The sequence below is a fragment of the Nonomuraea sp. NPDC050022 genome (assembly GCF_044460705.1).
Lineage (GTDB): Bacteria > Actinomycetota > Actinomycetes > Streptosporangiales > Streptosporangiaceae > Nonomuraea.
The window spans coordinates 628455-684770 of record NZ_JBITKE010000007.1; the positions used below are offsets into that span (position 1 = coordinate 628455).

General features: G+C 70.4%; 51 protein-coding genes and 2 pseudogenes (2 of these 53 running past the window's edge). 29 read left to right on the forward strand and 24 right to left on the reverse strand.

Going from position 1 to position 56316, the window contains the following annotated elements:
- On the forward strand, positions 1-355 hold the 3' portion of the coding sequence (locus ACIBO2_RS31970; protein WP_358549676.1) for a TetR/AcrR family transcriptional regulator. It extends 260 nt beyond the left edge of the window; 355 of the gene's 615 nt are visible here — the last part of the coding sequence; the start codon falls outside the window, past its left edge; it ends in the stop codon at positions 353-355.
- A gap of 50 nt (positions 356-405) precedes the next feature.
- Positions 406-1185 carry an integrase gene (locus ACIBO2_RS31975; protein WP_358549678.1) on the forward strand — a complete coding sequence of 260 codons (780 nt, stop codon included), beginning with the start codon at positions 406-408 and terminating at the stop codon, positions 1183-1185.
- Positions 1186-1303: 118 nt separating this feature from the next.
- Here ACIBO2_RS31975 and ACIBO2_RS31980 read toward each other — a convergent pair whose 3' ends face one another.
- From ACIBO2_RS31980 to ACIBO2_RS31990, 3 genes are all read right to left on the reverse strand, one after another.
- The gene (locus ACIBO2_RS31980; protein ID WP_397301636.1) at positions 1304-2842 is read right to left on the reverse strand and encodes an FAD-dependent monooxygenase; all 1539 of its coding nucleotides are present in this window, start codon (positions 2840-2842) and stop codon (positions 1304-1306) included.
- Positions 2843-2885: 43 nt separating this feature from the next.
- Complete coding sequence (locus tag ACIBO2_RS31985; protein WP_358549682.1) at positions 2886-3494, reverse strand: TetR/AcrR family transcriptional regulator; 609 nt, start codon at positions 3492-3494, stop codon at positions 2886-2888.
- A gap of 284 nt (positions 3495-3778) precedes the next feature.
- On the reverse strand, positions 3779-4372 hold the full coding sequence (locus ACIBO2_RS31990; protein WP_358549684.1) for a helix-turn-helix domain-containing protein: 594 nt from the start codon (positions 4370-4372) through the stop codon (positions 3779-3781).
- A 94-nt stretch (positions 4373-4466) separates the two neighbouring features.
- On the opposite strand from ACIBO2_RS31990, the gene ACIBO2_RS31995 reads away from it, so the two are divergent.
- Together ACIBO2_RS31995 and ACIBO2_RS32000 are read left to right on the forward strand one after the other, a co-directional pair.
- Entirely contained in the window at positions 4467-5495 is a 1029-nt protein-coding gene (locus ACIBO2_RS31995; RefSeq protein ID WP_358549686.1) for an NADP-dependent oxidoreductase, read from the forward strand.
- Between the two features lie 38 nt (positions 5496-5533).
- Positions 5534-6091, forward strand: coding sequence for a TetR/AcrR family transcriptional regulator (locus ACIBO2_RS32000; protein WP_397301641.1), 558 nt, complete (start codon positions 5534-5536; stop codon positions 6089-6091).
- A gap of 363 nt (positions 6092-6454) precedes the next feature.
- Here the strand turns inward: ACIBO2_RS32000 and ACIBO2_RS32005 are convergent.
- Positions 6455-6586 (reverse strand): annotated as a pseudogene (locus ACIBO2_RS32005) (TetR/AcrR family transcriptional regulator); the annotation flags it as partial.
- Between the two features lie 45 nt (positions 6587-6631).
- Between ACIBO2_RS32005 and ACIBO2_RS32010 the strand changes: the two are divergent.
- Positions 6632-6787, forward strand: coding sequence for a hypothetical protein (locus ACIBO2_RS32010; protein ID WP_358549690.1), 156 nt, complete (start codon positions 6632-6634; stop codon positions 6785-6787).
- Positions 6788-6823: 36 nt separating this feature from the next.
- Here ACIBO2_RS32010 and ACIBO2_RS32015 read toward each other — a convergent pair whose 3' ends face one another.
- Positions 6824-7567 carry a GntR family transcriptional regulator gene (locus ACIBO2_RS32015; RefSeq protein ID WP_358549692.1) on the reverse strand — a complete coding sequence of 248 codons (744 nt, stop codon included), beginning with the start codon at positions 7565-7567 and terminating at the stop codon, positions 6824-6826.
- 108 nt (positions 7568-7675) lie between these two features.
- On the opposite strand from ACIBO2_RS32015, the gene ACIBO2_RS32020 reads away from it, so the two are divergent.
- The 9 genes from ACIBO2_RS32020 (at position 7676) to ACIBO2_RS32060 (ending at position 18801) form a co-directional block, all read left to right on the forward strand.
- Positions 7676-8662 (forward strand): phosphoglycerate dehydrogenase, encoded by a 987-nt coding sequence (locus tag ACIBO2_RS32020; protein WP_397301645.1) that lies wholly within the window; start codon positions 7676-7678, stop codon positions 8660-8662.
- Entirely contained in the window at positions 8655-10037 is a 1383-nt protein-coding gene (locus tag ACIBO2_RS32025) for an acyclic terpene utilization AtuA family protein (protein ID WP_397301648.1), read from the forward strand. The genes ACIBO2_RS32020 and ACIBO2_RS32025 overlap by 8 nt, the downstream gene beginning before the upstream one ends.
- Positions 10030-10380, forward strand: coding sequence for a DUF4387 domain-containing protein (locus ACIBO2_RS32030; protein ID WP_358549698.1), 351 nt, complete (start codon positions 10030-10032; stop codon positions 10378-10380). Before ACIBO2_RS32025 ends, ACIBO2_RS32030 begins: the two co-directional genes overlap by 8 nt.
- Entirely contained in the window at positions 10373-12031 is a 1659-nt protein-coding gene (locus ACIBO2_RS32035) for an FAD-binding dehydrogenase (protein ID WP_397301651.1), read from the forward strand. The genes ACIBO2_RS32030 and ACIBO2_RS32035 overlap by 8 nt, the downstream gene beginning before the upstream one ends.
- Before the next feature lie 190 nt (positions 12032-12221).
- Positions 12222-13334, forward strand: a complete 1113-nt coding sequence (locus tag ACIBO2_RS32040) for an extracellular solute-binding protein (protein ID WP_358549702.1) — start codon at positions 12222-12224, stop codon at positions 13332-13334.
- Between the two features lie 71 nt (positions 13335-13405).
- A complete protein-coding gene (locus ACIBO2_RS32045; RefSeq protein ID WP_358549704.1) occupies positions 13406-15082 on the forward strand; it encodes an iron ABC transporter permease in 1677 nt (558 codons plus the stop codon).
- Positions 15075-16154, forward strand: coding sequence for an ABC transporter ATP-binding protein (locus ACIBO2_RS32050; RefSeq protein ID WP_358549706.1), 1080 nt, complete (start codon positions 15075-15077; stop codon positions 16152-16154). The genes ACIBO2_RS32045 and ACIBO2_RS32050 overlap by 8 nt, the downstream gene beginning before the upstream one ends.
- Positions 16155-16311: 157 nt before the next feature.
- Complete coding sequence (locus tag ACIBO2_RS32055; protein WP_358549708.1) at positions 16312-17298, forward strand: alpha/beta hydrolase; 987 nt, start codon at positions 16312-16314, stop codon at positions 17296-17298.
- Between the two features lie 123 nt (positions 17299-17421).
- Positions 17422-18801 (forward strand): DUF6351 family protein, encoded by a 1380-nt coding sequence (locus ACIBO2_RS32060; protein ID WP_358549710.1) that lies wholly within the window; start codon positions 17422-17424, stop codon positions 18799-18801.
- A gap of 33 nt (positions 18802-18834) precedes the next feature.
- Here ACIBO2_RS32060 and ACIBO2_RS32065 read toward each other — a convergent pair whose 3' ends face one another.
- Both ACIBO2_RS32065 and ACIBO2_RS32070 read right to left on the reverse strand, forming a co-directional pair.
- Positions 18835-20208 (reverse strand): SLC13 family permease, encoded by a 1374-nt coding sequence (locus ACIBO2_RS32065; protein WP_358549712.1) that lies wholly within the window; start codon positions 20206-20208, stop codon positions 18835-18837.
- 142 nt (positions 20209-20350) lie between these two features.
- Positions 20351-21253: a LysR substrate-binding domain-containing protein gene (locus ACIBO2_RS32070; protein ID WP_358549713.1), complete on the reverse strand. Its 903-nt coding sequence runs from the start codon at positions 21251-21253 to the stop codon at positions 20351-20353.
- Positions 21254-21415: 162 nt separating this feature from the next.
- On the opposite strand from ACIBO2_RS32070, the gene ACIBO2_RS32075 reads away from it, so the two are divergent.
- The 3 genes from ACIBO2_RS32075 to ACIBO2_RS32085 are packed head-to-tail and all read left to right on the forward strand — an operon-like array spanning position 21416 to position 26285.
- Positions 21416-22549: a tartrate dehydrogenase gene (locus ACIBO2_RS32075; protein WP_358549715.1), complete on the forward strand. Its 1134-nt coding sequence runs from the start codon at positions 21416-21418 to the stop codon at positions 22547-22549.
- Positions 22546-24222, forward strand: coding sequence for a hydantoinase B/oxoprolinase family protein (locus ACIBO2_RS32080; RefSeq protein ID WP_358549717.1), 1677 nt, complete (start codon positions 22546-22548; stop codon positions 24220-24222). The genes ACIBO2_RS32075 and ACIBO2_RS32080 overlap by 4 nt, the downstream gene beginning before the upstream one ends.
- Positions 24219-26285, forward strand: coding sequence for a hydantoinase/oxoprolinase family protein (locus ACIBO2_RS32085; RefSeq protein ID WP_358549719.1), 2067 nt, complete (start codon positions 24219-24221; stop codon positions 26283-26285). Before ACIBO2_RS32080 ends, ACIBO2_RS32085 begins: the two co-directional genes overlap by 4 nt.
- A gap of 1003 nt (positions 26286-27288) precedes the next feature.
- On the opposite strand, the gene ACIBO2_RS32090 is transcribed toward ACIBO2_RS32085, so the two are convergent.
- Positions 27289-28215, reverse strand: a complete 927-nt coding sequence (locus ACIBO2_RS32090; protein WP_358549721.1) for an RNA polymerase sigma-70 factor — start codon at positions 28213-28215, stop codon at positions 27289-27291.
- 197 nt (positions 28216-28412) lie between these two features.
- Between ACIBO2_RS32090 and ACIBO2_RS32095 the strand changes: the two genes are divergently transcribed.
- On the forward strand, positions 28413-28898 hold the full coding sequence (locus ACIBO2_RS32095; RefSeq protein WP_358549723.1) for a carboxymuconolactone decarboxylase family protein: 486 nt from the start codon (positions 28413-28415) through the stop codon (positions 28896-28898).
- Positions 28899-28988: 90 nt separating this feature from the next.
- Positions 28989-30323 carry an FAD-binding oxidoreductase gene (locus tag ACIBO2_RS32100; protein ID WP_358549725.1) on the forward strand — a complete coding sequence of 445 codons (1335 nt, stop codon included), beginning with the start codon at positions 28989-28991 and terminating at the stop codon, positions 30321-30323.
- 74 nt (positions 30324-30397) lie between these two features.
- On the opposite strand, the gene ACIBO2_RS32105 is transcribed toward ACIBO2_RS32100, so the two are convergent.
- The gene (locus ACIBO2_RS32105) at positions 30398-31258 is read right to left on the reverse strand and encodes a helix-turn-helix transcriptional regulator (RefSeq protein ID WP_358549727.1); all 861 of its coding nucleotides are present in this window, start codon (positions 31256-31258) and stop codon (positions 30398-30400) included.
- 140 nt (positions 31259-31398) lie between these two features.
- Here ACIBO2_RS32105 and ACIBO2_RS32110 point away from each other — a divergent pair, with 140 nt between their 5' ends.
- Positions 31399-32394 carry an aldo/keto reductase gene (locus ACIBO2_RS32110; RefSeq protein WP_358549729.1) on the forward strand — a complete coding sequence of 332 codons (996 nt, stop codon included), beginning with the start codon at positions 31399-31401 and terminating at the stop codon, positions 32392-32394.
- 24 nt (positions 32395-32418) lie between these two features.
- Here the strand turns inward: ACIBO2_RS32110 and ACIBO2_RS32115 are convergent.
- The 6 genes and pseudogenes from ACIBO2_RS32115 to ACIBO2_RS32140 form a co-directional block, all read right to left on the reverse strand.
- Positions 32419-32571 (reverse strand): annotated as a pseudogene (locus tag ACIBO2_RS32115) (helix-turn-helix domain-containing protein); the annotation flags it as partial.
- On the reverse strand, positions 32572-33960 hold the full coding sequence (locus ACIBO2_RS32120) for a serine hydrolase domain-containing protein (protein WP_397301662.1): 1389 nt from the start codon (positions 33958-33960) through the stop codon (positions 32572-32574).
- A 73-nt stretch (positions 33961-34033) separates the two neighbouring features.
- Positions 34034-35092 (reverse strand): winged helix DNA-binding domain-containing protein, encoded by a 1059-nt coding sequence (locus ACIBO2_RS32125; protein WP_358549731.1) that lies wholly within the window; start codon positions 35090-35092, stop codon positions 34034-34036.
- 160 nt (positions 35093-35252) lie between these two features.
- The gene (locus ACIBO2_RS32130; RefSeq protein WP_358549733.1) at positions 35253-36050 is read right to left on the reverse strand and encodes an alpha/beta hydrolase; all 798 of its coding nucleotides are present in this window, start codon (positions 36048-36050) and stop codon (positions 35253-35255) included.
- A 77-nt stretch (positions 36051-36127) separates the two neighbouring features.
- A complete protein-coding gene (locus tag ACIBO2_RS32135; protein WP_358549735.1) occupies positions 36128-37441 on the reverse strand; it encodes an RNA polymerase sigma factor in 1314 nt (437 codons plus the stop codon).
- Complete coding sequence (locus ACIBO2_RS32140; protein ID WP_358549737.1) at positions 37438-37776, reverse strand: YciI family protein; 339 nt, start codon at positions 37774-37776, stop codon at positions 37438-37440. Before ACIBO2_RS32140 ends, ACIBO2_RS32135 begins: the two co-directional genes overlap by 4 nt.
- Before the next feature lie 140 nt (positions 37777-37916).
- Here ACIBO2_RS32140 and ACIBO2_RS32145 point away from each other — a divergent pair, with 140 nt between their 5' ends.
- Positions 37917-38372 (forward strand): pyridoxamine 5'-phosphate oxidase family protein, encoded by a 456-nt coding sequence (locus ACIBO2_RS32145; RefSeq protein WP_358549739.1) that lies wholly within the window; start codon positions 37917-37919, stop codon positions 38370-38372.
- A 52-nt stretch (positions 38373-38424) separates the two neighbouring features.
- Here ACIBO2_RS32145 and ACIBO2_RS32150 read toward each other — a convergent pair whose 3' ends face one another.
- Positions 38425-39006 carry a TetR family transcriptional regulator gene (locus tag ACIBO2_RS32150; protein ID WP_358549741.1) on the reverse strand — a complete coding sequence of 194 codons (582 nt, stop codon included), beginning with the start codon at positions 39004-39006 and terminating at the stop codon, positions 38425-38427.
- A 119-nt stretch (positions 39007-39125) separates the two neighbouring features.
- Between ACIBO2_RS32150 and ACIBO2_RS32155 the strand changes: the two genes are divergently transcribed.
- Complete coding sequence (locus tag ACIBO2_RS32155; RefSeq protein ID WP_358549743.1) at positions 39126-39839, forward strand: GNAT family N-acetyltransferase; 714 nt, start codon at positions 39126-39128, stop codon at positions 39837-39839.
- Here the strand turns inward: ACIBO2_RS32155 and ACIBO2_RS32160 are convergent.
- A complete protein-coding gene (locus ACIBO2_RS32160; protein ID WP_358549745.1) occupies positions 39823-40221 on the reverse strand; it encodes a hypothetical protein in 399 nt (132 codons plus the stop codon). The two genes, ACIBO2_RS32155 and ACIBO2_RS32160, sit on opposite strands and share 17 nt — an antisense overlap.
- Before the next feature lies 1 nt (position 40222).
- Positions 40223-40768, reverse strand: a complete 546-nt coding sequence (locus ACIBO2_RS32165) for a dihydrofolate reductase family protein (protein WP_358549747.1) — start codon at positions 40766-40768, stop codon at positions 40223-40225.
- Between the two features lie 145 nt (positions 40769-40913).
- On the opposite strand from ACIBO2_RS32165, the gene ACIBO2_RS32170 reads away from it, so the two are divergent.
- Entirely contained in the window at positions 40914-42707 is a 1794-nt protein-coding gene (locus ACIBO2_RS32170) for an RNA ligase family protein (RefSeq protein ID WP_397301669.1), read from the forward strand.
- Complete coding sequence (locus tag ACIBO2_RS32175; RefSeq protein WP_397301709.1) at positions 42707-45631, forward strand: poly(A) polymerase; 2925 nt, start codon at positions 42707-42709, stop codon at positions 45629-45631. The genes ACIBO2_RS32170 and ACIBO2_RS32175 overlap by 1 nt, the downstream gene beginning before the upstream one ends.
- A gap of 52 nt (positions 45632-45683) precedes the next feature.
- Here ACIBO2_RS32175 and ACIBO2_RS32180 read toward each other — a convergent pair whose 3' ends face one another.
- From ACIBO2_RS32180 to ACIBO2_RS32190, 3 genes are read right to left on the reverse strand one after another with little or no spacing between them, the layout of a single operon-like run.
- On the reverse strand, positions 45684-46871 hold the full coding sequence (locus ACIBO2_RS32180) for a CU044_5270 family protein (protein WP_397301671.1): 1188 nt from the start codon (positions 46869-46871) through the stop codon (positions 45684-45686).
- 32 nt (positions 46872-46903) lie between these two features.
- Complete coding sequence (locus ACIBO2_RS32185) at positions 46904-47464, reverse strand: RNA polymerase sigma factor (RefSeq protein ID WP_397301674.1); 561 nt, start codon at positions 47462-47464, stop codon at positions 46904-46906.
- Positions 47465-47518: 54 nt separating this feature from the next.
- Positions 47519-48139, reverse strand: coding sequence for a class I SAM-dependent methyltransferase (locus ACIBO2_RS32190; RefSeq protein WP_358549755.1), 621 nt, complete (start codon positions 48137-48139; stop codon positions 47519-47521).
- 130 nt (positions 48140-48269) lie between these two features.
- Here ACIBO2_RS32190 and ACIBO2_RS32195 point away from each other — a divergent pair, with 130 nt between their 5' ends.
- Positions 48270-49448, forward strand: coding sequence for an acyltransferase (locus ACIBO2_RS32195; RefSeq protein WP_397301676.1), 1179 nt, complete (start codon positions 48270-48272; stop codon positions 49446-49448).
- Here the strand turns inward: ACIBO2_RS32195 and ACIBO2_RS32200 are convergent.
- Positions 49378-50568, reverse strand: coding sequence for an MFS transporter (locus ACIBO2_RS32200; protein ID WP_397301679.1), 1191 nt, complete (start codon positions 50566-50568; stop codon positions 49378-49380). The two genes, ACIBO2_RS32195 and ACIBO2_RS32200, sit on opposite strands and share 71 nt — an antisense overlap.
- 60 nt (positions 50569-50628) lie before the next feature.
- Between ACIBO2_RS32200 and ACIBO2_RS32205 the strand changes: the two genes are divergently transcribed.
- Positions 50629-51600 (forward strand): transcriptional regulator, encoded by a 972-nt coding sequence (locus ACIBO2_RS32205; protein WP_358549761.1) that lies wholly within the window; start codon positions 50629-50631, stop codon positions 51598-51600.
- A 30-nt stretch (positions 51601-51630) separates the two neighbouring features.
- Positions 51631-52224 (forward strand): helix-turn-helix transcriptional regulator, encoded by a 594-nt coding sequence (locus ACIBO2_RS32210; RefSeq protein WP_358549763.1) that lies wholly within the window; start codon positions 51631-51633, stop codon positions 52222-52224.
- Between the two features lie 10 nt (positions 52225-52234).
- Here ACIBO2_RS32210 and ACIBO2_RS32215 read toward each other — a convergent pair whose 3' ends face one another.
- The gene (locus tag ACIBO2_RS32215) at positions 52235-52963 is read right to left on the reverse strand and encodes a MarR family transcriptional regulator (RefSeq protein WP_358549765.1); all 729 of its coding nucleotides are present in this window, start codon (positions 52961-52963) and stop codon (positions 52235-52237) included.
- A 223-nt stretch (positions 52964-53186) separates the two neighbouring features.
- Here ACIBO2_RS32215 and ACIBO2_RS32220 point away from each other — a divergent pair, with 223 nt between their 5' ends.
- On the forward strand, positions 53187-54374 hold the full coding sequence (locus tag ACIBO2_RS32220) for a cytochrome P450 (RefSeq protein WP_358549767.1): 1188 nt from the start codon (positions 53187-53189) through the stop codon (positions 54372-54374).
- 2 nt (positions 54375-54376) lie between these two features.
- Positions 54377-55561, forward strand: coding sequence for a serine hydrolase domain-containing protein (locus ACIBO2_RS32225; protein ID WP_397301684.1), 1185 nt, complete (start codon positions 54377-54379; stop codon positions 55559-55561).
- 40 nt (positions 55562-55601) lie between these two features.
- Here ACIBO2_RS32225 and ACIBO2_RS32230 read toward each other — a convergent pair whose 3' ends face one another.
- On the reverse strand, positions 55602-56316 hold the 3' portion of the coding sequence (locus ACIBO2_RS32230; RefSeq protein ID WP_358549771.1) for an aldo/keto reductase. 242 nt of this gene lie beyond the right edge of the window; 715 of the gene's 957 nt are visible here — the last part of the coding sequence; the start codon falls outside the window, past its right edge; it ends in the stop codon at positions 55602-55604.

Genomic DNA, 56316 nt, shown 5'->3' on the forward strand with positions numbered 1-56316 from the left:
CTCCGGGCGGCTTCGGGCGTTGCCGGAGTTCGCGCGCCGCAACAAGCAGCGGGCCGGGCTGGCCAAACTGTTCACGGTCTTGGTGGCGGAGAGCCTCGAGCCGGGCTCGCCCGGCCACCAACATTTCGTCGAACGCTACCGCGCGATGCGCGCCATCGTGGCCGACAACATCCGCTCCGCCCAGGCCGACGGCGTCGCCCGCCCGGACATCGACCCGGTGGCCAAGGCCACCGAGATCCTCGCGACCCTCGACGGCCTGCAGACCCAGTGGCTGCTCGACCCCGAAGCCGTCGACATCGTCGCCACCGTCGAGTCCTACGCCCGCACCCTGGAACGCGACCTCGGAGTGATCTAATGCCTGCGGGCGAAGGCTGAGCGGCAGGAGGGCGGCGCCAGGACATGCGGGTGACGATGACGAGCGTCGCGAAACGACCCGGCCGCGCGAACGAGGACTTCACCGGCGCCGTGCCGACGGCGGCGGTGCTGGTCGACGGCGCCGGCATCCCCGGCGGCGAAGCGACCTGCCGGCACGGCGTCGCCTGGTACGCAGGCCGCCTGGGAGCCAACCTCCTGTCCCTCGTAGGGGACCGCGGCCTTGCGGCGCTGCTCGCCGAAGCCATCGAGCAGGTGACGGACGAGCACCGCCACACCTGCGACGTCGCCAACCCCATCAGCCCGTCGGCGGCCGTGGCCGTCCTGCGCCTGTCCGGCGGCCTCCTGGAGTACCTGGTGCTCGGTGACGCGTTCCTCGTGCTCGACAGGGCTGACGACGCGCCGCTCGTCGTCTCCGACCCCCGGGAGGTGATCATCAGCCGGTCCTACGAGCCCGCGCTCGAGGCCGCCGCCAAGGGCAGCGAGGACTACCACCGCGTCCTGCGAGACCTGCGCGCCAACCGGAACCAGCCGGGCGGCTTCTGGGTGGCCAAGGACGACCCGCGCGCGGCGGACGAGGCGATCACCGGAAGCTGTGCGATCTCCGAGCTGAACGGCGCCGTCCTGCTCAGCAATGGAGCCGGCCGCATCGTGGACCCCTTCCGGCTCGCCGACTGGCCGGGGGTCATGGCCGCACTGGCGTCGAGCGGGCCCGCCCACATCATCCAGCGCGTCCGGCAGGCGGAGGCGCGCCACGCGGTGGCCGCGGACGACGCGACGATCACCTACTGCACCGACCTCGGCCAGGCATGAGGGTCACGGCGAAAAACCGGCGGCCAGCCCCCCATGACCTGACGCACTTCCTCATCGAGGGCCACCTTCCCCTGCGGAACGGATTCTGGGACCTGGTCGCCGACGGCGTCGACTTCGGCTACCGACCGGGCGGCAGGGTTTTCAATGCCTCCAGGTAGTTCAGCACGGTGACGGGGTCGTGGGCTTCGACGGTCAGGGCGAGATGGCCATCGGGACGTACGAGCACCATGGCCTCGCCGGTGACGCCGTAGCCGTCGGCCGCGTGGCCGTCGGCGTCGGTGAGCGTGCCTGCTTCGGCGATCAGGCACGTACGCAGAGGGCCGGGCCAGGCATCGCGTACGACGTCGAGCGAGCTTCGACCGCTCTGGCCGAATCCCACAAGGGTGAAGTGCGGGCCGCGGAAGATGTCGAAGAGCCGCACAGTGGCCCCCGAGGCGTCACGGCAGGGGGCGTCCGGGGCGCGATCGCCGGCACGTACACCTCGACGGTGGCCCTCGCGCGACAGGGGGCTCCAGCGGTAGCCCAGGCGCAGCTGGCGGGTGTCGTCGGTGTTCACCACGCCGAGGTCGGCGTCGGCGCCCTTGCCGAGCTCACCGATCATGGCCCGCAAGCGCTCGGTGCTGGCGCCCAGAGCCCAGGCCGCGATCGGCAGGCGTTCGCTCTCGTAGGTGTCCAGCAGCCCGTCGCCGGCGTGGCCGGACAGGACCAGCCCGAGCTTCCAGCCCAGGTTGTAGGCGTCTTGGATGCCGGTGTTCATGCCGAGCCCGCCCGCGGGCGGATGGACGTGCGCGGCGTCACCGGCCAGGAACACCCGCCCGCAGCGGAGCCGATCGGCCATCCGTACATTGACCCGGTAGGTGGAGGTCCAGGTGGGCGCGCCGAGCGTGATCTGCGGCATGCCGGTGATCTCCAGCACCGCACGCTGGAAGACCTCTTCGGACGGTGCCGGCGGACGTGCCTGCCAGGCCGGCGTCATGGCGGCGACCTGCCAGGCCGTCACCCCGGCGAACGGGCACAGCTGCAGGAGGCCGTGGTCGGGGTCGGCCCAGAGATGCAGCCGGTCCGGGCGCAGGCCCGTCACTTCGGCATCGCCGATGAGCAACGTCTGGCCGGGGTGCGTGGTGCCCTCGAAGGCGACGCCGAGCTGCTTGCGTACCGTGCTGTGGCCGCCGTCACACCCCACCAGGTAGTCGGCCGCGATGACGCGGCTGCCCGCATCGCGCTGGACGGTGGCCGTGACCTGATTGCCGTCCTGCTCGAACCGGTCCAGCCGGGTGCCGTACTCGACCGTGACGCCCAGGCGGCCCAGCAGGGAGCGCAGGATGGCCTCGGTGCGCCACTGCGGCAGCAGCAGTTGCGGGTGCGGCTCGGCCGGGCTGGTCTGCCAGTACGACGCCGGACGCTGGTCGGTGAAAGTGCCCTCACGGCCGTAGTGCCGCATGACGACCGGCGTGGCGGCCCGCACGGCCTCCTGGGCGAGGCCGAGATCGTCGAGGACCTCCACGGTGCGGGGGGTGACGCCTTTGGCGCGCGATCCGGGAAACGGCCCGGAGGCCTGGTCGATGACGCGTACGGCGACGCCGCGGCGGGCCAGGTCGCAGGCCAGCGTCAGGCCGGTCGGCCCGGCCCCGGCGATCAGCACCTGTAAGTCGCTCACCGGCCCGCTCCCGCGGGCCCGGCGACCAGCGCCCGTATGCCGCTCACCGGCCCGCTCCCGCCGGCCCCGTGATGCCCTCCAGCAGCAGGTCCACCGCCTGGTCGCGCAGCCGCGCCCGTGCCTGCTCGCTGGTGCCCCCTGCCAGGGCGGTCAGCCGCCCCGGCAGGGTGGGAAGCACCGTCAGCAGGCAGATCGCGGTGACGTAGAACAGCTCGAAGTCGCCGTCGGCCCGGAAGGCCCCCTCCCGCTGCCCTCGCTCGAACACCTCGCGCAGCGGCGCGGGCAGGTCCGCCGGCTCGATCGGCGGCCGGATCTCCCCCTCACCCAGCCCTTCGTGCAGCAGCAGCGGCACCAGCAGGGGACGTTCACAGACCAGGTCGAAGTACGCCCGCAACGCGACGCGCGTGACCTCGACCGGATCCTGACCGGTCAACCGGTCCAGAACCGGCCGCCACGCCGCTCCCATGTCGCTGCTCTGCGCGTCCAGGACCGCCCGGTACAGCCCTTCCTTGCTGCCGAAGTGGTCGTAGATCATCCGCTCGTTGACGCCCGCGCGCTCGACGATCTCGCGGACCCGGGTGCCTTTCAGCCCGTGGCGGGCGAACACCTCAGCTCCGGCGTCGAGCAGCGCCTGTTTGCTCTTCGAGGACACAAGTAAATGTTTACTGGGGCGATCTCGCCGGCGCAAGTGGGTCCCATCCGCACACGACCAGGTACCCGTCGATGGTGGTGATGCGATCGGAGGTTCGGAGAGTCGGATGCTGGAGCAGCGGGCGAAACCGGGTGTGGGAGCGGCGATGCTCCCCCAGCCCGAGCTCACCTCACCTGACGTGCGATGCCGGCCACTCATGGATGGCGCCCGCAAGGTGGAGATCTCCTACGAAGCGGTAGGGAGCGCCGACTCCCCGCTCGGACTGGTCCGCGTGCGCGACGAGGTCAGCTTCGGGCCCCAGGGCGGTGTTCCCCCTCGGCGTCGCCGTTCCCCGCGCTCGTCGCGATCGCGCTCGCGATGACGCCGAAGAGGTGATCGGCGCGGGGCGCGAGCGAGGGTTGATCGTTGAGCCACGCGAGAGCCCCGGCCAGCGCGAACAGGTCGGTGCCGTCGATGTCGGTCCGTGCTGCGCCAGCCGCCTGGGCGCGGGTGAGGAGCCGCGTGCCCGCCGCGCGCATCGTGACGCACGAAGCATGGAGCGCGGACCCGGCGTCTTCGATGGCGGCCACCATCAGCGCCACAACGCCCCGATACTCATGCGCGCAGGCGACGAAGTCGCCTAGCCACGAAACGAGGGCATCCCCAGGCGAGACCGAGGTTTCGAGCTCGCCCGCCTGTGCCGCCAGCTCGTCGAAGCTCGCGCGGAGCATGGCCTCGAGCAACGCCTCGCGCGTCGGGAAGTGACGGTACAGCGTGCCGAGCCCGACGCCGGCCCTGCGGGCGACGTCGCGCAGCGACGCGTCGGCGCCTTGCTCGGTCACGACGGCACGCGCGACCGCGAGGAGCTGGTCGTAGTTCTTCCTGGCGTCGGCTCGCATATGCCTCCTGAGTTGACAAGCGGAGCAGTGCCCCGCTTATATTTGGAGCACTGCTCCGGAAACGATAACTCATCTGCGGTGAAGGACGAAGACAATGCCGGCGAACACGATGAAGGCCATCCGGCTGCACGAGCACGGTGGCCCTGAGGTGCTGCGTTACGACGAAGTGCCGATTCCCGAGCCGAAACCGGGTGAGGTGCTCGTTCGCGTGCACGCGGTCGGCGTCAATCCCCCCGACTGGTACGTGCGCGAAGGAATGTCCAACGTGCCTCCTGAGATGAGGCCGAAGCTGAGCTTGCCCATGATTCCGGGGACGGACGTGTCGGGCGTCGTCGCGGCCGTCGCCGCGGATGTGGACGGCCTGTCCGTCGGCGATGATGTCTTCGGCCTGCTTCGCTTTCCCACCCTCGACGGCAGCGCATATGCCGAGTACGTCGCCGCGCCCGCCTCGGACCTCGCACGCAAGCCCGCTCGCCTCGATCACGCGCACGCCGCGGGGGCGCCAATGGCAGGGCTCACCGCGTGGCAGTTCCTGATCGAGCTCGGGCACGATCACCCGTCACCCTTTCAAGCGGCGCGGCATCGCCCGATGGCGCTGAACTCTGAGACGACGGTGCTCGTCAACGGCGCCGCGGGTGGCGTGGGGCACTTCGCGCTGCAGCTGGCCAAGTGGAAAGGTGCCCGCGTCATCGCGGTGGCATCGGGCGCGCATGAGTCGTTCCTGCGCGAGCTCGGCGCCGAGGAGTTCATCGACTACACCAAGAGTCGTCCCGAGGAAGTCACGCACGACCTTGATCTCGTGCTCGACAGCGTCGGTGGTCGCGACAGCGGTCGTTTCCTGCGCACGCTCAAGCGCGGCGGCGCGTTGTACCCGGTCTTCCCCGGCGGCTTCGATGACGAAGAGGCCGCGAAGCTGGGCGTCACGGTCTCGGCCACCCAGGTCCGCTCGAACGGCGCGCAACTCGCTGAGCTGGGACGCCTGCTCGACGCGGGCACGGTTCGCGTCGCGATTGACAGCACGTTTCCGCTCGCCGATGCCCGGGCGGCGCACGAGCGCGCCGCCCGAGGGCACATCCAAGGCAAGATCGTGCTCACGGTAGTTCAGGAACGAGCCCGCTTGTGAGACATGATTGTCTCGTCATGGGGCCTTAGCATGGTCGAGTGGTGAAATCGGATGCCGGGATGCAGCGGACCAGGTCGGCGATCCTCGACGCCGCCGCCCGGGCGCTGGGCCGGCGCTCAGACGCGGCGATGGCGGAGATCGCCGACGAGGCCGGTGTGGGACGCGCGACGCTGTACCGGCATTTCCCGACGCGGGAGTCGCTGCTGCGCGGTGTGGCCGAGGTCGGGATGGCCGAACTCGTGGAGGCCTTCGCGGCCGCGAACCTCGACGAGCTTCCGGCCGACCGGGCGATCACCAGGATCATCGCCGTGTATCTGCGAAACGGTGCCAAATACGCGGCGGTGATCGGCCAGGCCGACCAATTCTGCGACCATGACGCCATCGAGCGTACGGTCAGGCCCATCCGCGACGTCATCGCTCGTGGCATCCGCGACAAGGTGCTCCGCGACGACCTGCGCCCTGACGTCGTGCTCGCCATGTTCTCCGCGATCGTGGAACGCACCCTCTGGCTGACCGTCGGCGAGATCATGACGCCCGAGGAAGCCACCGAGGCGGCCGTGACGATTTTTCTCAACGGCGCACGGAAGCCCGAGTAGGCCATCACTGCCCGCAGGGCTCAGGTGACAGGAGCGGGGGAAGGGTGATCGCGGAGGGGCGCAACCCCTCGGCGAGCAGGGCGAAGTAGCGTCTGCGGGCGGCACCCGCCGGATCCTCGGGACGTACGAGCGCTGGCCGGTTTCGGCGGCGAACGCCCGGAATTCCAGGGCGAGCGAGTGAATCGCCCGCCGTCGGACGAGCACCTCGACAGCGGCCTCGAGCGCGCCGACGAGATCGCGCCACGGATCGTCGGTGCGCACCGTGGTCATGGGCTCGATCTCCGTGGCCAGGACATGATCGAAGACGGCCCGGATGAGCTGGTCGCGATTGCGGAAGCGCCGATACAGCGTCATCACGCTCACCTGCGCACGCTCGGCGATCTCCTCCAGCGTCGCCTCCGGCCCGATCTCCTCGAACGTCGCGACCGCGGCGCCGACGATCCGCTCGTAGTTACGGGCAGCGTCGGCCCGTAGTCCCCGCTCCCGCCCGGTCACCAGGTCACGCGTAGCGAGCCCAGCGGCTGGACCCGGGACGGGTTGGTGCGGGCTTTGTGGGACGGAGACCCGCGGATCGCGGTCGGCGTGTTCGGCGTACCCGACGACGCGATCGCGCTGAACCCGCAGACGATCGAGCCGGGGGAAGACCGGGTGGTTCTCGACGCGCTGATTCGGCACCTGAGCTCTGGAGATGCGTGAACGCGGTCCCCGCGTGCGTTGGCTGGCCGGGGATCGTCAGGTGGCAGTGTGGGGGTCCGGGCCCGTCTCGTCGCCGCCGGAGAGCAGGGCGCTCAGGCCGCCCCGGGCGTCCTCCATCACGACGGCCTCGGCTGCCGCAGAATCGCCCGCGCGCAGAGCGCGGACCAGCGCGCGGTGGGTGGCGTAGCGGTCGAGACCGAAAGTCGGGTCCTGGGCGACCCGTTCGAGACGCCGGGCCCGGCTCTCGGAGCGGGAGAACACCCGCGTCTGCTTGAGCAGACGTACCAGGACCGGGTTGTCGGCGCAGGCGTTGACGGCGTCGTTGAACCGTTCCATCGTGTCCAGGAGCTGGTTGACATGCCGGGTCACCGGGGCGCCGTCCGCGTGACGCTGCTTGATGAGGATCAGCAGGTCGTCGGCTTGATCGAGGATGGCGTCAAGGTTGTCGAGCTGCTCGGGCGTCGCGTGGCGGGCCGCGAACCGGGCGACCATGCCGCGCAGGGCGACCTCCACTTCGGCGAGGTCCTGAAGCGCGGTGTCGCCGATGGTCGAGACCTTGACCGTGCGAGGTCCGGTGCGTTCGAGGAGGCCGTCTTGTTCGAGCCGCCTGATCGCCTCCCGCACTGGTGTGGGGCTCACGTCGAGACGCTCGGCCAGCCCGCGCTCGGTCACCTTCTGGCTCGGCCGGAGCTCGCCTGTGACGATGGCGGCCCGGATCGATCGGTAGGCCTGGTCGGCGAGGGTGTCGTTGCTGAGCGTTGCGAGGGATTCGGTGGCCACAGCCGTAGCATAGCTGCCCGCCATGGCAGCGGGCATATGCAATGCTTGACTAACGTGCTATAGCAAAAGTATGGTGTGTTGCCACGCCCCCGACGCTCAAGGAAGGACATGGTGTCTCGCGTCCTGATCACCACCGACTACCTGAGGCCGGATGACGAGGTCGATCACTACCTGCGCCGGCTCGGATACGAAACCACGCACCTGCCGATCCGCGGGCGGCGCGACCCGGCAGAGCTGGCCGCGGCGCTGCGTGACAGCACCGCGGCTCTGATCGCGAACGAGCCGATGACGGCCGACGTGCTCGCGCGGGCGACAGCGTTGCGCGTGATCGTGCGGACCGGGGTCGGGTACGACTCCGTGGACGTCGATGCCGCCGCACGGCTGGGTATCACGGTCAGCAACCTTCCGGGCATCAACGCGAACGCGGTGGCCGAGTACACCCTGGGGCTGCTCCTCGCCGCCGCCCGTCGCCTGGTTCACAGCGCCGCGGGTGTCGCGGCCGGCGAGTGGCCGCGCGAGGACGGGCGTGAGCTGCGGGGCGCGACGCTCGGCCTGATCGGTTACGGCGCCGTCACCCGGGCGGTCGTCCCGCTCGCGCGCGCGTTCGGCATGTCGGTGCTCTGCAGGACGAGCGTGCCCGCCGGCGAGCGGTCCGACGAGTGCGTGCGCTTCGTCGAGCTCGACGAGCTCCTGGCCGCATCCGACTACATCTCCGTCCACACGGCTCTCACCGAACGGACCCGGGGCCTCCTCGACGCCGCGGCATTGCGCCGGATGAAGCCGGGCGCCGTGCTGGTGAACACCGCGCGGGGGCCGATCGTGGACGAACAGGCACTCGCCGACGCGGTGCGCTCCGGTGTGATCGCCGGGGCGGCGTTGGACGTCGTGTGCGTCGAGCCGCTGCCCGCGGACAGTCCGCTGCGGGGCGTCGACGGGATCGTCGTGTACTCCCACCTGGCCGGCCAGTCGGCCGAAGCCCGCCGGGCCGCGGGGCTCGAGGGGGCCGCCGAGCTGGTGGCCTCGCTCAGGGGTGCTCCCCGGTTCGCGGTCAACCATCCGACCCTCCCGTCCGAAAGGGGAGCTAACCATGGATGACACCCCGGTCGACTCCGTCCGGATCATGACGCCCGTCGGCATGCTCGGTGCCGGGTGGGACGAGGCCACGATCGAGCGCGGGCTGGCCCTCGGCGTCGACGTGATCACGGTGGACGGCGGGTCCACCGACTCCGGCCCGCACTACCTCGGGTCGGCGACGGCGAAGACGGCCGCGCAGGCGGTGGCCCGCGACCTGCGCAGCCTGCTGCGGGCGGCGGCCCGCGCGGACGCGCCTTTGATCATCGGCTCGTGCGGCACCAGTGGCACCGACAGCGGCGTGGACTGGGTCGCCGGGATGGTCACCGAGCTCATGAGGGAGGAGGGCCTGGACCTCAAGGTCGCGCGGATCTACAGCGAACAGAACCCGGCCGACCTCAAGGAACACCTCGACGCCGGCCGGATCCACCCGCTGCCGCCCCTGGGCGAGATGCGGGCCGAGACGCTGGAGAGCTGCACTCACATCGTCGGGATGATGGGACACGAACCGATCGTCCAGGCGCTCGAGGCGGGTGCCCAGGTCGTGCTGGCGGGCCGCGCGACCGACACGGCGGTGGCGGCGGCGTACCCGCTGATGAAGGGGATGCCGGCCGGAGCGAGCTGGCACGCGGCCAAGATCGTCGAGTGCGGCGGTCAGTGCACCACCGACCCGCGCGCGGGCGGGGTCTACACCGTGATCGACGCCGACGGGTTCACCATCGAGCCGCTCGACCCGGGCAATTCGTGCACGCCGTACACGGTCGCCGCGCACATGCTGTACGAGACGGTCAACCCGTTCGAGATGCGTGAGCCCGCCGGAACCCTGGACGTGCGCGAGGCGACGTACGTCGCCGTGGACGGCCGCACGGTCCGGGTCGAGGGGTCGAGATTTCACACCGCTGAGCGGCACACCGTCAAACTGGAGGGTGCTCGGGTCACCGGCTACGAGACCATGTCCTTCACCGCTGTCCGCGACCCGCTCATTCTCGCGGACATCGAATCCTGGGCGGACCTCCTGGGCGCGCATCTGCGGCGGCGGGTGAGCCGGACTCTGGGACTCGCGGACGACGAGTACGCCTTCGACCTGCGCCTCTACGGCCACAACGCGGTACTGGACGACCTCGAGTTCGACACCGGCCCGCCGCGCGAGGTGGGCGTGATGCTCCTCGTCAACGCCCCGGACCAGGCCACCGCCACGGCGGTGGCGAAGCTCGCCAACCCGCTGATGCTGCATCTCCCGACGCCCGAGATGCACTATCTCCCCAGCCTCGCCTTCGCGTCCTCGCCGGCGGAGGTCGAGCGGGGCCCGGCATACGCGTTCGTGCTCAACCACGTCGTCGACAGCATCACGCCCACCGGCATGTTCCGCATCGAACACGGAGACGACCACCATGGCTGACATCACCGCGCGTACCGTCGGTGACCTCGCACTCGAGGTCCGGTCCAAGAACGCCGGCCCCTTCTGGGTGACGATGGAGCTGTTCATGCGGGATGCGGACGGCTACCGGATCGTGGCGGACGAGACGTTCCTCAACGAGCCGATGATCGCCGATCTCTACCGCGTGGACGCCGGCACGATCCAGATGTTCCGGATCCCGTCGCTCAACGTCGTCAAGATCTCCTTCCCGCGACCCGTCTCGCAGGGATCGCTGCGGGACCGCGACATGCACGCCGGCCAGCACCACGTCCCCCTTGCCGCGCTCCGTCTGCCGGCCACGGCTCCGGGCGTGAGTCGTGGCTGACGCCGACATCATCGTCGTCGGAGCGGGCCTCGCCGGCCTGGTGGCGGCGGCCGAGGCCACCGACGCCGGCCGGTCGGTCGTGCTGGTGGAGCAGGAGGGGGAGCAGTCGCTGGGAGGTCAGGCGTTCTGGAGCCTGGGTGGGCTGTTCTTCGTGGACAGCCCCGAGCAGCGCCGGATGGGCATCAAGGACTCGCGTGAGCTGGCCTGGCAGGACTGGCTCGGCAGCGCGCGGTTCGACCGCGAGGAGGATCGCTGGCCCCGGGCGTGGGCCGAGGCGTACGTCGACTTCGCGGCCGGCGAGAAACGCGCCTGGCTGCGTGGCATGGGGCACCGGGTCTTCCCGCTGGTGGGCTGGGCCGAGAGGGGCGACGGCCGCGCCGACGGCCACGGCAACTCGGTCCCGCGCTTCCACATCACATGGGGGACCGGACCCGGTGTGATCGCGCCCTTCGAGCGGCGCGTGCGCGCCCATTCCGGCAGCGGACGGATCCGCTTCGCGTTCCGCCACCGGGTCGACGCTCTCATCGTCGATGACGGCGCGGTCATCGGGGTGCGCGGACAGGTGCTCGAGCCGGCGGCCGAGGACCGAGGCCGCCCGACCTCGCGCATCGCCGTCGACGACTTCGAGTTACGCGCCCAGGCCGTGATCGTCACCAGCGGCGGCATCGGTGGTGACCACGACCTGGTACGCAAGGTCTGGCCGGCCCGGCTGGGGACGCCGCCACGGACGATGGTGGCCGGGGTGCCGGCGTACGTGGACGGCCGGATGCTGGGGATCAGCGAGGCGGCCGGCGCCCGGGTCATCAACCCGGACCGGATGTGGCACTACGTCGAAGGGCTGCGCAACTGGGACCCGATCTGGGACGACCACGGCATTCGCATCCTCCCCGGCCCCTCATCGCTGTGGCTCGACGCCACCGGCAAGCGGCTGCCCGCACCGTACTTCCCGGGTTTCGACACCTTGGGAACCCTCCGTCACCTGCGGCGGACGGGCTACGACTACTCGTGGTTCGTGCTCACCCAGAAGATCATCGAGAAGGAGTTCGCGCTCTCGGGATCGGAACAGAATCCCGACCTCACCGGCAAGGACATCAAGCTCGTCCTGTCGCGTGTCAGGGGCGGGGCGCCGGCCCAGGTGGAGGCGTTCAAGCGGCACGGTGCCGACTTCGTCGTCGCCGGCGACCTCACCGAGCTGGTCGCGGGCATGAACAAGCTCGCCGATCCGGACGCGCCGGCGATCGAGGAGCCGGCGCTCCGGACCCTCATCGAGGCGCGCGACCGTGAGATCGGCAACACGTTCACCAAGGACGCGCAGGTGACGGCGATCCGGGGCGCGCGCAACTACCGCGGCGACAAGCTGAGCCGGGTGGCGACCCCGCACAAGCTGCTCGATCCGAAGGCGGGGCCGCTGATCGCCGTACGGCTGCACATCCTGTCGCGCAAGACGCTCGGTGGTCTCGAGTCCGACCTCGACGGCCGATGCCTGCGCGCCGACGGCAGCCCCCTTCCCGGGCTCTACGCCGCGGGTGAGGTCAACGGGTTCGGTGGTGGCGGGATGATGGGCTACAACGCCCTGGAGGGCACGTTCCTCGGCGGTTGCCTCTTCTCCGGCCGGGTGGCCGGTCGAGCCGCGGCGCGGGCGGTCGGCTGACCTATCTGGCTAATCCCTGCCTGGCTCCACGCCGCAAAGTCCCATGGCAAAAGCGCTCTGCAACTCTTGACAGTTTTGCCATAGCATTCACAAGATGACGAGTGTCGCAGTGCGTCGACCGTGACCAGCGGTTCGCACGGCCCTCCGAGTCCGGCCCGGCGACGCCGCCGTCGAAACACCGAGGAACACCATGAGAAGGACCGCATTCCTGCCCCTCGCGCTCGCCACCGCCCTGACTCTCGCCGGGTGCGGCAGCTCGGCCGGTAAAACCGCCTCCACCACGCCCACGGCGACGGCGGACGTCGGACAGGCCTCGGCGGTCACTCCTGTGGACGAGGCCACCCTCAAGGCGGCGCGCGCCGAGCGTGAGGTGCTGCTCTACACCAACGCCGAAGACCAGCAGATGGCACCGCTCGTAAAGGGTTTCGAGAAGGCGTATCCCGGTATCACGCTCCGGAGCCTCACGCTGGGCACCTCGGAGATGTTCCAGCGTTACGAGACCGAGGTGGCGTCGGGGGCCCCGTCGGCCGACATGATCATGAATAGCGACGCGGTGGGCTGGCTGTCCTTCATCCGCGACGGCAACGTCGAGGACTACACCGATCCCAACACGCCGAACCTGCCCGACCACGCGGTGCTCGGCCCCGGCGTCTACTCCGTCTCGGTGGATCCGGTCGTCGCGGTGTTCAACAAGGCGTTGCTCCCCGAAGCGAAGCAGCCCACCACGATGGCGGCGCTGGCGGCGATGGCCCAGCAGCTCGACGGGAAGATCGCGACGACCGACATCAGCAACGTCATCCAGTTCGGAGCCACCAGCGCCTACCTCGACAAGCACGGCGAGGCCGGGTGGGGCACGCTGGAGAAGATCGGCCGCCACTCCGCGGTGGAGGCGAGCAACGGCCCCCTGGTGACCAAGCTTGCCCAGGGCCAGTACGCGGCGGAGTTCTTCGTCGCCGGCAGCGTCCGGGCGTTCATCACCGGTGACGTCGCCAAGGTCGTGAACTACAGCTTCCTCAAGGACGGGACGCCCTTGCTACCGCGCGGCGTCGGGGTGACCGCCAAGGCGAAGCACCCGAACGCGGCCAAGGTCTTCGTCAACTGGCTGCTGTCGGTCGAGGGGCAGGAAGTCGCCTGCCAGGGCGGTTTCACGCCCTACCGCGACGGGGTGAAGTGCGACTTCGGCCTGCCCCAGATCAAGGCCCTGGTCGGTGCGGAGAACGTGATCATCAGAAGCTACTCGCCGAAGCTCGCCGACGAGCACGACTGGATCGTCGCCCGCTTCAACAAGGCCTTCGGCCGATGACGGTCACGTCCGAACCGAGGTCAGGCGCGGCTCCGGGGTCCGGCCGCACCGGCCCACTGCGGCGTTCGTCCGTGCCGACGACCGCCAGTCACTACCTGATCTGGGCCGTGACCCTGGTCGTGGTCGTCGGCCCCGTGGCGCCGATAGTCCTCGCGTCGCTGTGGTCGACCCCGCTCTACCGATCCGGCGGTCACCTCACGCTCGGCAACTTCCGCGACCTCTTGACGGACTCGGCCTGGTGGGGCGCGGTCGGCGACAGCGCTGCCTTCGCGGCCCTGACGACGGTGTCGTCCGTGCTGTTCGGCGTCGGTGCGGCCGTGCTCCTGACCCGTACCAACGTGCCGTTCCGCCGGCTCTTCGCCGGTGTCCTCATCCTTCCGGTGATGCTCCCCGGACTCGTGCTCATCGTCGGCTGGATGGCGATGTGGGCGCCGTCGGGGTACGTCAGTTCCTGGCTCGAGATCAACACGGTGCTCCCGTTCCCGGTCGACCTGTACACCGTGCCGGGCATGGCGCTGGTGGCGACCAGCGTGGCGGCGCCGACCGTGTTCCTGTTCTGCCGCACCACCGTGCTCGCCATCGACCCCGCCTTGGAGGACGCGGCGCGCAGCGCGGGCGCACGCCCACTGCGGGCGCTGGTCTCGGTGACCGTGCCCTTGCTGCGGCCGGCCGTCCTCAACTCCGCGCTCCTCGTCTTCGCGATCTCCTTCGAGGTGCTGGGCCTGCCGCTGATTTTGGGATTCTCCAACAACATCACGTTCGTTTCTACCTATCTGTACGACAACTGGATCAACGCGACACCACCGAACCAGGGGCTCGTGTCCGCCGGCGCGGTCTTCCTGCTCATCTGCGTCTCCGGGCTCCTCGTCCTGCGCAACCGGCTCGTCGGAGACGCCTCCCGGTACACGACGGTCACCGGGAAGGCCACCGCGACTCGGGTGGTGAACCTCGGAACGGTCCGGTGGCCGGCGGCGGCCGTGCTCGCCACTCTGCTGGGAGCGCTCGTCGTCGTCCCGCTGGCCGGCGTCGGGATGTCGGCCTTCACCACCATCCTCACCCCGTACGTCACGCCGTGGTCCGTACTGACCACAGACAACTTCACGGCCATCGCCGAGCATCCGATCTGGTCGGAATCGATCGTGAACAGCCTGCTCATCGCCGGTGTGGGCGCGCTGCTGGCGACGGCGGCCATCGCCGTCGTCTCGATGGTCGCCCACCGCTCCACCTTCCGGTTCCGCGGATCGCTGCAACAGTCGGTGGTGTGGCCCCGGATGATGCCCGGACTCGTGACGGGCATGGCGTTCTTCTGGTCGTTCGCGATCCTCGACCCGAGCGGCGCCGTGCGCGGCAGCCTGTGGGGGATCGGACTCGCGTTCGCCGTGCGCAGCCTCGCGCTCGGCTATGGCGTGTTCTACCCGGCGCTGGCCGCGATCGGGGAGGACCTCGACCGCGCCGCCCGTACGTCCGGGGCCACCTGGTGGCAGGCCTCGGTGAGCGTCGCGCTCCGCCTGAGCGCCCCCGCTATGGCCGCTTGCTTCGTTCTGCTGTTCGTGTCGATGCTCAACGACGCCGACCCCGCCGTTTTCCTCGTCACCGACCGGACACCGGTCATGGGGCTGACCATGCTGCAACTCGCGGCGACGAGCACCGGCGGCGCCGTCGCCGCCTTCGGGGTGATCCAGATGGTCATCACGCTCGCGGTGCTCGGCGCCGGACGAATCTTCCTGGGGGTGCGGGCACATGCCTGATCTCACACTGACCAAGGTCGCCAAAAGCTTCGGGGCCAACGTCGTGCTCCACGATCTCGACCTGCACGTGCGGGACGGTGAGCTGTTCACGCTGCTCGGCCCCAGCGGTTGCGGCAAGTCGACGACCCTGTGGTCGATCGCCGGTCTGCACTCGCCTGACCGTGGGACCATCAACTTCGGTGACCGGGTGGTGTTCGACGGCGGCCGGACAGACGTGCCACCCGAGCGCCGCAACTGCGGCGTGGTGTTCCAGTCCTACGCCGTGTGGCCGCACCTGTCGGTGCACGACAACGTCGCCTACCCGCTCAAGCTCCGCAAGCAGAAGCGCCCGGCCCGGGCGGCCCGGGTCCGGGAGGTGCTCGAGCTCGTGGAACTGGACCACCTGGAGCACCGCTACCCGCACGAGCTCAGCGGCGGGCAGCAGCAGCGCGTGGCACTGGCCCGCGCGCTGGCACACCCGCCCGACCTGCTCCTGCTGGACGAGCCGTTCTCCAACCTGGACGCCAAACTGCGGGAGCGCGCCCGGGAGTGGCTGCGTGCCCTGCAGCAGCGGATCGGCGTCACCACCGTCTTCGTGACGCACGACCAGGACGAGGCGCTGTCGATGAGCGACCGCGTCATGGTCATGGACCAGGGCCGGGTCCGGCAGATCGGCACCCCGGAGGAGATCTATCAGGAGCCCGCCGATGTGTTCGTCGCCGACTTCGTGGGGACCGTGAACGTACTGCCGGGGCGAGCGGCGCCGGGCGTGGACGGCGCCGCGCAGGTGTGGCTGGACGGCCTGGGCCTGCCGCTCGTCGCTCCGGTCGGTGCGGGTCTCGATGGCGATGTGCGGCTGACCGTCCGCCCGGAGCGCGTCGTGGTGCACCCGCCCAGCGGCGCTCCGGCAGACGCGGTCAATGTCGTCACGGTGAAGGTCCGCTCACGGGCCTTCCTCGGCGACCACTACCGATACGTGACCGATCTCGGAGAGCGCGAGCTGGTGGTACGGACCCTGGCCCCCGTCGAGCACGGCTCCGAGCTGATCGTCGAGCTCCCGCCGGAGGCGATCCGCGTCTTCGGACCCGCCTGACGCGAACACCGTGCTGGAGAGAGATGCCGCTGGGAGCGGCGCCAAGTACATCGCGCCGACGGAGATCGAGGGACGGTTCAAGGCGGTGTGCCCGTACGCCCGCACGGGTGGTATTCGGAGGCCTGACAGGGCCGATCACCAATGGGAACACGCGGACATGGACATCAGAGATCGCATAGACCCGCAGGTGCGGGCCCGCCTCGACCAGTATCTCAGCATCGTGGGCCCCCAAGGGCTGAGCGGCATCGAGGACATCGCGGAGCGGCGGCGGAGGCAGGCTGAACTCACCGCCCTTCGTCCGAGAGCCGCCGCACCGCAAGACGTCGATGTGCGCGACTACTCGATCCGGGCGGACACGGACTCGCGTCCAGCCGTTCAGGTGCGGGTTTACCGGCCCGCCGGCAGCCCCACACCGGCACCGTGCATCTGCTACATCCACGGCGGCGGGATGGTCGCCGGGAGTATTGACGGTGACGATGCGAAGGCCGTCGAGCTCGCGCGGGCAACCGGCTGCGTCGTCGTCTCGGTGGAGTATCGTCTCGCGCCCGAGAACCCGTATCCCGCCGCGGTCGACGACTGCTTCGCCGCTCTCCTTTGGATCGCGGAGAGCCGGCAGGAGCTACGGATCGATCCTCACCGCCTCGCTCTTTACGGACCGAGCGCAGGCGGCTGCCTGGCGGCGGCCACCGCCCTGCTCGCCCGCGACCGCGGCGGACCCGAGATCGCCTACCTGATGCTCGTCTCCCCGATGTTGGATGACCGTCCCTCGACACCCTCGAATCGCACCAACACCGGATTTGGCGCCTGGAGTCGCGAGGCGAATCTCCAGACCTGGCAGGCGTTCCTGGGCAGGGACTTCGGAACCGACCGGGTATCGCCCTACGCGGCGCCGGCGCGCGCTGACGACCTCACGGGGTTTCCGCCCCTGTATGTCGACATCGGCGACCTCGACTTGTTCCGGGACGAGGCCATGGACTTCGCTCAAAGGCTCATGTGGGCCGGAGTTCCGGTCGAATTGCACGTCTACCCTGGCGGCATTCACGGGGGTGAGAACATCGCGCCCGAAGCCGAGTTGAGCGTGCGGGTTCGTTCATACCGGCACAGCGCCCTTCGCAGGAGGCTGTTCGCGCATGCCTCCATCTGAGCTCGACGCGTAGATCGCACCAAGCACATTTGAAGGAGTAACTTCTTGAAAACCTCTGATGCGCCCGCACATCGTTCCTGGCGGTTCAATACCCGCCGATGCCGTCCGGCGGTATTCACGGCAATGCTCGCCGCCGCTCTCGTGGGCACGCTCGGCAACACACCCTCCTCCGAAGCACGTACCACGCAGCCCACGGCTACGCCCTGCCCGTCCAGCCTGGCCGAGAAGGCCACCTGTTACACCGGCCAGGACGCCAACGGCGCTTACTACACGATGGCCGTCCCGAAGAGCTGGAACGGCTCTCTCGTCGTGCACGCCCACGGCGGACCCGACTTCTCCTACAACGCCTCCAGCCCGACCGAGGACCTGGCGCGCTGGGCGGTGATGGTCGACCAGGGATATGCCTGGGTCGGCTCCTCCTACCGACGCGGCGGCTACGGGGTCAGGATGGCCGCCGCCGACACCGAGAACGTGCGCCGCCTGTTCGCAGACCGTTTCGGCCGACCGGCTCGCACCTACCTCCACGGCCAGTCCTGGGGTGGCAATGTCGCGGCCAAGGTCGCCGAGACCTACGGCAGGAAGCGCGGCGCCTACGACGGGATGCTGCTGACCAGCGGCAACCTGACCGGCGGCTCGCGCGGCTACGACCACCGCGTGGATCTGCGAGTGGTCTACCAGTACTACTGCCGCAACCTCCCGCGTCCGACGGAGCCGCAGTACCCGCTGTGGCAGGGGCTCCCCGCCGACTCCACCATGACACCCACCGAGGTCCATGCCCGCTTGCAGGAGTGCACCGGCATCGACTCCGACTTCGCTGACCGGACTGCGCGGCAACAGCGCAATCTCGATGACATCCTCGCCGTCACCCGCATTCCGGAAAGGTCCCTGAAAACGGATCTGCTGTACGCGACCTACCTGTTCCAGGACATCGTGTTCAAGCGGCTCGACGGCCGTAATCCGTTCAGCAATCGAGGTGTGCGGTACGACGGTTCGCACGATGACAAAGCACTCAACGCAGGTGTGGCTCGATTCTCGGCCGACCCCACCGCACACCGTGACCTGTCCTACGACAGCGACCTCACCGGCCGGGTATCCCTGCCGGTCCTCACCCTGCACGCGATCGACGACCCGCAGGTCTTCGTGGAACACGAGGCGGCCTACCGCGCCACTCTCCAGGGCGCCGGCCAGGACGGGAATCTCGTCCAGACGTTCACGAAGGAGTCCGAGCACAGTGAACTGAGCAACTCCGAGTACGCCAACTCCCTCTCCGCGCTCGACACATGGGTGCGTTCCGGTCGAAAGCCCTCTCCGCGCTCGATCGCACGTTCCTGCGGCACGTTCGACAGCACCTACGGCAGCGGATGCTTCTACGACCCGGAGTTCCGCCCCGCGCCGTACGCCGCCCAGGTCCGGCCCCGACCTGGCGGCCTGCGCTGGCCCGCGATGACCGCCGCGCAGGAGCGTGCCTGGAGCCGGATCGACGGCGTGGGTATCGCTCCTTGAGAGCGCACCGAGGGATTCCATAAGCGGGATTTCCTAGCTGAAGGCCTCCAGGATCGCCCAGAGCGGAAGTGGGGCGGCCACGCACACTACGGCGGTGTACGCGAGCATCCGGTTCTGGAACTGCCGCCGATTCTCGACCTGCGCGTTCGCCAGCATCAGCGCCCCGTTCGTGGAAAACGGGCTCACATCGACGATGAGTGAACAGGTGCTGATGGCGATGATGACTCCGGCAGCCGACAGCGCGCCGTCGTGAAGCAGCGGAATTGCCAGCGGCAACGCGATGCCGATCGTGGCAACCGACGATCCGACCGCAGAGAGGAGCGCCGCGATCAGCAGGATCAGCAGGATCGCCAAGCCAGGCATGGACAGATCCGCAGCGGCGTTGGCAACGAAGTCGACGGTGCCGTTGGCGGTCAGCACGGCCATGAGCGTCAGCATCCCGCAGATGAGGAGGATGACGTTCCATCCGATGTCCTTGAACCCGTCGGAGTGCTTGTGGGGGGACAGAAGAAGAAGCACCGCCGCTTCGGCCAATGCCATCACGCCGACATCCACTCCAAGGGCCGCACCGATGATGAGTCCCACGATGGACAGGAGGGTGAGTACGCGGACGGGAGTGATGCCGTCCTTCGCGGCGTCGAGGCCGAGGCCTGCGACGGCCGGCGCCTTGATCGCGGCTGGGGAGGGGGCCGCATCGACGACGACCTCGGTTTCGGTCTGGGTTCCCGTCCCCGTGCCAACGCCAGGCGCACTTTCGGTTCGGCCGCCCAGCGGTGTGGCGCTCTTGCCGCTGTCCGGCGCGGTCTGAGGTAGCGGGGTCCAGAGCTCGCGGCCCCAGGCCAGGTAGACGGCGACGGCGAAGGCGAGGTTGGCCAGGAAGCACGTGACGAACATCGTTGCCGAGCCCACATCGATCCCGGCCTTGTCGGCGGCCTGCCGGGTGAACGCGGCGTAGACGGTCACAGGGGACAGAGACGCGGCGAGCGCTCCGTGACTGACCATCATGGCCATGAGGAGCGGGCGAATCCTGAACCTACTCGCCAGCGACATCGCCATCGGCGCGAGAATTCCCACGGCGAAGACGAAGCCGAAGGACATCAGGATCCCGGCGACGAGGAAGACCAGCCAGGGCACGGCCCAGCGTCGCTGTCCCACGAGGCGTAGCGAGGCTCTGAGGAATAATGCCATGGTGCCGTTCACGCGGGCGATGCCGAACAGCAGCGTGATGCCCACGACGAGCACGAACACCTGCCCTGGGAAGAGGGCGAAGACGTCCTCGCTGGAGAGGCCGGAGGCCGCGCCGAGGATGAACGCCGCGGTGAGGGCGAGCGCCCCCATGTTGATGGGCAGCATCGTCGCGATGGCGAAGACCAGTAGCAGGCTGACAATGGAGGCGGCTTCGATCATGTCGGTTCCTTCGCGCTCTGAGCATCGTGAGCCGTCCGGTGTCTCAGGCGTCACGAAACTTAGGCGAAACATAGGCGAGCGGCCGACCGACGTGAATGGTGAAGCCTGGCAACCTAACCTTTCTGATCTGGAAACAGTCGCATCAGGCTGATCGGACCAGCCGTCCAGGCATGCGGGCGGCGAGGTGCTCGATCAGCTCGGTTACGCGGCGGGGGACGTGTCCGTCGTCCTCGATCAAGGCGTAGATGTCGGCCGCGGGCGTAGGGATGTGAGGGAGCACGCGGACCAGCTCACCGCGCTCGATATGGGGACGAACGTGCCATTCGGAACGCATGATCACGCCACGGCCTTCCAAGGCCCAGTTGGTCACGACGTCTCCGTCGTTACTGGACAGGGAGCCATGCACCCGCACGTGTCGCGGATCGCTGACATCACCGAACCGCCAGAGCGCGTAGTCCCCCTCGTTCTCGCGCAGCACGATGCAGTCGTGCTGGGCGAGATCCTCGATGCCTGTGGGCGCGCCGCGTCGGTCCAGGTACGACGGCGCCGCGCACGGCACGCGGCGGTTCTCGGCCAGTCGGCGCATCCGCAGCGAGGAGTCCGGCGGACTTCCGACGTGAACGGCCACGTCGAACATTCGCCGGTGCGGGCGGAGAGGTAGCGCCGAGGTGTTCAGCTGCACCTGCAGCTGAGGATGCGACGCCGCGAACTCCGCCAGCAGCGGAGCCACGTGTGCTCGGCCGAGACCGAGGGTCGCCTGGACGACCAGGGTCCCGCGCAGCTCCCCGGAGCGATCGGTCACGAGGTCCTCGAGCTCGCGGAGCTGGTCGAGGATCGAGTCCAGTCTGCTCGCGTACAGGGCACCCTCAGAAGTCAGTACCAGCCGGCGGGTGCCTCGCTGGACGAGACGGACGTCGAGGCGCCTCTCCAGTGCGCTCAGCCGCTTACTGGTAACGGGCAGCGAGCAGCCGAGCTGGCGCGATGCGGCCGTGAGCGTCTCGCTGGCTGCCAGGACTTGGAAGAACTGCAAGTCATCGATGGACATTTTCATGCGGTCCCCGAGCTACGCGAGATGCTTTCTATTGCGGAAAGCATAAGTTGCCCGGATGACTGTTGTGGGGGGCCTCAACCGAAGCCCAGAGTGGAGAGCCGCACAAGCCCGCCGGGCAGACCGGCGTGCCCACAAGTCGAGCGAGGAGCCGCAGCCGTGCCACAGCGTTACCGCATCGCCGCCGTGCCCGGGGACGGTATAGGCCGGGAGGTCGTTCCCGAAGGACTGCGGTGCCTGCGCGCCGCGGCCGACGCGTACGGTTTCGCGCTCGACGTCGATGAGTTCGATTTCGCCAGCGCCGACTACTGGGTGCGACATGGGGAGATGATGCCGAAGGACTGGCGCGGTGTACTGGGTGGCTTTGACGCGATCTTCTTCGGCGCCGTCGGGTGGCCCGAGGTCGTTCCCGACCACGTGTCACTGTGGGGAAGTCTTCTGCAGATGCGACGCGGGTTCGACCAGTACGTCAATCTGCGTCCGGTCCGCTTACTGCGGGGAGTGCGCAGTCCACTGCGCGACTACCCTCCGGGAGACATCGACTTCTACGTGGTGCGCGAGAACACCGAGGGTGAGTACTCCAGCATCGGTGGGCGGATCTTCGAGGGCACGCAGCGTGAGACCGTGCTGCAGGAAACCGTGATGACCCGCATCGGCGTCGACCGGGTGCTGCGCTACGCCTTCGAGCTCGCCGGCGTACGACCGCGCAGACGCCTGACCTGGGCGACCAAGAGCAACGGGATCTCGATATCCATGCCCTACTGGGACGAGCGGGCGAGCGAAATGGCGCTGCGTTACCCGCAGGTGAGCGCGGACAAGGACCACATCGACATCCTGGCGGCCAAGTTCGTACTGCAGCCCGATCGGTACGACGTCGTCGTCGCGAGCAACCTGTTCGGTGACATCCTCTCTGACCTGGGGCCGGCCTGCACGGGCACGATCGGGATAGCTCCGAGTGCGAACATCAACCCTGAACGGAACCATCCGAGCTTGTTCGAGCCCGTACATGGGTCAGCTCCCGACATCGCGGGGCGCGGCATCGCCAACCCGGTCGGGCAGATCTGGAGCGGAGCGATGATGCTGGAGCATCTGGGTGAGGCCGCGGCGGCGGCCGGCATCATCGCCGCCATCGAGTCCGTTCTGGAGCGGGAGCGTGATGTGCTCACGCCCGACCTCGGCGGGAACGCGACCACGGCGGCACTGGGATCGGCCATCGCGAGGCAGATCGGCGTCGAGGTCCAGCAGGGCCCCACCGGTGAGCAGGACCTGACGGCCGGCAGGAGTGCCCAGTGACCGGGAGATCTGCCCTGGACCCGATCGGTCTCGAGGTGCGGTGGGACCGCCTGGCCGCAGCCACGGACGAAGCCGCCTCGACCATGCTCCGCACCGCCTTCTCGACCATCATCCGGGAGTCGAACGACTACACGGTCGTGCTGATGGACCGCGGGGGCCGCACCATCGCCGAGTCACGAGCGGGTATCCCGGCGTTCGCCGCGCTGATGAGCTCGCTCACCCACCTTGTGCTGCGACGGTTCCCGATCGAGTCGTGGCAGGACGGCGACTGCGTCATCACGAACGACCCGTGGATCGCCACCGGGCACCTTCCCGACATCGCCATGATCACACCGGTCTTCCATCGGGGCTCGCTCGTCGGTTTCGCCGGCACGGCGGCCCACTCGCCGGACATCGGAGGCGTGGCGACCCTCGGGGCGACCGACCTGCTGGCGGAGGGGATCCTGATCCCACCCCTGCGCCTGTTCCGCGCCGGCGAGGTCGAACAGGGCGTCAAGGACCTGCTCCTGGCCAACGTCCGACTCTCCGACCAGGTCTGGGGCGACCTCGAGGCACAGGTCGCGGCACATGCCGTGTGCCGTCGACGTGCCCAGGAGTTTCTGGAGGACTTCGACGAGACCGACTTCGACGACTTCGCCACCGCGGTTCACGCCATGACCGATACCGCGATGCGCAGAGCGATCGCCGCTCTCCCGGACGGCGTCTACCGCTCCTCGATCGACGCGGACGGAGCTGAGGGGCATCCGACCCACCTCCAGTGCGCCGTCGAGGTCCGAGGGGACGAGGTCGTGATCGACTACGCCGGCAGCTCCCAGCAGGTGCCGTTCGCGACCAACTCGACCCTCAACTACACCCGCGCCTACTCGATGTACCCCCTGAAGATCCTTCTCGACCCGGCGACCCGCACGAATTGGGGCTCCTACCGGTCGATCCGGGTCATCGCGCCCGAAGGGACGATCGTCAACCCGAGATTCCCGGCGCCCGTCCTGGCTCGCCACCTCACCGGACACCTCCTCTCGTGCGCGATCTACCAGGCACTCGCACCGGTGCTGCCGGACCGGGTCATCGCCGACAGCGGTGGCGCGCCGGCGCTTCGGGTTCGGTTCGCCGGCCATGACGACAGCGGTCGCCCGTTCGGGCTGATGCTCTTCGCCAACGCCGGAATGGGCGCATCCAACTCGGCCGACGGGCTTTCGACCACCGCCTTCCCCACCAATTCCGGCGTAGGCGGAATCGAGGCGCTCGAGGTCTCCTCGCCACTCCGTTTCGTCCGCAAGGAGCTTCGCCCCGGATCGGGAGGGCAAGGCCGTCGACGTGGCGGGTTGGGCCAGGACATCGAGGTGCACAACCCGACCGACCGGCCGGTCCAGATGGTCCTCCTCGGTGACCGGGAGCGCCATCCCGCGCTCGGAATGGCCGGCGGGAAACCGGGCGCACCGGCCCAGGCCGTCTTGGACACGGGTGAACGCGTCCCGTTGAAGTCGGTCTCACAGCTCGCGCCCGGCGCCTCGGTGGTGATCTCGTTCGCGGGCGGAGGGGGGTTCGGAAACCCTGAGGAGCGCGAACCCGAGCTCCGGTTGGCGGACGAGGCCGCCGGCTACACGCACCCAGTTCCGGCGAACGGCACGGACGGCTCGACTGCCGCCGTGACCGGTGAGGAGGCCCATCCGTGAGCGGCTCGGTGAGGATCGGCGTCGACGTGGGCGGCACGTTCACCGACCTGTTCCTGCACGACCCGGACCGGGGACTGACGCACCCGGGCAAGTTGCCCACGACCCCCCACGCCCCCAATGAAGCCATCAAGGCCGGCATCGCCCTGCTGTTGGACGAAACAGGCACGCGACCAGCCGACGTCGCCGGAATCGTGCATGGTACGACCCTGGTGACCAACACCCTTCTCGAGCGCACCGGTGCCGTCGTGGGTCTCCTGGCCACTGCGGGCTTCAGCGACTCGCTCGAGATGGGCCGCGAGATCAGGTTCGACACGACCGACCTCCTCGCGCGGCCGGCAGCCCCGCTCGTCCCCCGCCACCTGCGCCGCGGCATCCGCGGCCGCCTGGCCGCTGACGGCACCGAACTCGAGGCGATCGACGAGGACGCCGTGTTCGAGCACGTCGCCGACCTGCTCGAACACGGCGTCGAGGCGTTGGCCGTGGCCCTCTTGCACTCCTACCGCAACCCCGGCCACGAGCTCCGCGTACGAGATCTGTTGAGCGCGGCGTACCCCGATCTGCCGGTCACCATCTCCAGTGCCGTCGCGCCCGTCATCGGCGAACTCGAACGGGCCGGCACGGCGTGCCTGAACGCCTACGTCCAGCCGCTGATGTCCCGCTACCTCGACGACCTGCGCCACGACCTCTCAGCGATGGGGATCGCCGCACCACTGCGGATCGTGCTTTCCAGCGGCGGGATCACCACCCTGGAGGACGCGAAACAGTTCCCGGTGCGGCTGCTCGAGTCAGGACCGGCGGCGGGAGTGATCGCCGCGGCCTCCGTGGCGAGGCGAGCGGGCATCGGCGACGTCGTCTCTTTCGACATGGGCGGGACCACGGCCAAGATCGCTGTAGTTCAGGACGGACGAGCGCGGGTCAAGCACGACTTCGAAGCCGGCCGGGTCGACAAGTTCAAGCCGGGGTCTGGCCTCCCGGTCAGGCTCACCGTCGTGGACATGATCGAGGTCGGCTCGGGCGGCGGCTCGATCGCCGCTCTCGATCAGCTGGGGCTGCTCAAGGTGGGCCCGCGCAGTGCCGGTTCGGTCCCCGGGCCGGTCGCCTACGGCCGGGGCGGAGAGCGCCCCACGGTTACGGACGCCGACCTCGTGCTGGGGTACCTCGACCCGGCCACCTTCCTGGGCGGCGAAATGCGGCTGCTCGTGTCCGAGGTCCATAAGGCGGTCGACCACGACGTCGCCGACCCGCTCGGCCTGGACACGATGACCGCCGCCGAGGGCATTGTCGAGGTCGTGACCCAGTCCATGGCGGCTGCGGCTCGGATGCACCTCTCCGAGCAGGGCAAGGATCCTGCCGATTTCGCGCTGCTCGCCTTTGGGGGTGCGGGTCCGGTCCATGCCTATGGATTGGCGAAGGCTCTGAAGATCCGGCGGATCGTAGTACCGATGCGCGCCGGTGTCATGTCGGCATACGGCTTCCTGGTCGCCGCCCCGGCCGTGGACGAGGTGCGCAGCCTGCCCTCACCCTTGACAGAGGTCGACTGGGACGGGGTGGCGGCCCTCTACGACGAGATGACCAGTCACGCCAAGGAGGTTCTGCGGCCACAGGACCGGGCGGAGGTGCGGCTCCGGCGCACCGCCGACATGCGATACCTCGGTCAGGGATCCGAGATCGAGGTCGAGCTGCCCTCGGGCGAGCTCGGCCCGGCACAGGTGGAGGCCATCCGGACGGCGTTCGAGACGGCGTATCGGGACGTGTTCGGGCGCAGTCTCCCAGGACAGGTCGAGGTCGTGAATTGGCGGCTGTCGATGCGGCTGCCCACCCCCGAGGTGCCCCTGCACACGGCACCGACCGCCGATGAACCGATCCGCGGCACACGCCTGGTGAACTTCCCCGGGCACGGCCCACTGGACGCTGTGGTGTGGGACCGGTACGCATTGCGGCCCGGCACACAGATCCAGGGACCGGCGGTATTCGAGGAGCGGGAGTCCTCGTCCTCTTTCGGCCCGGACTGCCGCATCACCGTCGACAGCGACCTGACCCTGTTCATCGAGGTCGACTTGTGACCGTACGGTCGCCGGCGAGACTCACCGCTGAGGCGGCGGGTCCACTCGCCGTGCGTCGGCGACGGGCTTCAGCGATTCGCGGGGTGCGCACGACCAAGATTCCACGCACCGGCTGTCCGCTCTCTATCGGCTGCGCGGGCTGCGCCGGGGCGAGCCAGTCGGGCTGCGCTGGAAGGACGTCGACCTGTCCGCCGGACCGCCGGGGTGCATTGGCATATCACCCAGCTGGGCTGGGAGCCGGTGCAGGGCAGGCCGAAGACCGAGGCGAGCGACCGCTCCGTCGCGTTGGGGTCTGAGTTGACGGTGACGGCCTAAATGATCTACCGAGATACACGTTCCGTGCAAGGGTGGTACGGGATCCGGCCGATGGACCGGTGTGCAAAGCATTCGGGGTGAGCGCGTTCCCCGCGGCTTGCGTGGTCGCTGACGGCCAGGTGATCGCGGCGGCGCCGGACTTCTCCCGCCTGCCGGCATTGGTGTGAGCACCGCGTCCCGGATGGCCGCGCTGATCTGGCGGTCGGCCCCGCTGCACATCGTCGCGTACCTGGCGATGACTGTGGCGAGCGGGCTCACCTCGGTCATCGTGGCCTGGATGACGAGGTCGGCGCTGGCAATGCCGCCCGCCGCCGGATGGACCGCGGCGAGCTGCTGCGGAAGCCGGAGACCGGCGGGCGTCCGGCCCGCACCTGCGTCTCCGCGAACAGCACGCTCGCCGCTTCGACCTCCACCAGAACCTGACCGTCGCCGGGCGCTCCGGATCAGGGGCCTCACCGGCGACCAGCACCGACGGAGCCCCGAACTCGGTCAACCAGATCGCTCGAATAGATCGTCAGGGGTGCGGTGCCCTCGCGGGCCCGCTCCCCCGTCCTCCGTTCACATCCGTGTGCCGCGACGTAATTGCTAGTTGGCTAACACTTACTCGCCATGGTCCACAGTTATCAGTCGCGCGCGACTCATTATGAGATGTGAATGTCTCATTATGGATGGTCTGAGTACGACCGGCTCAGCGGCTCACCGTGGTCTCCCACTCCATGTGCGACAGCTTCTCGGGATTGCGCACGGCGTAGAGCCCGGTGATGAGGCCGCCGTCGACGCGTACCGTCACGACGGTGTCGATCACGCCGTCGAGCCGGACGATCAGTGCCGGGTGGCCGTTGACCTGGGCCGGCTGCAGCAACGCCACAGGGGTGAGGTTGCCCAGCACGTGGGCCACCTGGCCGGCCCCCACGACGGGCGCCAGCGCGGCCTGCCTGAGTCCGCCGCCATCTGTCAGCAGGACGACGTCCGGCGCGAGGATGTCGAGCAGGCGCTGCAGATCGCCCGTTTCGATCGCCCTCTGGAACGCCTTGATCGCGGCTCGGGTCTCGGTCGGGGAGACGATGTCGCGTGGCCGGCGTGCGGCGACGTGTCCCCGTGCCCGGTGGGCGATCTGGCGTACCGCGGCCGGGCTCTTGCCGACGGCGTCGGCGATCTCGTCGTAGTCCAGATCGAACACCTCGCGCAGGACGAACACCGCCCGCTCGGTCGGCTGAAGCGTCTCCAGCACCAGCAGCATCGCCGTCGAGACGCTGTCGGCCAGTTCGACGTCCTCGGCGACGTCGGGCGCGGTCAGCAGCGGCTCGGGCAGCCAGGGGCCGACGTAGGACTCCTTGCGGCGGCCGAGCGTACGCAGCCGTTTCAGCGCCTGCCGGGTGGTGATCCGGACCAGGTAGGCGCGCTGTTCCCGTACCGTGCCGAGGTCGACGCCCGCCCACAGCAGCCACGTCTCCTGCAGGACGTCCTCGGCGTCGGCGGCCGAACCTAGCATCTCGTAGGCGACCGTGAAGAGCAGGTTGCGGTGGGTGAGGAACGCCTCGGTGGCGGGGTCCACGTGGCTGTCACGAGCGAGGGGCCCTGCCGTGTCCGCCGGTTTCTCGTTGCGTTCGCTCATCGCTGGTTCCTGCCTGTTCGTTCTCGACCGTGCCACGCATGAGATCCCGGTCCCCACCGCTTTGTGACACCCGGGATCGGTGATGCACGTCACATCGCCGCGCTGTCACAAGGATCGGGTCGCCGGGATCTCTTGTTCGCCAGGACGCCGCGCCAACGATCGACGCGGCCCGCGCCACCACGAATGAGGACCACATCATGGAACAGCGTATGGATCTGATGGCCAACGAGCTCGGCGCCAAGATCGCCAAGCGGATCTACAACGTCGCCCTGGCGATCCAGCAGTCGCCGCTCCCCCAGACCACCCAGGACCTGGTGATGCTGCGCGCCAGCCAGATCAACGGCTGCGGTTTCTGCGTCGACTACCACACCAAGGACGCCACGGCCGCCGGGGAGAGCGCGGTCCGGCTCCACCTGGTCGCCGCCTGGCGCGAGTCCACCGTGTTCACCGAGGCCGAGCAGGCCGCGCTGGCGCTCACCGAGGAGGGTACCCGGCTCGCCGACGCCCACCACGGCGTGTCCGACGACACCTGGGCCCAGGTGCGCAAGCACTACGACGACGACCAGATCGTCGCGCTGGTCTCCCTGATCGCCATGATCAACGCCAACAACCGGCTCAACGTGATCGTGCGCAACCCGGGGGGCTCCTACCAGCCCGGCATGTTCGACGGCATGGCGAACTGACCGGCAGACCGATCCCCGCCGGCCCGGGATCCCCTCCACCCGGGCCGGCCACCGCCCCCTTCCGGGGGCGACTATCTCTGAAGGAATGTCATGAGTCTTGAAACCCTTCGCCGTGACTTCGGCGGCGACATCATCGAACCGGGCGCGGCCGAGTACCCATCGGCCAGCCGCTCGATATTGGCCTCCGGCAGCCCGGCCTACGTTCTGCGGCCCGAGAGCGTCGAGGACGTCCAAGCGGGTGTCAGATTCGCCGCCGGCGCGGGGCTTTCGCTGTCCGTACGAGGCGGCGGCCACAGCTTCGCGGGCTTCGGCACCCTCGACGACGGCGTCGTGATCGACCTCGGCAAGCTCGCGGACGTCGAGGTCATCGACAAGGAACGGCACCTCGTACGGATCGGCGGCGGCGCCACCTGGGGTCAGGTCGTGGCCGCCCTGGCCCCGCACGGCCTGGCGATCTCCTCGGGCGACACCAAGGGCGTCGGCGTCGGTGGGCTGACGCTGAGCGGTGGCATCGGCTGGAAGGTCAGGAAGTACGGCCTCGCGCTGGACAACCTGGTCACCGCCGAGGTCGTCACGGCCGGCGGACAGATCGTCCAGGCGAGCGAGGAGGAGAACCCGGAGCTGTTCTGGGCGATTCGCGGTGGCGGCGGCAATTTCGGGATCGTGACCGCCTTCGAGTTCGCGGCCCACCCGACGACGGACATCTTCTACGGCAAGATCAGCTTCCCGGCGTCGGAGGCGGCCACCGTGCTCCAGGGCTGGGCGGAGCACCTGCGCACCGCCCCCGAAGAGCTCACCTCCGTGGCGGAGTTCGCCAATCCCTTCGCGGGCGGGCCCGAAGCGCCGCTCGAGATCCGCCTCGCCTTCGACGGCGATGACCCGGAGCTCGCGGCGCGGGCCATCGACCCGATCCGGCGGCTCGGCACGGTCATCGGCGACGATGTCGCGTTGAGACCGTACGCGGACGCGCTCGTGGACGGCGCCACGCCGCCGCCGGGCATCCAGCTGGTGACCCGAAACGCGTTCGTCGACCAGGCGTCGGTGCCCGAGGTCCTTCGGATGCTCGTCGAGGTCGGGGCGGCGCAGGGGTCGCCGTTCATCGCCGTTCGCAGCGTCGGCGGTGCGGTGTCCCGAGTCCCCGACGATGCCACCGCCTACGCGCATCGTCAGGCGGAGTTGATGGTCGTGACCACCATCCTGGGGCCGCAGCCGGTCATCGAGGCCGCGCGTCCTGCTCTAGACGCGGTTTGGGCGAGACTCGCACCTCACGTCAACGGCGCCTACGCCAACTTCCTCACCGCTGCCACCGAGGAGGATGTCGCCGCGATCTATCCGACGCGGACCTACGAGCGGCTCGCGGCGGTCAAGCGTCAGTACGACCCCGGCAATCTGTTCGCCCGCAACCACAATGTCCGGCCTCAATAGCCCTGCGCCAGAGACACGGTGAGCGGGTGGCGGGGGTGTGAAGTCGAGAGCCGCATCGCCATGGCGCGGCCACCTCACCGTGCGGGCGTGCCCGTTGCCCTCGTGGGGAACTCTTCGATACCGAGCACTCGCAGCAGCTCCAGCCGTTCGCCGGTCTCGGCGTCCGCCGGGGTGAGCACCAGCAGCTCCTGCCCCTGATCGGGAGTGACCAGGGTCTCGCAGTCCATCACCAGGCGGCCCACCCTCGGGTGCAGCATGGTCTTGCGGTCGGCGCGCCGGACCGCCACCTCGTGTTCGGCCCAGAGCCGCCGGAAGTCGGCGCTCGCGGCCCGCAAACGGTCGAGGAGCCCGGCGACCGTGGGATCGCCGGAGCGGCGGCCGGCGGTCGCGCGCAGGTCGGCCACGAGCTGGCGGGAGTGATGCTCCTGCTCCTCGGGCGGGCAAACGGCGCGCGCGGCGGACTCGGTGAACCAGCGGTATGCGACGTAGCGCCGGTCGCCGGAGAAGCCGGTGTGCTCGCCCATCAGCAGGACGTCCGCCCGGTTCTGGGCAAGGACCTCGCCCAGGTCCGACAGCACCAGGGCCGGGGTGTCGCCGAGCAGGTCGAGCATGCGCATCAGCCCGGCGCGGGCCAGGCGGGCCACCCCGTCGGCGGGCGGGGGCCGGTGGCCGGCCAGGTGGAACAGGTGGTCGCGCTCGTCGTCGGACAAGCGCAACGCCCGGGCCAGCGCGCCGAGCAGCTGGCTCGAGGGCTGACTGCTGCGGCCCTGCTCAAGGCGTACGACATAGTCCACCGACATGCCGGCGAGCATCGCCACCTCCTCCCGGCGCAGGCCGACGGTGCGGCGGCGAGGGCCGTCGGCGAGACCCACCTCGGCCGGGCGGATCGCCTCGCGGCGGCGGCGCAGGAAGTCGGCGAGCTGCTCACGTTGCATGACCTCATGGTCTCTCACGGCGGGCGAGCCGAGCCAGGGAGCGGCTCTCCCACGATGAACGCTCCGCTCCCGCCCGTCCCGGTCTGAGGCCAAGGTTGGGGCCGACGTAAAGGACGACCTCGACGACAAGGGAGTACGTCATGCAGATGCGAACCCTGGGCCGCACCGGACCGGCCGTTTCCGCGCTGGGCCTGGGCGGGCTGGGCATGTCGGGCGCCTACGGCACGTCCGACCGCGCGGAGAGCATCGCCACCGTGCACGCCGCGCTGGACAGCGGCGTCACACTGATCGACACCGCCGACTTCTACGCCATGGGCCACAACGAGTCGCTACTGGCCGAGGCGCTGCGCGGCCGGGATCGCGACAGCTACGCGCTGAGCGTCAAGTTCGGCATGCTGCGGGGGCCGGGCTCGGAGTTCGGCGGGCATGACTGCCGTCCCGAGGCGGTGAAGAACTTCCTGGCCTACTCGCTGACCCGGCTGGGCACCGACCACATCGACATCTACCGTCCGGCCCGGCTGGACCCGGCGGTGCCGATCGAGGAGACGGTAGGCGCGATCAAGGAGATGATCGACGCCGGATACGTGCGCCACATCGGGCTCTCAGAGGTCGACGCGGCGACGATCCGCCGGGCGCACGCCGTGCACCCGATCGCCGACCTGCAGATCGAGTACTCGCTGATCTCCCGCGCGGTGGAGGCGGACGTGCTGCCCACACTGCGGGAGCTCGGCATCGGCCTGACCGCGTACGGCATCCTCGCCCGCGGCCTCATCTCCGGGCACTGGACGGCCGGCCACACCGCCGGCCCCGGCGACAGCCGCGGCTTCAACCCGCGCTTCTCCAGCGGGAACGTGGAACACAACCTCCTCCTCGTGGAGGCCCTGCGCCGGGTCGCCGAGGCGAAGGGCCGCACCGTCGCCCAGCTGGCCATCGCCTGGGTGGCCGCGCAGGGCGAGGACATCGTGCCGCTGGTCGGCGCCCGTACCCGCGAGCGGCTGGCCGAGGCGCTGCCCGCGATGGAGGTGAACCTCACCGCGGACGAACTCGCCGAGATCGAGAAGGCGGTGCCGCTGGGCGCGGCGCGCGGCGACCGATACCCGTCGGCGTTCATGTCCCACCTCGGCGTGGGCAACTGAGTCCGGCTCCGCGGCAGGGCCGGGCTACGACCGCTCGTAGGTGATCAGTTCGCCCGGCCGGCAGTCGAGCGCGTCGCACAGGCGCATGAGTGTGGAGAAGCGGATCGCCTTGGCGTGGCCGTTCTTCAGGATCGACAGGTTGACGACGGTGAACTGGACCCGGTGCGACAGCTCGGTCTACTTGGTCGCGCCCCTCCAGAGGCGCGCGGCCACCAGCGCCGTCCCCGCCGCCGCGGCCGTCACCAGCCAGATCATGAACGTCGGGTAGAGGTAGACCACCTGGATCCAGGAAATGTCGCTGCCTCGGGCGAGCACCCGGAAGACCGGGGCGATGGCCGTACACAGGAGGAGCGGGAGCAAGTACGGCAGCAGCCGCCATCGCTGCCAGCCCGTCCGGCGGGCGGCCCAGCGCCGGGAGCGGGCTACGCCGCGCACCGCCAGCGCGACGGTCACCAGCGTCAGCAGCGTGAACACCAGGTCGGTGGCCAGGAAGGGAGAGGAGGGCGCCTCCGGCCGCCGGCCCTCGATCAGGGCGACCAGGCCGTCCATGAGCGCGGCGCTGTCGGCGAAGGCCATGCCGGTGTTGGCCATGACCGCCACGCCGTAACCGGAGCCGGGCATCAGCAGTTGCTGGGCGGTGGAGGTGAACAGGTCGCCGCCGTGGCGTACGACGGGAGTGCCGCCCGCGGTCCGGTCGAGCTCCCAGCCGAGGGCGTAGTCCGGGTTCTGAGCCGAGGGCGTGCGCATCTCCTTGATACTCGCGGGAGACAGGATGCCGCCGTCGCCGTTCTGGGCGATCAGCCAGCGGGCCATGTCGTTGGCGCTGCTGAGCACGCCGCCGGAGCCGTTGCCGAACCCGCGCGGCTCCGGCACGGCGACCGCCTGGCCGAGGAGATAGAGGTGACCCCGGGCGCTGCCCGGCAGGTCCCGATCGGTGTCGATCGTGCTGCTGTCGCGCATGCCGAGCGGCGTGAACACGTGCTTCTTGAGGTAGCCCGCGAACGGCTCGCCGCTCACCACCTCGACCAGCCGGGCGGCGACCTGGTAGTTGGTGTTGTGGTAGCTGTAGGCGGTGCCCGGCTTCGAGGCGAGCCGCGCGTCTTTGAGCCGGCGCACCGAACCCTGGAGCGTGTCGGGCTGGGGCAGGCTCTTCTCGTGGAAGGCCGAGTCGGCCATGCCCGACGTCTGGTTGAGCAGCTGGCGCACCGTGATGTCGGCCGCCCGGGGATCGGCCATCTGGAACTCGGGCAGGTAACCGCGAACCGGCTTGTCGAGCTCGACCCGGCCTTTCTCCACCAGTTGCAGGACGGCCAGCGAGGTGAAGGACTTGCTGAGCGACGCGAGCGCCATGGGGGTGTCGGCGGTCACGGGCTCGCCTGTAGCGGTCCGGCCATAGCCCGCGGCATGGACGACCTGCGTCCCCTTGGTGACCACCACCGCTACACCCGGCAATCCGGTCGCTTCACGATATTGGGCGATGAACCCGTCGATCGAGGCGGGGGTTGGCGGGGCGGGAAGTATGGGAAGTACGGCCAGGTAGAGCGCCGCGAGAGTGTTCAAGAGCACCCGTCAACGCTAGGGACCACGCCCGCCGCGGCACATCGCGGAAACCCTCACCATCCCTTGCGGAAAACCGCCATCAGATCCCTCTGACCTCGCCGGCCTGGCCCGGTTCGGCGAAGGAGAGCAGCCTGGCCGCCTCCTCCCGGATCTCCTGGGCCTGTCCCGGCGAGACCGGCGCGAACATCTCGACGCTCACCACCCGCTTGTCCCGCTTCCACACCCCTCGCACGAACCCGTCGACGAGGACCGTCCCGAGCACCTGCCCGTTGATGGTGATGACGCGCTTGCGGTATTCGTCGGAGATGATCCGCGTGCGGTCGGCATGGCTGAGCAGCACGTTGTCGAACGGCGCCAGCAGCCGCACCGGCGCCTCCACCTCCGGGCCCGGCCGGGGCGCGTCCGGCAGGTCGAACAGCCCCTTGTCCAGCTCGACCAGCCGTGGACGCAGCCGTTCGACCACCTCGCGCAGCCCGGTCAGCCCCGACCACGCCTGTACGTCGGCCACGGTCGCGGGCCCGAACGCGGCCAGATAGCGCACCACCAGATCCTCCAGCGACGGGGCGGGGTGCAGCTCACGGCCCAGCCACGCTTCGGCCGTCGCGTACGCGGTCTGCCCGGCCTTGCCCCACACCGCCCTGGGCGGTACCTGGACCAGCGGCGCCAGCATGCGCATGACGTGCGCCAGGTCGGCGGCGTTCGTGCCGGGGAAGTGCCCGGCCAGCAGCGTTCCGAGCTTGGCCGCGGTCAGGGGTGCGCCGGTCAGCGCCTCGCGGCCCGCCTCGACGACCGCCGCCAGGTCCAGGCTCGCCAGCTGCCGGCCGTACGCGCTGTTCAGGTATTTGGCGAGCAGCGGCTGCGTCAGCGGCCGTAACGTCAAGCAGTCGGCGGCGCTGACCAGGTGGACGGTGCCGCGCATGAGCACGATCCGCACCGCCTCACGCCCGGTCAGCAGCCCCGCCAGCTCCTCCGGCCGGAACCCCGCAAGGCGCGACCAGAGCCCGAAGTACGGCGGGAACGGCGCCTGCGCCTGCAGGCCGACCAGGTGCTCCACCGCCTGTAGTGCCGGCATCGTGTGCCGCTGGAGCAGCAGCTGCCTGGCCAGCGTGGCCCGGTTGAGCTCCCTGGCAGTGATCATCGGGCCATCCCGCCCGGCAGGTCCTTGAGCATCAGGCGATCATATGGTGGGCCGGTACTGGATCGATGCTCAGCCCTGCCACGATGAGTCCTGTCGAGGTCGACGCGCCGACCTGCCTGCTACCCACGCGCCGACGCGCCTGCTGCCCGACGGGCGGCCGTCAGGTGGCATCGCTGAGGAACTCCCGCAGCACCGGGGCGAGCACCTGCGGATCCACATCGTGCGTCTGACCCTCCAGCGTGCGGTGCCGCCCCTCCGGAAGCGCGGCGGCCAGGCGCCGCGCCATGTCGCGCATCCACACCGGACTGGCCCCGCCGTCGGTCACCAGGACGGGCACGCCCACCTTGGCCGCCAGCTCCACGGGCAACGCGCCGCCTGTGGAGCCGTTGCCCATGACGGCCGCGTCGTAGGCGAGGGTGGGCGCCAGTGCCTCCAGCGCGGGCCACATCGGCGCCCCCCGCATCTGGCCGATCAGCTCCGCCGGCAGCCCCACCGTGGTCATGAACAGCGCGACCGCGTCCCCATGCCGCCCCGCGTTCAGCAACTCGGTCAGCTCGGTCTCGTAGGTGCGGGCCCGCGCCAGCCGGTCCGCGTCGTCGGGACTGTAGGGCGGCTCGAACAGCGCCAGCCTGGTGATCGCCACTCCCTGGGCGGCCGCCCGCAGCGCCAGCGCCGCCCCCGAGGACATGCCGTACACCGCCCCCTCCCCACCGGCCTCGGCGATGACCGCTGCCAGGTCCTCCACCTCGCGGTCGACCTGGTACGGCCCCATGTCGCCGCTGTCTCCCCGCCCGCGCCGGTCATAGGCGAAGACGGTGAAGTACGGCGCCAGCAGCGCGGCCAGCGGCGCACCCGTCGAGCGGTCGCAGAGCGCGCCGGTCACATGGACGAGCGCCGGGCCACTGCCCGACCGCTCGTACGCGATGCGGGTGCCGTCGGCTGAGAGCACGGTGTGCATGAGATTCCTTCTTTCCCTTGCCGGCCATCTCGCCTCACCGACGAACGGGACAAGCCGGAACCGACACCCGCCTCCCCTCAGCTGACCTCGGCCAGCCGTCCGGCCAGGTAGCGGCGTTCGGAGTCGTTGGCGGCCAGGTCGAGCGCCTGCCGGTAGGCATCGGCCGCCTCGCCGTCGCGTCCCAGACGTCGCAGCAGGTCGGCGCGCGTCGCCGGCAGCAGGTGGTAGCCGTCCAGCTCGCCCGACTCCGCCAAACCGTCCACCAGCGCCAGCCCGGCCAGGGGGCCATCGGCCATGCCCACGGCCACCGCCCGGTTTAGGCGTACCACCGGTGAGGGGACAAGTTGGGCGAGCCGGTCGTACAGGGCGACGATCTGCGCCCAGTCGGTGTCGGCGGCCTTGGCCGCGGTGGCGTGGCAGGCCGCGATGGCCGCCTGCACCTGGTAAGCACCGGGACGGCCTTCGAGCAGCGCCCGCTCCAGGATCTCGGCGCCCTCCGCGATCTCGCCGGTGTCCCAGCGGCCGCGGTCCTGGTGTTCGAGGGTCACCAGCACACCGGCGGCGTCCACCCGGGTGGCCCGCCGGGCGTCGTGCAGCAGCATCAGCGCCAGCAGCCCGCCTATCTCCGGCTCCCCGGGCATCAGCCGCGCCAGCACCCTGGCCAGGCGGATCGCCTCGCCGCACAGATTGCGCCGCACCAGATCGGCGCCCGCGCTGGCCGAATATCCCTCGTTGAACAGCAGGTACACCACGCCCAGCACGGCCGTCGTACGCTCGGGCAGCAGGTGGGCGGGTGGCACCCGGTAGGGGATGCCCGCGTTGCGGATCTTCGACTTGGCCCTGACCAGGCGCCTGGACATCGTCTGCTCCGTGACCAGGAACGCCCGCGCGATCTCGGCCGTCGTCAGCCCCGCCAGCGTACGCAGGGTCAGCGCCACCTGCGCCTCCAGAGCGAGCGCGGGATGGCAGCAGGTGAACATCAACCGCAGCCGGTCATCACCCACCCCGCTCTCGTCGCCATCCCCCTCACCGTCCTGGGTGTCGAGCAGGGCCAGCTGCCGCAGCTTCTCGGCCCCGACGGCGTCGCGGCGCAGCCGGTCGAGCGCGCGGTTGCGGGCCGTCGTGGTCAGCCACGCGCCCGGCCGCCGCGGCACTCCGTCACGCGGCCACCGTTCGAGCGCCGCGGCGAAGGCGTCCTGCGCGCACTCCTCGGCCAGGTCCCAGTCGCCGGTCATCCGGATGAGCGTGGCGACGACCTGCCCCCACTCCTGCCGGAACGCGGTCGCGACCGCGCCGGTGACCTGGTCGGTCACGGTCGCCAGAATGGCCTGGTCGCGATCTGTGCCCGTCGCGGTCGCCGGATCGGCCTGGTCGCGATCTGTGCCTGTCACGGTTGCCAGACCGGCCGGATCTCGATCTGTCCCACGCGCGCCCACGGGTGGGCGGCGGCCAGCTCGATGGCCTCGTCGAGGTCGGCGCAGTCGATCACACTGAACCCGCCGATCTGGTCCTTCGTCTCGGCGAACGGGCCGTCGGTCAGCAACACCTCATCACGGCGTACGCGCAACGTCGTCGCGTCGCTGCTGGGCCGCAGGCCCACCGCGCCGCGCAGGATCCCGCGGCGCTCCATGTCCTCGGTCCAGCCGCCGCAGCCGACCATGTCCGGATCCTGCCCGGCGACGGTCTCGTCGGACACGTCGCTGCACAACATCAGCACGTAACGCACCGGTCCTCCTCGGGATGGCGGGATGGCGGCCGGTCTCAGTCTGCCAGGATCCCCGGTGGGCGGGCCTGCGGGCACTACGGCGGTCCGGTCGTTCTGTAGGGTCAAGCATCGATCTGGAGCATGAAGGGACCCAACTTCCGATGAGCGACTCGCCCCGTACCCTGCACCAGCGCAAGCAGGACACCCTCGACCGCCTCGCCCAGGACGTCGACGCCTGGGTGGCCACGGCCGATGGCGAAGGCGGGACGCCCTACATGGTGCCGCTGTCCTTCCTCTGGGACGGTGCCACCCTGCTCATCTCCACTCCGGCCGCCAGCCCCACCGCCCGCAACCTTCAGGCCACCGGCAAGGTCCGCCTCGGCATCGGCCCGACCCGCGATGTGGTCCTCATCGAGGGAAGCGTCCAGACGGTCCCGGCCGGCGAGCTCTCCGACCAGCTCGGTGACGCCTTCGCCGCCAAGACCGGCTTCGACCCGCGCCGGCTCAGCAGCCCCTACCTCTATTTCCGGATCCAGCCCCAGCGGCTGCAGGCCTGGCGCGAGGCCGACGAGCTGGAGGGCCGCGACCTCATGCGCGACGGACACTGGCTCGGCTGACGTCCACGGACCTCGGCTCGGCTGACGCGCCGTCCGGGCCTGGAACCAGCGGCTAACGTCCGGGGTCGGGCAGGACGCGTTCGACCACGTCGGTGACCAGGTCGTGGATCTGGTCCTCGGGAAAGACGTCGGGCAGCGTGAGCCGTTCGAGGATCAGCCAGTTCAGGGCCAGGTAGAGCAGGACCACGGTGGTCGCGTCGCCGGGCAGGCCGGACTCCGTGTGGGCGGTGATGTTGGCGTCGACGTCGGCGCGGATGCGTTCGGTGAGCAGGCGGCGCAGCTCGGGGCGGCGAGTGGCCTCCAGGCGGAGTTCGAGCAGGGCCAGGTAGCCGGAGCGGAACTGGCTGATCCGGTCCACCAGGTCGTGCATGAGCTCGGTGACCCGGTCGCGGTCGCGTGGTCCCTCCAGCGCGGCGGCCACCATCGTGGCCTCGGGCTCCAGCCGTTCGTAGAAGCGGTGACCGACCTGGGTGAGCAGGTCGTCGCGGTTGTCGAAGTAGTTGGAGGCCGTGCCGTTGGGTACCCGCGCCTCGACGTCGACGGCACGGAAGGTCAGCCCGCGCGCCCCCTCGCGGGCCAGTACCTCGATGGCGGCGTCAAGGAGCGCCGCCCGTCGTGCCGGGTTCTGCCGCATGCGTATCTCCTGGATCGGAATTCAAACCACTCCGATCATAGTACTAAGCTGGAGATACGTGAATTTCGTTCACCTGAATTCGAGAACGGTACCCAGATATAACGAGGACCGTGACTCGCATGCATTCGCCCATCACGCCGCCCGGCTGGTTCATCGCCCGGCTTCATCTCGGGGACGAGCGGGGGGTCGCGGCGGCCGCCGCCGTCGTCAACGCCGCTCTCGGCCACGGCGTGCTCACCGTCGACCGGCTCCTTCGGCACATGCGCGACGACGAGAGGGTGCAGTTCCTGGCGGCCTTCCCGCAGGGGTCGATGACGCCGGTGGGAGCGGCCCTGGCCCAGGTGATCGACGACGAGGAATATCGCGCGTTCACCGCTCCGATGCCGCCGGGGATCCTCTCCCCCGCGCCGCCGTCCGCAGACGGCCGCCGGGTCGGCATCCTGAGCACCATGGCCGTGGTGCCGTCGGTGCGCCGTCGTGGCCTCGGCACCGCCCTCGCCGTCCAGCGCACGGCCTGGCTGAGGGAGCGGTGCACCGAGGCGTACGCGATGGTGTGGCTACGCGACCGGCCCGGGCGCGCCGACGGGGTGCTGAAGGCGGCCGGCTGGGAGCCGGTGACCACCGTCCGCCGATACTGGGAACAGGCCTCGGTGGTGGGCGACTGTCACTGCCACCGGTGCGGCTCGCCCTGCCGCTGCGACGGCCTGCTGATGCGCCTGCCCCCCGCGCCGACCGGCGCCTCTGAGCCGACCGGAACTCCCGAGTGGACCGGCACCCCCGAGTGGACCGGAGACGGCGCCGCCTGGCCTCACGGGGTTACCGGCCACCAGTGAAAGGTGGCTCGCCTTCCTTGAGCGGACGGAAGCGCAGCGCCGACCAGACCTCGTCCACGGCCACCTGCCCGTTCGGCCGCAGGTCGTACTCGGCGACGATGGGCCAGAGTGTGTCGCGGTTGATGTCGGCCTTGTTGCCCTTCGGGTAGGCCACCCACAGGGCCGCGGGCCGGCCCAGCCGATCGCGGTGCTCGTCGAGGAGCCGACGGACCGTGGCGGCGTCGGCGGCGAACAGCACCGCCACGCCCGCCTCGCCCAGGTCGTCGACGTGCCGCGCGCCCTCGGGCAGTGGCTCGACGAGCGGGCGGTGCTCGTCGTCGGAGATCCAGACGGCGGTCCGCGGCTTGACGAGCAGCTTGTCGGCGACGGTCTTGGTAGCCATGTCACGCCCTGCCGTAGGTGAGGGAGAGGACGCCGGTGCTGAGCGTCCGGGAGTCGGCCAGCTGGAGCGGGATCTGCCCGGTGCCCTCCTCGAACAGGCGCTTGCCGGAGCCGACCACGATCGGGTGGACCAGCAGGCGCAGCTCGTCGAGCAGGCCGTCGGCCAGCAGCGACCGGACCAGGGCGGCGCTGCCGGTGATGCCGATGTCCTTGCCGGGCCGCTCCTTGAGCTTGGTCAGACCGGCCACGACGTCACCCTTGATGATCGTCGTGTTCTGCCACTCGGCGGTGTCGAGGGTGTTGGTCACGACGTATTTGGGGGTGTTGTTCATGCGGTCGGCGAACGGGTTGTCGGCCGGGTCCTGCTGCGGCCAGTGGGCGGCGAACTCCTGGTAGGTCCGCCGTCCGAGCAGCATGACGTCGGCCTGTTCCATCTGCGAGCCGACGATCTCCCCCATCTCATCGTTGAAGTAGGGAAAGTGCCACTTCTCGGGGGACTCCACGACGCCGTCCAGGGAGATGAACAGGCCCGCCACGATCTTTCTCATCGCTGTGCTCCTTGTCTGCGGTGTCCTCAGCCTCCCACCGAAAAATATAGTTGTCAAGAATTCTGCAATGGTCGGTGGGCGTTTATTCGATGGAGGCGTTTTCTTGCCGCTTGTACTGTGACCTCAGCCGGAAGGGGGAGGGATCATGCGCGTGCACTATCCGCGCACCCCTCACCTGCCCTGGTCGCCCGGGGTGACGCCGGACGACGTCCGCGCGGGAGATCTGTCCGGGCTGCGCGGGCGCGAGGTCGTGGTCACGGAGAAGCTCGACGGCGAGAACACCACCCTCTATACGGACGGGATGCACGCCCGGTCACTGGACTCGGCCCACCATCCCTCCCGAGCGTGGGTCAAGGCTCTGCAAGGGCGCATCGGTGGCCGGATCCCGGCGGGGTGGCGGGTGTGCGGGGAGAACATGTACGCCCGGCACTCCATCGCCTACCAGGAGCTGGACAGCTGGTTCTACGGCTTCTCGGTCTGGGACGACGATCGCTGCCTGGACTGGGACCGCACGGTCGCCTTCCTGCGCGGCCTGGGGATTCCGGTCCCGCCGCTGCTGTGGCGCGGTGTCTTCGACGAGCGGGCGCTGCAGGGGCTGCGGCTGAACCCGGAGCGGCAAGAGGGCTACGTGGTGCGGGCCGTCGAGGGATTCGGGCGGGCGGAGTTCGCGGGGCGGGTGGCCAAGTGGGTGCGCCGGGGGCACGTCCAGACCGGTACGCACTGGATGCACGCGACCGTCGTGCCGAACACTCTTGGCCCGAGGGCGGCGCTGTGGTCGGTGCGCTCGGGCGCGGACTGCGAGGTGAACGCCCTGCTGGCCGCGGTGGACCTCGCCCCAGCCGAAGCAGGGCACATCGCCCCGGAGGCGGTGGCCGAGGTGTCGGCTCGGCTGGACGCGATCGGCCGGCGCGGGGACGCCCGGCTGGCGGGCCTGCTGGCCACGGCGCTGCACTCCGTACCGCGAGCGCGTTTGGCGGCCCGGCTGGCCAGGCCGCTGGGCATGCGGCTGGCGCGGCGGGTCGCGGATCTGAGCGGGCTGCACGGCGCGCTGGGCCGGCCGTACCCGGATGAGGAGAGGCGAGCCGGGCTGGGGCGTATGGCGTTGGCCGCCGACCTGGGCGTGCTGCACGCCGTGGCGGCGGCGCGCGTGGACGATGAGGCTGACCAGGAGCGTGAGCAGGTCGAATGGTCGGCCCTGTACGCCGAGGACGCCGGGCTGCTCGGGCCCGATCCGCTGGAGCCGTTGCGGGCTGGTCTGCGCGAGGCATTGGCCGACCTCGGCGGGGAGGCGGCCGAGCGCTGCTGGGCGGAGGCGCGCGACGCCTGGGCCAGGGGAAAGGTCGCCACGGTTGAGGAGGCCGTGGCGGCGACCTGGCGGTGGCGGTCGGGGCGATTCCCCCGGCTGGTACATCTGGTCGGACCGTCAGGCAGTGGCAAGAGCACGTTCGCGGCCGGTCTGACGAAGACGGCCGCATTGCGGGAGACGGCCGGTCTGCCAGAAGTGACCGGTCTGCGGGAGGTCGACGGGGCTGTGTTCCTGTCGCTGGACGATCTGCGTGCCGCCAGAGGCTCGCGGGCGAACCAGCGGGCCAACCGCGAAGTGCTCGGCGAGGGACTGGTCCGCCTCGACGCCGCCCTGGCGGCCGGTGGCACCGTGGTATGGGACGCCACCTCGCTCAATCAGCACCAGCGTTCCCTGGTCCACACCGTGGCGCGCCGCCGCGCCGCGCTGACGACGCACGTGGTCGCGCTGGTGGAGGCGGACGAACTGCACCGGCGCAACGCCCGCCGCGCCCATCCGGTGCCGCCGCACGTGCTGGACGATCAGGTGCGCCGATACGTCCCGCCGTACCCCGGTCAGGCCCATCACACCTGGTACGTCGGCGCGTCCGGGACCGTCGAAGACGTGGACGGCGCCTTGGAGGAGGAAGAGGCGTGATGCGTACCAGCGAGGAGATCTACCACCGGGTCCGTTGGGACCCCCGCTTCGACCCCTCGCGTTTCGTGCTCGGCGTCGGCCAGCGGGACGCCGCCCCCAAGCGCATCCCCCTGCCCACCTTCGTGCCCGGCGGCGACGTTCCGTGGCACCGGGTGCTGTTCGTCGAGGCGGACGGCGAGCCGATCTGGGACCGCGCCACCGGACTGGACCGGATCGACGCCTGCGACGCGGGCCGGGTACGCGCCCCGCGCCGCCTGCGCGCGCCCGTCTTCAGCGCCAGAACCCCGCACGCCTGGGACCCGGCCGCCGGCTGGCGGCCCAGCACGGGGCAGGAAGCGGCGCGGGCGTCCACAGGTGCGGCCGTGCGCGTCCTGACCTGGAACACCCTGTGGGACCGCTACGACAGCGACCGCATCGACACCGCGCGGCGTCGTCCCATGCTGCTGGCGGCCCTGGAAGCGGCCGACGCCGACGTCATCGCGCTGCAGGAGGTCGAGCCCGCGCTGCTGTCGCTCCTGCTGGCCGCCCCGTGGGTGCGGGCCCGCTACACCATCGGCACCGATCCGGGCGGCGAGGACGTCGCCGACAGCGGGCTGCTGCTGCTCAGCCGGTTGCCCGTCGGGGAGGCTGCCTGGCACCGGCTCGGCCCGCACAAGGCCGTCGCCGCCCTCGCGACCGAGACCGCAGCCGGCCCGCTCGTCGTCGCCACCACCCATCTGACCAGCGACCACACCGCCGACGGCGCGGCACGGCGGCGGGCCGAACTCGCCCTGATCGCCGAAGGACTGGCGGGGGTCGAGGGTGACCTGGTCCTGATGGGCGACTTCAATGACGGCACGGACGTCCCCGCGTCGATGCTCGGGCTGCGCGACGTCTGGACGGAGGCGTACGGGCCCGGCGACCACACGCCCACCTTCGACCCGCGCGCCAACCCGCTGGCGGCGCTGTCCTCGCTGTCCGGGCGGGCCGCCCGGCTGGACCGCGTACTGGTGCGCGGCGGCCCCCGGACCGTCGCGGCCGTCCTGCGCGGAGACAGCCCCGATCCCGGTGGGCTGTACGTCTCCGACCACTACGGGGTGGAGGCCGTCCTCGACGTCACGGGCAGTGCGCCCGCCGGGGTGCTGGACATGGCGCCGACCGCGCGAACGGCGGTGGCCTGGATTCCGCCGGAGGAGCTGTGGGCACCCATCCAGGCGGTCCGCCGGACGCACGATCCGCAGGTGAACCGGTGGCCGCCGCACGTCAACCTGCTCTTCGGGTTCGTGCCGGAGTCGGCCTTCGACGCGGCGGCGCCGCTGCTGGCCGCGGCGGCCGCTGAGGTCCAGCCGTTCGCGGTACGGCTGGAGGGGATCCGCTCCTTCCAGCACCGCCAGGACACGACCGTCTGGCTCGACCCGGCCGCGGCCGATCCCGCTCCGTGGGCCCGCCTGCGCCAGGTTCTCCACCAGCGCTTCCCCCGCTGCGTGGGCCGCGCGGAGGGCTACACGCCGCACCTGACCCTGGGCCGCGTGAAGGCGCCCAACCATGCGGGCATCCGGCTCGACGCGATGACCGCCCGCGTCGGGGCCGTGGTGCTGCTGTCGCGGCGCGGGGACGAACCCATGCGCCCGCGCGCGGTGATCACCCTGGGTACGGGCGAACTCCGCTGGCTCCCAGAACCCACCGTCCCCGAGCGCACTGCCGCCGCGCCCGCGCTGGTACCTGAATCCACCTCGCCCGAGCCTCCTGACCCCGGACCCGCCGCTGCCGCGCCCCTACTCGTACCCGAGCCCACCGCCGCCCCGTCCGCGCTCGACGCCGAGCCTGTTCCGGGTCTGGACGACCTGGCCGATCGCGTGACTCGCCGACTGGCGGAGGCGCTGCGCCCCGGGATCGTGCACGTGGCGGGCTCCCGACGTATGGGCTGCGCGCTCCCCGCAGCCGACTTGGACCTGGTGGCGGCACTCCCAAACCTGGAAGCGTCCGGTATGGACGTGGCGGCGCGGGTGCGGGCGGCGCTACCTGAGGCCGTCCGGCTGCGGCAGGTGGTCGGCGCACGGGTGCCGGGCCTGCGCATGCGAGTGTCCAGCCTGGACGTCGACCTGACCGTGGTGGCGACCGGCCAGCTCCCTCCGGCGCAGCTCGTGTCCCGCCGCACCGAACTGGGCGAGGCGGCGGCCATCGCCCTGAGCGCCGTCAGCGATGCGGACGCGATCCGCGCCGCGGTGGGCCCCGCACACGAGCGTTTCGCCCGCCTCGCCCGCCGGGTGAAGGCGTGGGCTCGGGCGAAGGGCCTGGACGCGGCCCCGTTCGGCGGTTTGCCCGGTCTGGCTTGGGCGGTGCTGGCCGCCCGCACCGTCCTCGATGCCGCGGACGGATCCGACACCGATCTCCTACGCCACTTCTTCAGCACGTGGGCCGCCTGGGACTGGCACGTACCGGTCACCCTCATCCCAGCCACGACGACCGTGACGCCCGTGATGGCGGTGATGACGCCCAGCGCTCCCGTACGCAACTGCGCCGGCCACGTCACCTCCGGCGGCCTGGACCTGCTCACCCGGGAGCTCTACCAGGCATGGGAGCTCACGGAGAGCGGCCGGTCCACGGAGTTGCCCGCCCTGCCGCCGCTCCACCGCCGTCACGCGGCCTGGGCGGTGCTGACCGTACGCCCCGGTCGCCCCGAGGAGCTTGACGCGGCGCTCGGCCGCGTCAGAGGACGCATGCTGGACTTGCTGACCTGGCTGGAAGAGGCCGGGGTGCCGGACGTACACGCCTGGCCGCGCCCGTTCGAGCGCGGCCCCCGACAGGCCCGCTACGCGATCGGCCTGGGCCACACGCCTCCGCAGGCCGCGCGGCTCAGCGAGATCACCGGCCGATGGGCCAGGCACATGTCCGGCGTCACAGTCGAACGGGTCGAGGGCGGCGCCGTACCGACTCTGAGCTGACAAGCAGTCAGAGGCCCGCATCTGCCCCCGTGCGGGCCTCGACACTCGCGCGTCAGGCCGGGACGTCTCCCAGGCGGTCGGCCCAGCCCATCCGCTCCAGCGCCACCCGCAAGAGCGGCTGCCCCTTCTCCACGACCTCGTACTGCAGCAGCTCGGCGGTGTCCTCATTGATGATCATCCGGAACTCCACCCCGTCGTCCCCCGCCGTCGAGAGGGCGACCCCGGTGCGCCCCACCGCGTCGGTGACCCGGCCCCGCGAGGTGATGCCGTCCTGGCCGGCCAGCACCTTGAACAGGGCGGAGCGGGTGCCGGGCGTGATCGGCGCGGTCATCAGGTCCACGCCCGTCTGCCACAAGTAGCCGCCTCTGTCGAGCCGGGCGCTGTTGGGGCTCTGCTTGAACAGGGCGTCCAGGCGGCGCCGCAACGCGTTCTCGTCGGTGGGCAGCCGCGCGATGTTCTGGATCGTCAGAGTCGGGTTGTCGATCGACAGGATCCGCTCGCTGCTGTCGTCGCGAGTGGGGGGCCTCTTCTCCGTCAGGGCGGGTGAGCCGGCGGCCTTCCAGTCGGCCTCGTCCTGCGGGGTGCCGAAGGTGACGCTCACGTCCGGGTCTCGTACGAAGCGACTGGCCGCGCCCGGCTTCATCGCGCGCCAGGTGTCCTGTGTGTCGGTGGTGAACGCCAGGTACGGCAGCTCGGATTGCTTGAGCTCGGTGATCTTCCCGGTGATCTCCTTGCGCAGGGCGGCGAGCTCGTCCGGCTTGTCCTTGAGCTCTTTCTCTTTTCGCTGCTGCTCTGCCAGCAGGGCCTTGATCTGGGTCATGTAGTCGCCCGGCACGACGTGCACCTTCGCGAAGGTGCGCTCGCGGACGTACCAGTAGCGGCCGGAGGTGGCCGGCTCGCGCACCGCGGTCGCGGCCGCCGCGAGCAGGAACGTGCGGGCGTCCACCGGCTCGGCCGCGATCGCGGTCCGCGCGGTGGACGCTGTGGTGGGAGACGTGGTGGCGATCGGGAGCGCGGTGCTTGAGCCGGTCACGACGATCACGGCTGCCGCGGCCACTCCGGCCGCGGCCGTGCCCGCGACCAGCAGGAACGGAGCCCGGATCCGGCGTCGGGACGGGTGCGCGGAGCGGGGCGTCCGGAAGGCGGCGGCCAGGTCGGCCGCGCGGCGCCGCCGGTGGGCCTCTTCTGTCATCTCGTCCAGCTCCATCGGCTTGAGCTGGGCGAACAAGCGGTCGGTCATGTCATTCTCCGTGTGGTGGGGTGCTGCGGGCATCAGGTCTCTGGGCTCTCTTGGAACCGGCCACCGGCCGTCGGCGTTGAACGTGGGCGCGTGCCGCCCGGCTCCAGGCGCAGCGCGGTGGCGAGCCGTTTGCGCGCGCGGTGGAGCCGCACGTTGTACGTCCGGACCGAACAGCCCATGACGGCGGCCGCCTGCTCGGGCGGCAGGCCGTACCAGGTGGCGAACACCATCGCCTCCACGTCCTGCTCCGGCAGGGCCGACAGCGCGGCCAGCGCGCCCTCCCTGTCGATGACGTGGTCGGCCACGTCCCAGCCGACATGGTCGCGCGAGGTGGTCAGCGCCGTGATCCGGTCGACCAGAGCCTGCCGGCGGTGGCGGGAGTCGCGCTGCTTGGCCAGCAGGTTGCGCGCCACGCCGAGCAGCCACGGCAGCGGCGGCTCGGGCAGGTCGTCCAGCCGCCGCCAGGCGACGAGGAACGTCTCACTGGAGACGTCCTCGGCCGCGTCACGCTCGGCGCGCAGCAGCGCGTAGCCGAGCACGCTCCGGTAGTGCCGGTCGTAGAGGTCGGTGAATCGTTCTTGAGGATCGTCCACACCCAGTAGTCCCTCCGGCCGCTCCCGGATTACCGCACCCCGCCCGGAATCTTGTCAGCCGGCCGGTTTGCGGGCCCAGAACACGGCGTGCCCGCTGTCCCCTTCCGGGACGAACGCCTCCGAGGTGACCTCCAGCCCAGCTTCCCGCAGCCAGGTCCGGTAGGTGGCCGCGTCCGCGTGGCTCCACCACATCGTCGTGGCGCCGCCGAGCCAGCCGTCCTCGGTACCGGTCCAGGACTCCCAGCCGGTGGTGACCAGGAGCAGGCCCGAGGGCCGCAGCCAGGCGGCGACGCGTCCGATGAGGGCGGGCTGGCGCTCCAGCGGCATGTGGATGAGGGCGTACAGGCACACGACCGCGTCGAAGGAGGCGTCCGGCAGGTCGAGGGCCGTGGCGTCGCCCCGGACGAAGGTGGCGGCGGGCACGAGACGCCGGGCCCGCTCGATCTGGACGTCACTGAGGTCGACGCCCGTCACGTCGTGCCCGGCCGCGGCCAGCGAGCGGGCGACGGGAACCCCGCAGCCGCAGCCGAGATCCAGCACGCGGGCCCGTGGCGGCAGCCGGGAATGGAGCTCTTCGAGCCACGGCGCGTACGGGCCGTCGTCGTCCTCGTCGCCCCGGTAGTGGTAGGACAGCGCGTCGTAGCCGCGCTGGACCAGATCGGTTTCCTCGCTCATGCCGGTCAGGCTATGAGCCGGAGTCGGCGGGCCGGCCGAGGACTGACCCACTTGCTACTTCGGAGCTACGCCAAGGGTGCACTCCCCAGGGGGAAGCCGACCACAAGGGGCGATCCGTAGCTTCGCCGTCATGGCATCCTCCCAGCTCATCCAGCGGATCGAGGCGTCCACGCCGGCCGGCCGCGACCGGGGCGTCGACGCGCTGCGCGCCCTGGCGATCCTCGGGGTGGTGCTCGGCCACTGGCTGGTGACCGCCGTGGTCGTCGGCGACGGTACGGTGCGCGTCGCCAGCCCGCTCAAGCACCTGCCCGAGCTCACCCCCGTCTCCTGGGTGTTCCAGACCCTGGCGGTGTTCTTCCTGGTGGGTGGACAGGTCGGGGCGAAGGGTTACACGAGCGCCCGCGCTCGCGGCAGCACGTACGGGCGGTGGCTCGGCGGGCGGATGGCCCGGCTGTTCCGGCCGGTCGTGGCCGTGCTGGTGGTGTGGGCCGTGGTCGCGGGCGCGCTGCTGGCCTCCGGGGTGGCCCTGGACACCGTGCGCGTGCTGGTCAAGCTGGTGTTGTCGCCGATGTGGTTCCTGCTGGTGTTCGCGGCGCTGACGGCGCTGACCCCGCTGGTGGCCCGGCTGCATCCGCTGTGGCCGCTCGCCGCCGTCCTGCTCGGCGACCTGATCCTCTACTGCCTGGACGGGCCGGCCTGGCTCGGCTGGGTCAACGTGGTGGCCGGGTGGCTGGTGCCGTACTGCCTCGGCGCGGCCTGGGCCCGGGGCGACCTGAGCGGCCGTGGGATGGGCTGGACGCTGCTGCTCGGCGGCGCGGCCACCGCGGCCGGGCTCGTCCTGTGGGCGGGGTATCCGGCCGCCATGGTCGGGGTGCCCGGCGCCCCGGTCTCCAACCTCGACCCGCCCTCCCTGGCGGCCGTCTGCTTCGGCCTCGCCCAGTGCGGCGCGGCCCTGCTTCTCCGAGGCCCGCTGCGGCGGGCGCTGCGCCGCCCGGCCGCCTGGGCGGCGGTGGCGCTGGTGAACATGTCGGCGATGACGATCTTCCTGTGGCACCAGACCGCGCTGATCACGGTCACCGTGGCCGGGCTGTTCGTGAGCGACGCGCTGCCTGGTCTGCACACCGCTCCGGACGGCTTCGGCTGGGTGCTGGCCCGGCTGGGCTGGCTGCCGGTGTTCGGGGTGGCGTTGCTGGTGTGCTGGGGCGTGGCCCGTACGTACGAGCAGGGACCGCCTGAGGTCAGGCGTGGACGCTTTCCCGGGCGGCGGCGTCACGTGGGTGCCGCAGCCCGGGGGCCAACGTCAGGGTGACCGCGACCGAGGCCGCCGCCAGCACCGTTATCGCCGTCGCGGGCGAGGTCAGCTGCGCGACGGCACCCGCGAGCGCGGCACTCACGCCCTGCATGGTGACCATCCCCGAGGAGTGCAGCCCCAGGGCGTGCCCGCTCAGCTCCTCCGGAGTCAGCGCCATCAGGCGCTCCTGGAGCAGCAGGCTCGCGGCGTACCCCGCCGAGGCGAGCACGATCGCCGCCACCGCGACGGGCAGCGCCGGGCGCAGGACGAAGATCAGGTACGGCAGGGCGAGCAGCAGGCACAGCGGCACCCGCAGCCGCTCCCTCCACAGCGGCGGCACGAACCGGCCGGCCACGATGTCACCGGCCAGCATGCCGAGCGCGGCACAGGCGAACAGGAGTCCCGCCTGCTCGGGCGCGTACGACACGAAAAGGGACTCGCAGCCGACGATCAACCCGTTGGGCACCCACATGGCGAGGTAGACGTAACGGCGCGGCTTGGCCGACCACAGCCGGGCGTTGTCCCGCCAGGTGTCGGTGATCGACGGCCGTCCGGCGGCCCGCGGCGGCCGGCGGCTGAGGCCGAAGCGGGCCACGGCCGCCGCGACCAGGTACAGGGCCGCGCCGGTCAGGAGCGCGCCGCGCGGCGACAGGACGGCCACGAGCACGCCGCCGAGCGCGTACCCGCAGATCTGCACGGCGCCGTCGGCCATGTTGAACATCGAGCGGCCGAGCAGGTACCCCTCCCGCGTGAGGATCTCGTTGAGCAGTCCGTAGCGCACTCCCCCGCCCAGCGAGGCGATCAACCCCTGCCCCAGCAGCAGCGCGAAGACGGCCCACACCGACAGCCCCGGAACGGCCTGCGCGGCGGTGACGAGGGCGAAGACCAGCGCCAGACCCGTCAGCGCGGCCCGCGGCGGTAACCGGTCGGCCGCCGACAGCAGCGTGACCGCCCCGATCACCTGAACCAGGGCCGGCCCGAACATGGCCAGAGCCGACAGCAGCGGCGAGCCGGTCGCCGAGTAGACCAGCGTTCCCAGGGCCAGCCCGCTCACCGTTTTGCCGGCCACCTGCATGGCGGCGGTCAGGAACAGCGGCGTGAACTCCGGCGTCCGGAAAAGATCGCGATAGGTGCGCATGGCGGAAAGTGTCGGGGGCTCCCCCGGCGAGGCGTTAATGTTTCGCAGGGGGGCGAAACCATGGGCTGGTGGCAGGTCAACGCGGACACGCTCGCGGGCAGCCGGTTCGTCGTCTCGCCCCTGGCCGAGGCCATCGCGAGCCTGAAGACCCTGGAGCGGGGCACGGCCGCGCATCCGGGTGAGCGCGCGTGGCTCGACGCCCACCTGCCCGCCTACCGCGCCCGGCAGGCCAGTGACCCGATCACCGCGCTGCTCATCCGGGCCGCCCTGGGCCGCAGCTGGAACGCCGACTTCCTCACCCCCACGCCCTCCGACGACGCCGAGCCCGTCTTCGAGCAGGAGCTCGCACGCATCCGCGACACACCGCCCGAGGCCGCCCGCGCGGACCTGACCGTGTCGCTCGGCGGTCCCCTGCCCGCCCGGCTCCACCGCGCCGACCTGCCGCAACGCACCGCCGACGTGCTGGAGTGGGTGTGGAGGCAAACCGTGCTCCCCTACTGGCCGCGCCGCCGGCGGGTCATCGAGGCCGACGTCATCGCCCGCACCGCGCGGCTGAGCCAGGGCGGCTGGGCGGCGACCCTCGACGACATGCGCCCCGGGATGCGCTGGCTGGGCGAGAACCGGCTGCAGATCAACACCTACGACTACCCGCCGCGCGAGCTGTTGGGGGCGCGGCTGATGTTCGTCCCCGTCACCCCGAGCCAGACCTGGATCTCGTGGGACACGGCGCACCGGCACGCGGTGGTGTACCCGTGTTCCGGAGCGCTGGCCGAAGCCGGGGGCGCGCCGGTGCCCGAGGCGCTGGGCAGGCTGCTCGGGCCCGCGCGGGCCAACGTCCTGATGCTGCTCGACACCCCGAAGAGCACGACCCAGCTCGTCGCGCTGACCGGTCAGGGCCTGGGCTCGGTGGGCCGCCATCTCAAGGTCCTGCTCGACTCGCGGCTGGTACGGCGCCGGCGGGCCGGGCGGTCGGTGTTCTACGACCGTACGGATGCCGGGCAGATGCTGGTGAGCGCGCAGTCAGGCGGCTGAGGTGTTTGCCGTTGTGGCAAAGTGGGTTTCATGGACGATGACGGGCCGGTTCTGGACGACGTTCTGCACGCCGTCGGGCCACGGCTGCGGGCCCTGCGCCAGCAGCGCGGAGCCACCCTGACCGAGCTGTCGGAGTCGACCGGCATCTCGATCAGCACGTTGTCGCGGCTGGAGTCCGGGCAGCGCCGGCCGACCCTGGAGCTGTTGCTGCCCCTGGCGCGCGCCCATCAGGTGACACTGGACGAGCTCGTCGACGCGCCGCCCACCGGGGACCCGCGCGTGCAGCTGCGCTCGTTCCAGCGCTTCGGCTCCACCTTCATCCCGCTCACCCGCCGGCCCGGCGGGCTTCAGGCCTTCAAGCAGGTCATGCCGCCGAACTGGCCCGGCACCGAGCCCGATCCCCGCGTACACGAGGGCTATGAATGGCTCTACGTCCTGGCCGGGCGGCTGCGCCTGGTCCTCGGCGAGCACGACGTGATCCTGACGCCCGGCGAAGTGGCCGAGTTCGACACGCGTATCCCGCACTGGTTCGGCAACGCCGGCCCCGAGCCGGTCGAGCTGCTGTCGCTCTTCGGCCCGCAGGGCGAACGCCTCCACGTCCGCGCCCAGCCCACCGGGAAGTGAACGGACCGCGTCAGGTGCTCGCGGCGCGGCGCTTCGCCGCGAGCGTCTTGCGCCAGTGCTCGGCCAACTGAACCATGTCCTCGCTCGTGTGCTTGAGGAACTGGCCCACGTACTCCGACCGGGCGCCTGCGGGTGTGGTGGCGCCCAGGATCTCGGCTCCCTCCAAGGCGGTGTTGGCCAGCATGAGGTTTCTCTGCGCGCTCATCAGGAACGCCTGGTACCAGACGTCGTCGTCGATGATGTAGCGCTCACGCCGCCGCCGGGCGTCGCGCTCGCGCCTGATCAGCCCCTGCTCCTCGAGGTAAGCGACGGCCATGGAGATCGACGCCGGGCTGACCCGTAGCCGCTGGACCAGCTCGGCGGCGGTGAGGCTGCCGCTGTCGGTGACGTACAGGCAGCTCAGCACTCTGGCGATCATTCGTGGGAGTCCCTGCTGGGCCAGCAGCGCCGTGACGCGTTCGGTGAAGTCGTGCACCGCTTCGGGGTCACGCCCGTATGCGGCGGTGGCGGCGGGCGGGGCCGGCGCCGAGGGGGTCCGGCGCCGGCGCGCGCGCCCTTCGGTCGCCTGATGCGCCTGATCGGCCCGGTAGCCGTCCGACCCGCCGTTGCGCATGACCTCCCGCGTGATGGTCGACGTCGGCCGGCCGAGGCTCCTGGCGATCTCGGCGTAGGTGAGCCCATCGGCCAGTCCCGCGGCGATCTGCCGACGGTCCTGGTTGGTCAGCCTGCCTCCTGGCACCTGTCTTCGCCTCCTGCGGCTCGATCCGCTGGACATTATTGCGTTCGCCTCCACTCCATTGCAACTTGGTAGTTGCATTCAGGCGCAGAGTCATTGCAATTCTTGCCGCCCTTTACCAGCGTAAACGGCTAAATGCCAGGCCGCATATATTGACACTTTCTTAAATGCAACGTAGCTTTTGGCGTGTTCTGAAGACGTACTATCGCGACTTGAAGGAGCAAAGATGACCGACCTGGCAGGGCTTTCCATGACGCGTCCCGCAGGCTGTCCCTTCGACCCGCCCGAGGAGCTGGCGCGGCGGCGGCCGCTGAGTCGGCTGGCCTTCCCCGACGGGCACATGGGCTGGCTGGTCACCGGCCACGCCCTGGTCCGCGCGGTGATGGCCGATCCCCGCTTCAGCTCACGGCACGAGCTCTTGCGCTCCCCGGTGCCCGGAGCGCCCGCCATGGACCAGCCCCCGCCCGCACCGCCCGGGATGTTCATCGGGATGGACGCGCCCGAGCACACCCGTTACCGCGGCCTGCTCACGGCGAAGTTCACCGTCCGCCGGATGCGCCTGCTCACCGAGCGCGTCGAGCAGATCACCGCTGAGCTCCTGGACGCCATGGAACGGCACGGCCCGCCGGTGGACCTGGTGACGGCGTACGCGCAACCCATCCCCGCGCTGATGATCTGCGAGCTGCTCGGCGTCCCCTCCGCCGGTCGCGAGTCCTTCCAGCGTCACGCGGCGACGGTGAACGACAACGACACCACGCTGGAAGAGCGCTACGGCGCCTTGGCCGCGCTGCAGGAGACCCTGCGCGAGCTCGTACTCGCCAAGCGCGCCGAACCCACCGACGACCTGCTCAGCGACCTGACCACCGGCGACCTCACCGATGAGGAGCTCGCCAACATCGGGGCGCTGCTGCTGGGCGCCGGTCTCGACACCACCGCCAACATGCTCGCCCTGGGCACCTTCGCCCTGCTGTCCCACCCCGGCCAGCTGGCCGCCCTGCGCGCCGACCCGGGCATGACCGACCAGGCCGTCGAGGAACTCCTGCGCTACCTGAGCATCGTCCACACCGGGGTACGGACGGCGCTGGAGGACGTCGAGCTGGACGGTCATCTGATCAAGGCGGGTGACACGATCGCCGTCTCGGTCCAGGCCGCCAACCGCGACCCGGCGAAGTTCGCCGACCCCGACACTCTCGACCTGCGCCGGAACGTCGGCGGGCACGTCTCCTTCGGCCACGGCATCCACCAGTGCCTCGGTCAGCAACTGGCCCGCGTCGAGATGCGGGTCGCCTTCCCGGCGCTGGTCACGCGCTTCCCGACGCTGCGCCTGGCCATCCCGCCGGAGGACGTGCCGCTGCGCGCCCACTCCGATGTGTACGGCGTGCACCGGCTACCGGTCACCTGGGACGAGGTGTGACGATGGAAAAGATCTTCTCGCTCACCCGCACGGCCCGCGTGATCGTCGGCATGGCGACGGTGGCGGCGAGCGTCATGGCGGCCCCCGAGACGTCCTCGGCGGCCATCGCCCCCGGCCATGCCGAGGTCCAGCGTGCGCTCGACCGGGCCGTGACCGAAGGCGGTCTTCCCGGCATCCTCGCCGAGGTCCGTGACGGCCGCCGGTCCTGGTTCGGCTCGGCGGGGGTGGCCGATACCCGAACCGGTCGAAAGCGCCTGCCGCAGGAGCGGTTCCGCATCGGGAGCGCCAGCAAGGCGTTCACGGCGACGGTGATCCTGCAGCTCTCGGCCGAACACCGGCTGAGCCTCGACGACACGGTCGAGAAGTGGCTGCCCGGGGTGGTGAAAGGCAACGGCAACGACGGCGCCGAGATCACCATCAGACAGCTGCTCAACCACTCCAGCGGGATCTTCAACTACGGCAATGACGAGGAAGCGTTCGCCAAATTCGTCGGTCCGGAGTTCTTCAAGCACCGCTACGAGAAGTACCGCCCGGAACAACTCGTGAAGATCGCCATGTCCCATCCGCCCTACTTCGGGCCGGGCCAGGGCTTCGGGTACTCCAACACCAACTACATCCTCGCCGGGATGATCATTGAACGGGTGACCGGCCGGACGCTGGCCGGCGAGATCTCGCGGCGGATCGTCCGCCCGCTGGCTCTGACCGGGACGTACTTGCCGGGCGACGACACGGTGATCCGCGGGCCACACGCGCGGCACTACTCGACGCTGTTCGTCACCGGCCCCGACGCCAAGATCTACGACGTGACCGAGATGAACGCGTCCACGGGCTGGGCGGCCGGCGGCATGGTGTCGACGGTCAGAGATCTCGACCGGTTCGTCAGCGCGCTGCTGCGCGGCCGGCTTCTCGCGCCCGCCGAGCGGCGGGAGATGTTCGCCGCCGTCTCGACAGGGGGCGGATGGATCCCCAACACCACGTACGGGCTCGGCGTCTTCTCGCAGAAGCTGTCGTGCGGCGTGACGGTGTGGGGTGTCGGGGGCGCCATCAGCGGCTCGTATTCGTACGCGATGGGCAGCCGCGACGGCAGGCGCATGGTGGTGAGCAACGTGAACGGCGACTGGAACAACCCGATCGGCACGCTCACCGACGTGCTTCAGTCGGAGTTCTGCCCAGCCGATCCGGCCTGAGCGGCTTCACGAGGCGTTGACGTCCTGAGCGAGGTGGTGGTCAGACCCAGACGGGCAGGTGGGCGTAGCGGGCGCCGAAGCCGCCACTCGGCAGGATCTGGGCGATGGTGTCCAGATCGACGCTGGTCAGGGTGAGGTCGGCGGCGGCGGTGTTCTCCGCCACACGCTGAGGACTGCGGGTGCCGGGGATCGGCACGATGTCCGCGCCCTGGGCGAGGATCCAGGCCAGCGCCAGCTGAGCGACGGTCGCGTCCTTGGAGGCGGCCAGCTCGGTCAGCTGCCGTACGGCCTCCAGGTTCTTCTCGAAGTTGCCGGGCTGCCAGCGCGGGTCGTTGTTGCGCATGTCGGTGGCGTCGTAGCTCCCGGCGGGCTGGGCGGTGCCGGTGAGGAAGCCGCGGCCCAGCGGGGAGTAGGCCACGAACCCGATGCCGAGCTCCCGCAGAACTGCGAACAGCTGCTCCACCTCGCGCTCGAACAGCGAGTACTCGGTCTGCAGGACCGACACCGGCTGTACGGCGTGGGCCTTGCGCAGAGTCTGCGGGCCCGCCTCCGACAGGCCGAAGTACTTCACCTTGCCCGCCTCGATGAGCTCCTTCACGGTCCCGGCGACGTCCTCGATCGGCACCTGGGGGTCGACGCGGTGCTGGTAGAGCACGTCGACGTGGTCGACGCCGAGATGGCGCAGGCTGTTGTCGAGCACCTCGCGGATGTGCTCGGGGCGGGAGTCGGTGCCGTACTCGCGGGTGAAGCCGAAC

Bases quoted from the DNA above. Each gene is read 5' to 3' on its own strand.
- ACIBO2_RS31990 (WP_358549684.1), bottom strand. From the start codon at position 4,372: ATGCGAGCCGACGCCAGGAAGAACTACGACCAGCTCCTCGCGGTCGCG.
- ACIBO2_RS31995 (WP_358549686.1), top strand. From the start codon at position 4,467: ATGCCGGCGAACACGATGAAGGCCATCCGGCTGCACGAGCACGGTGGC.
- ACIBO2_RS32020 (WP_397301645.1), top strand. From the start codon at position 7,676: ATGGTGTCTCGCGTCCTGATCACCACCGACTACCTGAGGCCGGATGAC.
- ACIBO2_RS32025 (WP_397301648.1), top strand. From the start codon at position 8,655: ATGGATGACACCCCGGTCGACTCCGTCCGGATCATGACGCCCGTCGGC.
- ACIBO2_RS32030 (WP_358549698.1), top strand. From the start codon at position 10,030: ATGGCTGACATCACCGCGCGTACCGTCGGTGACCTCGCACTCGAGGTC.
- ACIBO2_RS32040 (WP_358549702.1), top strand. From the start codon at position 12,222: ATGAGAAGGACCGCATTCCTGCCCCTCGCGCTCGCCACCGCCCTGACT.
- ACIBO2_RS32050 (WP_358549706.1), top strand. From the start codon at position 15,075: ATGCCTGATCTCACACTGACCAAGGTCGCCAAAAGCTTCGGGGCCAAC.
- ACIBO2_RS32055 (WP_358549708.1), top strand. From the start codon at position 16,312: ATGGACATCAGAGATCGCATAGACCCGCAGGTGCGGGCCCGCCTCGAC.
- ACIBO2_RS32060 (WP_358549710.1), top strand. From the start codon at position 17,422: ATGCTCGCCGCCGCTCTCGTGGGCACGCTCGGCAACACACCCTCCTCC.
- ACIBO2_RS32065 (WP_358549712.1), bottom strand. From the start codon at position 20,208: ATGATCGAAGCCGCCTCCATTGTCAGCCTGCTACTGGTCTTCGCCATC.
- ACIBO2_RS32070 (WP_358549713.1), bottom strand. From the start codon at position 21,253: ATGTCCATCGATGACTTGCAGTTCTTCCAAGTCCTGGCAGCCAGCGAG.
- ACIBO2_RS32090 (WP_358549721.1), bottom strand. From the start codon at position 28,215: ATGAGCGAACGCAACGAGAAACCGGCGGACACGGCAGGGCCCCTCGCT.
- ACIBO2_RS32095 (WP_358549723.1), top strand. From the start codon at position 28,413: ATGGAACAGCGTATGGATCTGATGGCCAACGAGCTCGGCGCCAAGATC.
- ACIBO2_RS32100 (WP_358549725.1), top strand. From the start codon at position 28,989: ATGAGTCTTGAAACCCTTCGCCGTGACTTCGGCGGCGACATCATCGAA.
- ACIBO2_RS32105 (WP_358549727.1), bottom strand. From the start codon at position 31,258: ATGCAACGTGAGCAGCTCGCCGACTTCCTGCGCCGCCGCCGCGAGGCG.
- ACIBO2_RS32110 (WP_358549729.1), top strand. From the start codon at position 31,399: ATGCAGATGCGAACCCTGGGCCGCACCGGACCGGCCGTTTCCGCGCTG.
- ACIBO2_RS32125 (WP_358549731.1), bottom strand. From the start codon at position 35,092: ATGATCACTGCCAGGGAGCTCAACCGGGCCACGCTGGCCAGGCAGCTG.
- ACIBO2_RS32130 (WP_358549733.1), bottom strand. From the start codon at position 36,050: ATGCACACCGTGCTCTCAGCCGACGGCACCCGCATCGCGTACGAGCGG.
- ACIBO2_RS32145 (WP_358549739.1), top strand. From the start codon at position 37,917: ATGAGCGACTCGCCCCGTACCCTGCACCAGCGCAAGCAGGACACCCTC.
- ACIBO2_RS32150 (WP_358549741.1), bottom strand. From the start codon at position 39,006: ATGCGGCAGAACCCGGCACGACGGGCGGCGCTCCTTGACGCCGCCATC.
- ACIBO2_RS32155 (WP_358549743.1), top strand. From the start codon at position 39,126: ATGCATTCGCCCATCACGCCGCCCGGCTGGTTCATCGCCCGGCTTCAT.
- ACIBO2_RS32160 (WP_358549745.1), bottom strand. From the start codon at position 40,221: ATGGCTACCAAGACCGTCGCCGACAAGCTGCTCGTCAAGCCGCGGACC.
- ACIBO2_RS32165 (WP_358549747.1), bottom strand. From the start codon at position 40,768: ATGAGAAAGATCGTGGCGGGCCTGTTCATCTCCCTGGACGGCGTCGTG.
- ACIBO2_RS32170 (WP_397301669.1), top strand. From the start codon at position 40,914: ATGCGCGTGCACTATCCGCGCACCCCTCACCTGCCCTGGTCGCCCGGG.
- ACIBO2_RS32175 (WP_397301709.1), top strand. From the start codon at position 42,707: ATGCGTACCAGCGAGGAGATCTACCACCGGGTCCGTTGGGACCCCCGC.
- ACIBO2_RS32180 (WP_397301671.1), bottom strand. From the start codon at position 46,871: ATGACCGACCGCTTGTTCGCCCAGCTCAAGCCGATGGAGCTGGACGAG.
- ACIBO2_RS32190 (WP_358549755.1), bottom strand. From the start codon at position 48,139: ATGAGCGAGGAAACCGATCTGGTCCAGCGCGGCTACGACGCGCTGTCC.
- ACIBO2_RS32195 (WP_397301676.1), top strand. From the start codon at position 48,270: ATGGCATCCTCCCAGCTCATCCAGCGGATCGAGGCGTCCACGCCGGCC.
- ACIBO2_RS32200 (WP_397301679.1), bottom strand. From the start codon at position 50,568: ATGCGCACCTATCGCGATCTTTTCCGGACGCCGGAGTTCACGCCGCTG.
- ACIBO2_RS32205 (WP_358549761.1), top strand. From the start codon at position 50,629: ATGGGCTGGTGGCAGGTCAACGCGGACACGCTCGCGGGCAGCCGGTTC.
- ACIBO2_RS32210 (WP_358549763.1), top strand. From the start codon at position 51,631: ATGGACGATGACGGGCCGGTTCTGGACGACGTTCTGCACGCCGTCGGG.
- ACIBO2_RS32220 (WP_358549767.1), top strand. From the start codon at position 53,187: ATGACCGACCTGGCAGGGCTTTCCATGACGCGTCCCGCAGGCTGTCCC.
- ACIBO2_RS32225 (WP_397301684.1), top strand. From the start codon at position 54,377: ATGGAAAAGATCTTCTCGCTCACCCGCACGGCCCGCGTGATCGTCGGC.